This is a genomic window from Rothia sp. HMSC071F11 (assembly GCF_001809115.1).
Taxonomy (GTDB): domain Bacteria; phylum Actinomycetota; class Actinomycetes; order Actinomycetales; family Micrococcaceae; genus Rothia; species Rothia dentocariosa.
Genome location: NZ_KV795756.1, coordinates 316,872 through 374,542 on the forward strand (window position 1 = coordinate 316,872; position 57,671 = coordinate 374,542).

Consider the following 57,671-nt stretch of genomic DNA (forward strand, 5'->3'; position numbering starts at 1 on the left):
CACCCATGAGAATGGGTGACTTTCATTGAGGGCAATGTTAGCCTTTTCCTTCAGAAGATCAAGGTAACGGGTCTCACCCATGAGAATGGGTGACTTTCATTGAGGGCACAGTTCCTTTAACGGCGTAACTGCCGCAGGGTTTACGTCTCACCCATGAAAGTAGGTGACTTTCATTGAGGGACGTTGAGCATGCGGGTCTTCACGTCATGGCGGGCCCGTGTCTCACCTGTGAGAACAGGTGACTTTCATTGTTGATACCTAAGATGGTTCCGAGGTGCTCAGAACCCAGGCTTAACACGAGAAATATGTAGGAAGAGAGATATGACGAAACATAAAGCATAGCTTCATAAATACTGATACTATAAAAAGTACAGAGTTGTTGGTTTACATTTGAAACTCACCTCAAAACCCACTTCTCTCAAAAGCATTTCGTGCGCTGCGTATAAAGCCTTTCAGACTTTATCGTAAACACAAGCAATATAAGTAGAACAATAGCGTTCTACATTAGGTTAGGAGAATTCCGTGTCAATTTCGGATAAAGCTAATATCAGCTTCGAAGATTTGAAGGAAGCATGTGCCGCTGGTGGTGCCTCAACCTTGGTTTCGGTAACAGAGCTTAAACCTGCTGCAGGAGAACATGCATCGATCGCTCCAGCTAAATTTATTGAGGACTCAAAGCCAGTATTCGCCTTCGAGACCCGATTTATTGATGGTAAAGCTGCCCGGGTGGTACTCATTGATAGTAAGCAATCACAGCTGAACCGTGCTGAAGCTGCTATTATGCAAGATATCCGTGCAAACGCCCAACCATTAGCAAACATTCCGCGCATTGAGGTTAGTTATGATGCAGGGAACGTGTATGGGGGAGATGAAGAAGGCACACTTTCTTTTACAGACTTAGAACTTCCTCACCGTTTTGCTGACGGGCACATACGCTTTGGAACTATTGAAGGTGTTTTAGCGACAGAACACGAATCCTACCGTGCTCTTCGTAATGCTACTCCTGCTGACCTAAGCGCGATACTTAGTACCACACCCGCGTCAGCTCTTTTCGGTGCTTGGGATGCTCACCGTAAGGTTCGTCAGCTACGTCTTCGGAGTGCGCTCGTGGGTGAGATTATTGGCGTTCTCGCAGATCAAGAGCATGATGGTAAAGAACAAATATCTCATCGTGGTGGTGCCCGTATAGATCCCATAGCTATGGGAATTAAAGTGGGCAAAGTTGAAAGGAAACCATCCACAGATGGTCTTGGAGGGCTCCCGCCTACGCTTGATAATGATAACTTGGGCGGGGTTTCTTGTAGCAAAATAATTCGCTCATGGGTATTAAGCTTTGCTACTCTACGTCAGCTTCGTTTTGGCAGCGATAACGAGAAAAATATCGTTGGACGGGCGCTTCTTGCTGCACTTGGCCTCGTATCCATATCGCGAGCTGAGAATGAACTATACCTTCGTGCTAACTGTGATCTCGTGGAAGCAAATTATCCACTTGTTACATTAGATGCACGGTATGGGCATAAGCGTGATCTCAACCCTATTACGACTGGTGTCGCTGACGACATACTTACGGAAGCAATAACCGAGGCAAAAAAGCTGGGAGTAGTTGATTGGAACGGTCAAATTCTTAAGGTATCTGGCAATGATGACCTTAAAGCTGCTGCATACGAAGAAGTAAAGAAGAAATAGAATGCAGGAACTTGGAATTATTGCTCGATTTCCTCTTGGAGTATATACAGGACATAAACAAGATGGTAACGCAGATACTTTTCCTGAACCGGTCCGTCTACATGCTGCTTTAGTAAGTTCAGCAGCACAGGGCAGCCTTGCTGTTACTAATGAAAAAGGAGAACTAGAACCTAGTAACGCTTCTCTTAAAGCCCTCAAATGGTTAGAGGAGAACCCGCCAGATGGAATTGAGATACCAGAGAGCCATCCAGTTCATAAAGGTTCTATTCGTTTTACGTATAGAAATACAACTAATATAACTGTAAGTTCTCGTCCTAAGGAAGGGCAAATTTCTGATGGTACTGCACTAGGAGGAAATATAGGTTGGTATTGGAAACAAGTACCTGATGATATTGCCAATACGTTAGAGCAATTATGCGATGACGTACCCTACTTAGGTGAATCCACAAGTGTTACAGTTCTTGGATCAGGTGACGTTAGCCCAAACCTGATTCTTGATCTCCAAGGTAATCCTTTAGAAGCAGTTGGGACGATGCTGCGTATTCCTGCACCAGGGCGAACTGATGCCTTGATAGAGACCTATCGCGAGAATAAACTTGTAACGTACGAGTGCTTGACTCAAGTTATGTATTCAACTCCCGAGCCTGAATACCCTGAGGTTCCTTGGAGCCGAGTTGTCCTCCTTGAAATAGAAGGTGAAGAACTTTCCCCAGAAGAACATGTTGCTCTTTGTGTTGCTCTTCATCGCGCGATTATTGCCGGTATAGGGTATGGGGCCTCTAGCTTCTTCACCGGAAAATATCCTAGGGGAGCGGAGGTACCTGCTAATAGGCTTGCTTTCCACTATATCCCTGCGCACTATATTCAGCATTTAGGTATTAAAAATTCTGTGATAGCTATTATGGTTCCGGAAAATACCTCACCGGAAGACCTCATACAGCTTGGTCGTAGTTTAAATGCTGTTCCGTATTTGTGGGGCCGTACTTTTGGTAAGCGTAAATTATATTTTGGTGGGCAAGTAGTTAATGCGCATGAATTCTGGCCTGCTGTTCAGCCTGGTTATAGGCGTCTTTGGAAGCCTCTCACCGCAATTGTGCCAGAAACCCGTCCCGTTAAAAAGAAAGATGGCGGCGCTCGTTGGACTTTGGCAGATTCTGGTTTGCTATCAATCGCATATGTTTGGCGGGATAAATTTAACACAGCTGCCAGGGGTGAACAGCGCTACCTTGAACTTCGTAACCAGGTGGAGGAGCAAAGCGACGCACAGGTTTATCATGCTCGAACTATACATACACGCCCTACAGCATATGTGCATAAAGTACCGCAGAACGTTATGCCTCAGCCTTGGCGCGGCGTGTTGTCTCTAGGGAATTTGACTAATGATCGCACCATTATTGCGCTTGGGCAATCAAGGCATCTTGGTGCAGGGCTTTTAGTTCCCTATGACGTGCCGGAAGAAGAATTTATCTATTTACAACAAGCATATAAGGAACGCAAAAATGACCAGTAATTTAGGGATTCAGCGCAGAGATTTTTCTGAATTCTTTGCGGCCCTTAATGGAGGCTATGCGCCCTTCACCTGGCAACAAGAGCTTGTAGCCCATATTGTTGAAACCGGTTCATGGCCCGATAGGATTGTGGCCCCCACAGGTGCAGGTAAATCATCTGTTGTAGACGTTCATCTTTTCGTGAATGCTTTATTTGCTTGTGGTACAGGTCCTCGTGTGCCTCGACGCTTAAACGTGGTGGTGGGTCGTCGCGCGTTGGTAGATAGCCAAGCTGACCGGGCACGGGAGATACTGCGTCAGATGACGGTGATCCTTGACAAAGAGGAGCCTCTAACGTCTCGTGAGGAAATTATTTATCGTGTTGCTCAAGCCTTGTTATCGTTCCAAGTTCATGACGATGTACGTCCCTTTGAAATCGGGCATATTCGTGGTGAGCTGAGTAACCGTTCGCTTCCCGTTAATGAGATATCGGCGTGCGCTATTATCGCGGCTACTCCGGATATGTGGGGTTCTCGTTTGTTATTCCGTGGGTACGGCAGCAGTAAGGGCGCACGTCCACGGGAAACCGCTGTTGTATCTATGGATTCAGTCATGGTTCTTGATGAGGCTCATCTGAACCAGCAGCTTCTAGTAACGGCACGTCGAATTGCGCAGCTACAAAAATATGGGGCTGATGTAGGAGTACCCACGCTTCAAGTTGTTGAAACAACCGCAACACCGTCTGAACTTGAAGAAAACCAAAACCAAATCGGCGTTGACGTTTCACAGCTGGATTCTCCTCATGATGCTGAACTTTTACGACGTATAAACTCAATCAAACGGCTGACTCGTATACCTCTTGATAAATGGAATGGTAAAGCTGAAAACACCGCTGTCATTAATAGTGCTGTTGACGAGGTACTAGGTCTTTGTAAGAAGCTGGAGCCTAATAACGCGGGACAAAGCAAGACTGTAGGGTGCATTGTTAACCATGTTGGGACTGCCGTTAAGGTTGCGGATACGCTGAAGAAAGAGAATCTTAGCGTCAAACTTATTGTGGGGCGCATGCGACCGTTTGATATGAAAAAACTGCGGGATGACCATCCTAATCTGTTTACGTGCAAAGGTGACTCTACTATTGATGTCGTGGTGGCTACACAGACTCTTGAAGTCGGTATTGACTTAGATTTCTCCTCGCTTGTCACGGAACTTGCTCCCGCTTCATCTTTGGCGCAGCGTTTTGGGCGCGTTAATCGACTGGGTAAACGAAGTGAATCCCAGATAATTGTTTTAGAGCCTGAAAGTCCTGACAAGATTAAAGATCCTGTTGTGTTACCTTATAAGGCCGAAGATTTGCGTAATGCTTATAACTGGCTGAATGATCTATCAGCGTTTGAAGATGTAAACCCTGGAACCATGCTGACTTGTACTCCGCCAGCAACGGCACCTCAGAGACTGCTGTACCAGCGCCCGGAACTAGCAGATATTCTTGAGTTTGCCCGTAGTTCTGAAACACCATATGCTGAACCCGATTTCGACCTGTGGCTGCACGATTCTTTAGAAGAGCAAATCGAGTTGGGCGGTGTAGTTGTCCGTGAACATTTACCATTAAATGATTCCGAAGCGCTGGAGCTTCTAAAAGCATTTCCACCGGTAAACGAAGAAGTCTTTCCTGCCAATATTAAGATTCTCACGAATATGTATAAAGAACTCGTCTTGGGGAATGAAGAACGGAGAAAACAAGAGAAGGAAAACCCAAATATCCGACGGAGAGCTTTCGTGTACAGAGCAGGTGAACTCGAAATTTGTTCTCCTGATATGCGCCTTCGACCGGGCGATGTGCTCGTGATAGACAAGGGCCTTGTCTTCACTACCCAGGATGTAGCCATGGAGTTAGGCAAAGCTCAAGATTCTGAAGCGCCATCTGCTGTTGTTCCAGAGGGAATTAAGTTCTTTATTTTTGATAATGACATAGAGCATGATGAACATGGATTCTTCAAAAAGTTCTGCGGTTTAACTCCAGACGAAGCTACAGAACTTTGGCAGTCTGAAATAGGAGAAACAGGAGAAGTTGTACTGTCTAGCTCTATTCACACTGACCCCCGTACTAGTGACGTAATCGCATGGTACGCCGTGGTGCAAACAGATACTACAGATGATGACTCTGACGTTCGACAAGAATGGACTCCCTCACAAGGAGCGGTCTATCTGGAAGATCATCAACATGATGTCGCTGAACGAACGAAAAAGATCGCCGAATCTGTGGAACTTCGGGAAGAATTCACCCAGGATATTATCTTTGCAGCTGAGCACCATGATGATGGTAAAGCAGATTCCAGGTTCCAAACTATGCTGGGTGGGGCACAATCTGATAAGCCACTTGCAAAAAGTGCGGTTCGAACCCGCCAAGAGATCTGGGTATCCCGCCAACGCAGCGGTATGCCCGCTGGATGGCGGCACGAACAGATGTCTGTTGCTCTGGTAGCGACCAGCCGAGCTGCAGGGGAACTGGAATGTTCAGATCTTGCGTTGAGGATTATCGGGTGCAGCCACGGGCACGGTAGAAACTCGTTCCAGCACACCGACCAAACGCTCTTAGGGGAGTGTGCGGTTCATTCCTACCAAGACACGCTTCAGCAGCAGGCGCATGAGCTTTTTCTAACTGGGCGTTGGGACGAAATTATGGAAACCACTGATAGGGAATACGGCCCCTATGCTACCGCTTATCTAGAGGCGCTAGAACGTGCCGCTGATGCTCAAATTTCACGGGAAGGACACTGATGTCTACGATTACACTCGCGGGTGACTACACGTCAGCGCTCACCCATTTTGCCCAATACGGTTTAGCCTCATTGGCTGAACAGCACCATCCTCAAGGGGTAACTCTTGGATGGACTCGCGAAGCGGTACCCAAAGCGCAGCTAACCGTAGAAGGTGCAGACGCATATACGCTCGCTGGCTATATTCATGAGTTGGCAAAACAGTTATGCGAACCGGAGAGCTGGGGTCAGATAAACAATACTTATGGAACTATGAATGTATCTCCATTTTCTCCACGAGTCGGCGAAATTTCATCTCCTTTAGATTGGAAGAGACATCAAAAAATCCGGCAAGATATGATTGATAAACTCACTCAGGAAAAAGATTATCTTTCTCTTTGTTGGATCTCATCATTAGGAGAAGCCTCTTATTGGTTTCCTGAAAAAAATAAAAAAATACCAAAAGAATACCAGCGTTTAGGTGCATCTCGCTGGGAAATGGCGGATCGCGGAGGCGGCAGGGAATTTGTACGATATCGTCTTCGTCGTATGTGCGAAGAAGTAGTCACATGGTCCACTGAAAAAATCACTAATGGGATTATTGGAACTGAGATAAACGATCCTATAGGAGGTGAGAAACTATTAACCGCAACTGGATTTACCACTCCACGAAAGACTGATGTCAGCCTGGCTCTCTTAGCCATGACTGGGATGTCATGGTTTCCAGTTATACATATGGCAAACCATTTAAGTATTACTCCTGGGGCATGGCCTTCTAACGATGTTGCTCCAGAGAATCTAGTGCTTCCCTTAAGTATCGAAAATATAAAACCAGCTAGACTGCGGACTGTTCTTCGCAGTCACACATTCGCAGATATTGTAAATTACGTATGCCATGAGGAATCTGAAACAGGCGTATCTGATACTAGGGAAATCCTTAAAGCATATGGATCTAGGGAGCAGCTTAAAGCTCATGGCATGGATGCAGTTGTAAGGTTCCCAGTTAAAACTGTGAAAACTGCATCAAACGCTTATAGGTATATCCAAGAAGGGAAACTGGTGCCACTGTGATCTCCACAAACGAGAGCTATTTACCTATCTCCCTAGTAGCTCAAACAGTGTACTGTCCTCGCCGGGCATGGCTAGAAGCAAATGGTGAGAAAACAGATACCTCTCAGATGCAGCATGGGTATTTGGCACATAAAAATGTGGATGACCCCAAAACATCACGAAGCAGACAACGTCGTTCTGTTCTTATTCGTTCGGATTCTTTAGGACTGAGTGGTAAATGCGACGCTATAGAGCTTGAGGAAGATGGAACGCTTCGGGTAGTTGAATATAAATCAACTCCTGTGCGAAAGAACCCTCAAATCACTGAAGCGAATCGCGTTCAGCTTGCCCTCCAAGGGATCTGCTTGGAAGAGTCAGGGGAAAGTGTTAGCGAATTTTCGGTACATTTTACCGATCATAACAAAACTATTGCGGTTGAGCTCTCTGAAGACGATTTTGCCCTAGCACGAGACTATGTAGAACAGACGCATAAGATCGTTGAATCTGAACATGCGCCAAAACCGTTAGAGGATTCTCCAAAGTGTAGCTGGTGTTCGCATGTCAGTGTTTGTTTGCCGGATGAACATTTTGGGCGTGCATCGACTCAGAAAATTGTGCCTTCAAAACCAGACAGTCAGGTTGCTCACCTAACTGTTCAAGGTTCACGTGCCACAATAAAACAGGGTAGACTGATTGTTCAGTCAAAAGGTGAACAGCTTGGCGATATCCCCCTAGAGAGAATCCACAGTGTAGTAGTTCATGGAAATATCGATATTTCATCTGCGCTATTACGGGAACTCATGTGGCGTAACTCTCACCTGTGAGAACAGGTGACTTTCATTGAGGGCAAAGCGCGAACAAAACTCCGTGCACGCGGTAAAAATGTCTCACCTGTGAGAACAGGTGACTTTCATTGAGGGGACTACCCGAAATTCATGGGCATCACAAAGAAAAGGTCTCACCTGTGAGAACAGGTGACTTTCGCTAAAGAGAGAAGATGCCCCGTCTCATCGCCCATGAGACGGGGCATCTTTGCAGTAAAGGTAGATACTAATCGATAGCGTCGAAATCGACTACATCAAACCCGAGAATTCCTTCGGATGCGCTCACCACCGGCTTATCGCGCACCACGTGCCGGTTTGCAATCCAGTTGCGGAACGACTCTTCATCCTGCCAGTGAGTCATCGCAAAATATTCGGTACCGCCACTGGTGGGGCGCAGTAGCTCAAAGCTCAGGAACCCGGGAACTTCATTGAGCTTTTCGTTGTTGTTCTTGAACCGGCGCTCCAGCTCCTCGCCCATACCTTCCTGCACGCTGAGCTTATTAATCTTGACAACTGCCATGCTATTCCTCCGTTGGTTTTATGGCTTATAGTTAGGGGTGCCTGATGACGGCTTTAGTTTTAGCATAGGGCACACCGCGTCTCGATAATAGATGCGCACTATTTATGACGTTATTTTGCCTGTCTCGCAGTATCGCAAGTGCTGCCAAACAGTGATCCGCGCCCTATAGTGACTACGGCTGGAACGCCTCAATTACCTATACTCCGGCAAACGGAACATCATCTCCTGCGCAACAGTCGCCACCAACTTACCTTCGCGCGTAAAAATCGATCCCCGAGCGAGCATCCGACCGCCCTGCGCCGTGGGGGAGTCCATGACATACAGCAACCACTCATCCGCACGTGCCTCACGATGAAACCACATCGCATGGTCCAAAGAGGCCGACTTCATGCCCTGTTCAAGCCAAAACTTGCCATGCCTGCGCAGCGCTGGTTCTAGGGGAAGATAATCCGAAGCATACGCAATTGCCGCCCGATGCATCGCATCCGAAACCGGGGCGCCCGAAGCATCAACTAGCGGATCGAAAGTCTTAAACCACACCGTGGCAACCGGTTCCTGCGAGCTTGAATCCGGGGCAGTATACAGGTGCGGGCTCACATACCGAATATCAATTGGGCGTTCCCAAGCAACTGCCTGCGCTACTGGATGCGCCACCTCGCCAATGTAGTCGCTCACGCTTGGCAGCCCCTCGGGACCGGGAACCTGCGGCATCTCAACAGCCGTATGCTCGGGGCCGCGACTGGGTTTTTGAAATGATGCAATCGCAGAGAAAATGGGAATATCGTCCTGAAGCGCCTGAACCCGGCGAGTCGCAAAAGAACGCCCATTATTGAGCCTTTGTGAGGTAAAAATAAGCTCTTTCGTAATATCACCGGGGTGCAAAAAATATGCATGAATCGAATGCAACACCTTATCGCTAACAGTATTATCAGCCGCCATAATGGCCTGAGCGAGCACCTGCCCGCCATAAGTGCGCGGGGTCTCGCGTGTTAGCGTCACAGCGGTAAAAGCGTCGTCACCGCCCACCGACTCAGCGGGGGTCAGGTTCAGCATGGTCATCAAGTTCTGGGTGGGGGTGGGCTTCGTCATTCTTTAATTCTGACACGAAGGGGTAAAGTTGAGGATGATTTATCGGAGAAAATATGCGAGCGAGAGGCAAAACATGACTGATGACCTACACACACCTGACGCAGCATCTCTGCTAGAACCGGAACCGCAAGAACCTCCACGCTCTACCACAACCAACACCCGGCGTATAGACCTCAAATACAATCCGCACGAAGGCATCGACGAACCCTACTTTATCTTCCCCAACAACCAGCAAGGTATAGCCGCCGCTGCCGACCTCAGCACCTATATTTCACGCGCACGTTCCCTCGATACCCATGCGGCAATACGCCTTACCGCCCGTGGGAGTGTGCTTGCCGTTTTCGCATGCTCTCTCGCCCCCGAAACCATGCTGGATAACACCCCCACCATTCTGGGTATGCGCGCCCTCAACCTCGCGAAGCCATCAACCCTTGATATTGTGGTAGATTCAGCCGCCCTGCTCGAACGCCTGGCGCGCATTGAAGAATCCGAGATGGTGCTGTATCTGCCGCCCGTCACCGTACACACCGAATGGGCTGGGAAAGCCGCACCCCTGCAAGGATGGGAAAAACTAGGAACCATAGACGCAGACGAGTTCCGCCGCGCCAGCCGTGAAGGACTTACCGCCGTCGAAAAAGCACTCCCCGAAAACCCCGGTGCCGCAGTGCTCACTACCGTGCGAACCCGTATCTGGTCATCACCCATGGTGCTTGAGCACCTACCGGAGTTTGACCGAGCCCCTATACCTACAGGCGTAGCTTTCGCCCTGCAGGTCTTCGGATTCCTTCCCGAAACCTTCACCGGTGAGCTCGCTATATATGCCGCCCGTACTGGTTCTGACGGATGGATACGCATTGCCGCCCCCGGCGGGCATGTGCTGGTGCGTTCGGGCTCGGGAGCGCTCGCATGAGTTATTCTGCGAATCAGCCGGGTGAGCAGGTCAGCATTTACGACCAGGTGGGTGGCGAGGAAACCTTCGATAAGCTCACCCGCAGGTTCTATGCGCTCGTGAAGGCCGATCCCGAGTTTTCCGCCATGTACCCGGATTTTGACCCTTTTCCACCTGAGCACCTCACAGAGGAACAGACCGCCGAGATTGAAGCGAACGATACTGACCATTTCGATGCATCGGCGCGGCGGCTGAAAATGTTCCTGATTCAGTATTTTGGTGGGCCTAGCACCTACCAGGAGCAGCGAGGTCACCCGCGTTTGCGCATCCGGCATAACCCGTACCCGATCGGTGCGAAGGAACGCGATACTTGGCTGAAGTATATGCGGCAGGCAATGGATACCCTTGATCTTCCGATGATGATTGATGCGACTATGTGGGACTATTTCGAGCGTGCGGCACGTGCCATGCAGAACCGGGCATAGTTCAAGACAGCATTGCATTTCAGACGTTGCTTTTATAGGTTGTAACAATGCGCATTGTCTCTTACAGCCCTATATATCGGGAAGCTCTTCTGGATATTTCACTTCGCGCCTGGGGATCCGTTTTTCCGCGGATGCACAACGACGTCCCCGAGTTCGTCTATGATGCGTTCTACCCTCAAGGGTGGCAGCAGCGGCAGCTCAGCGATTTAGAGGAAGTGCTCGATCAGGAGCCTCAGAATGTGTCTGTTGCCCTTGATGATGAGCACCCTGTCGGTTGGGTCTGCACGCGCATCCATCCTGAGGATCAGATGGGTGAGATTTATGTGATTGCTGTCGGTCCCGAGTATCAGCGGCGCGGCGTGGGGCAACGGCTCATGGAGCACGCCTATGCGCTGAGTAAAGACGCCGGGATGCGCATGGTGATGGTCGAAACCGGCGGCGATTCGGGACACGCACCGGCCCGAGCGCTCTATGAGTCCGAAGGATTTGTTCGCTGGCCCGTTGCTCGGTATTTCAAGGATCTTAGCGGATAGAACTGTTGCTCAAAAACAATAATTCTCAAGACCCACCTGGCTCAATGTAACCCATGGGCGCTAAAAAAGGTTCTTGATGTGAAATAAGCGTAATTTTCGCCGTTTGTTTCACATCAAGAACCTTTTTATATAGGTTGGGGGGGGCAGGCTAGGGGATTATTACCCTAAACGTCAGCCGCCTGAACCTTTAAGGCACGAGCCACGCCGTCGCGCGCCTCCGCAATCTGTCGTCGCAGCGCCGCCGCATCCTCAGGCAAAGACGCTAAATAGGTTTCGGTGCGTTCCAGTAGTTCGGCGGTGGGCTCCGAAGGGTACATGCCTCCGATAATCTGCATCGAAATCTCGTGTGACCGCGAACGCCAAATACCCTCAATTAGCTCAAAATACGGTTCAATGTACGGCGCAATGAGCTCGGGCTCGCCCGATTTGAAACCGAAAATGGCGTAGCGCTGAATCATATTAGACAGCTCGCCGGTCACCATAATCTTGTTCCAGTACTCGGCTTTTACCTGCTCACTCGGCTGAGACGCATATGCCTGAGCCGCATACTGCTGACCGGTTGCCGTGTTATCGTTCGCCGCCTCAGCATCGATCTGCGCGGCGCTCACACGACCACCCGTCGCCAGGCGGCAGATCAGGGTCCACCGCAAATCGGTGTCAATCTCCAAACCGTCCAGCACAATATCGCCCTCAAAAAGCCGCTGCACAATCTCATACTGCGCCTCGGTTCGGGTCTGATTCACAAACGCCTGAACCAGCTGCAACTGTGAGTCTGAATCCGGCTGAGCGGCGCAAGCCAACGACCACAGGCGATCGGCGGCGCGTTCACGAGTTTCATCCCTAAACTCAGGATTAACAAAGGAACGCAGAGCAATGGAGAGGTTACCCAGCTGGGTTCGCAGCGCAGTCGAATTAGTCTCTTTGCCGATATTATTGAGCACAAATTCCACATACTGCCGTGCGGGCATCTGGGCGTCACGCACAGTATCCCAGAGGGAACCCCAGACCACGCCGCGAGCCACCGACGAGTCGATGTCGCCCAGATGCTTCACCGCAGTATCAATAGAACGCTCATCCAGGCGAACCTTGGCAAACGCCAAATCTTCATCATTGAGCAGAATCAGGTCGGGGCGTTTCTTGCCTACGGCCTCGGCAACCTCGGTCAGCTCGCCGTCAATATCCAGCTCAATGCGGTCGGTGCGAGACAGCTTTCCGTCTGTCAGATTGTAGAAACCGATAACTACGCGATGCGGGCGCAGCGTCTCATAACCGGCAGCATAGGATTGACGAATACCCAGAGAAGTAATATTGCCCTCGGCATCATCAGTGACCTCGACCGTAAGCGTGTTGACCCCGGCGGTTTCAAGCCACTTGGCACTCCATGCGCGTACATCACGGCCGGAAGTCTCTTCCAGCTCGGAAAGCAGGTCGTCAAGAACCGTGTTACCCCAAGCATGCTTGTCAAAATACTTCTTCAAAGCCGCCATAAAGTTTTCCTGACCAACCCACGCAACCATCTGCCGCAACACCGATGCACCCTTCGCGTAGGTAATGCCGTCAAAGTTCACCTGCACATCATGAAGGTCACGAATCTCAGCCACAATTGGGTGGGTTGAGGAGAGCTGATCCTGCCTATACGCCCAGGTCTTCTCCGAAGCAGAGAACGTAGCCCATGCTTCCTGTGCGTAGCGGGTATTCTCAGCCGCAGCCAGTGTAGACATAAACTCGGCAAATGACTCGTTCAGCCACAGGTCATTCCACCACTTCATGGTGACCAAATCACCAAACCACATATGCGCAAGCTCGTGAAGTATCGTAATAGCGCGGCGCTCACGCAGCGCCTCTGCAACCTTGGAACGGAACACATAGGTTTCAAGATAGGTTACGCACCCTGCGTTTTCCATAGCACCCGCATTGAATTCGGGGACGAAGAGCTGATCGTACTTCTCGAAAGGATACGGTGTCTTGAACTGCTTCTCATAAAATTCGAAGCCCTGGCGAGTCAGCTCAAAAATATCGTCCGCATCCACATAGGGCATCAGCGATTTACGCGCGTAGACTCCCAGCGGAATAACACGCCCCTCAGAATTCGTCAGTTCGCTCGTAACCTTTTCATACGGGCCCGCCACGATGGCTGTAATGTACGAAGACATACGCGGGGTAGGCTTGAAATACCATGTTTGCGCCCGACCGCAGCCGCAGTCCTTGGGCTCAATCTTTACTTCGGGCTGGTTAGAAACCACAACCCAGTGCGAAGGAACACGAACGCTGAACTCAAACTCGGCCTTCAAATCTGGCTGCTCAAATACAGGGAAAACACGGCGAGAATCCGGAACCTCGAACTGTGAGTACAGATAAATTTCACCGTCCGCCGGGTCCACAAAACGGTGCAAACCTTCACCGGTATTTGTATAGAACATTTCTGCATCGATCTTCAGAACGTTCTGCGCTGCAAGATTCGGCAGAGCAATGCGCTCCCCATCGGCAAGAGCAGGATCAAGCCGCTCGCCGTTTAATTCAATCGAATTTACCTGAGAGGTAATAGCGTCAATAAACGTGGATGCGCCAGGCTCAGCATCGAACCGAATCTCAACAATCGACGAGAAAACATCTTTGTCTGTGCGAAGGTCGAGATCAACACGGTAGGTGTGAACCCGCTTAATAATTCCCGCACGCTCAATCGCCTCATCGCGGGTTAAATTTAGACCGGGCATGATTCCCTTTCTCGATATGTGTTTATAAATCTTCCTGTAGTGTTTTGCAGCGAACCTACCAGGAGAAACAGCGCAAAACTAAGTTCAAGAATATGGGCATCAAACAAACTCAGATATGTGTATATGCCCCCGACAAAAAGTGCCTAGTACCACAGTCTAACGCATCCTGTCAGAGAGCACATTATTACTCATCACATGCGCAAAATACGTGCCGATGGTAAGGGCAGGCGTGGGCAGAAAAATATGTGCCGAAATAATACCTGCCATTGCCCCGATACCGGTTACAGGAATAAGTTTAAATTCGCTACAGTTATAGAGACACAACAGCTGAGGGCGCCCAGAATAGAGACGACTATCGCCGTGCACATTTCGGGAAGCCAGTCCACCACTCACTGCAAAGATATTAAATATCCACGCTGTGAGCGCCACGGAACACCATCAGGAGAACCCCTTGCGCGTACATATCGCCACCGACCATGCAGGTCTTGAGACGAGTCAATACCTGATCGAACAGCTCACCGCAGCAGGATACGACATGATTGATCACGGGCCCCAAGAGTACGATCCGCTGGATGATTACCCAAGTTTCTGCATTAACGCCGCCCTTGCCGTTAAACGAGACCGTGATCAGGGGCTTGACTCACTGGGCATCGTCCTAGGCGGTTCTGGCAATGGTGAGCAGATTGCCGCTAATAAAGTAGAAGGAATTCGCGCCGCCCTTGCCTGGAATCACGATACCGCCGCCCTTGCCCGCCAACACAATAATGCCCAGGTCATTGCGGTCGGTGGTCGTCAGCACAGCAACGAAGAGGCGCTAGAGATTATCAAGGTTTTCCTCTCTACCCCGTGGACGAACGAAGAACGTCACGCCCGCCGCATCGGTCAGGTTGCCGAATACGAGCGAACCGGTCGGATTGAAGGCAAGCATATCGACGTATAGCAGCGTAGGTTAGTAAACCACAATTTGCGGCAGCAGCGTACCCCGAAACATCGGGGAATAATAAATGCCGCTGCATTCGCCGTTTAGTTTATAGGTATATGAAACACCCCAACGCGCCTTCCGAATGATATGCGGTGTACCGTATTAAAGGTGCGGCTTCTAAAGTTTAGGCTCCAGACGCATGCACCAAAATACAACCACAGAAACGCACTCGCAGGAGAATCCCCATGCCCGAAGGACACTCAATACATCGTATCGCCCGTCAACTCAACGATGTTTTCACGGGGGAGAGCGTGCGAGTCTCAAGTCCACAGGGGCGTTATACGGATGGTGCAGCCCTTCTTGACGGAGCCAGCATTCTCAACGCATATGCGCACGGTAAGCATCTTTTCGTGCCCTTCAACAATGAGTTGACCCTCAACGTGCACCTTGGCATTTATGGCAACTGGAGCTTTGGAGGGGACGAAACTTTTACGGGCGCGTCCAGCATAGGCGCACCCCGTAAGATCGGCGAAAAAGAATATACGGCGGGGGAGGCCGAAGAATATACCGGACCGCCCGCGCCGAAAGGCACTACCCGGTGCCGCATCGTTTCAGAACACGGTTGGGCTGACCTCGTTGGTCCCACTATCTGCCGAACCTTAAACCCAGACGAAGTTGCCCAGGTACGCGCCAAACTTGGGCCAGATCCTCTCAACACCGATGCAAATCCCGAACGTTTCTATGCCGCAGCCCGCAAAAGCTCAAGGCCTATCGGTGTGATCCTCATGGATCAGGCCGCTATCTCAGGCGTGAGCAATATTTTTCGTGCCGAATCGCTTTACCGCCAAGAAATAGATCCTCTTCGCCCCGGTAAGACTCTCACCGATGATGAGCTGAGTAGACTCTGGGAAGATAACAAACATCTGCTCACCATCGGAGTGCGTGTCGGCCGCATCATCACCACCGAGCAGAAGGACCGCCCGGGAATCCATGAAACCGAAGCCTGGCCTGAGCATGCTAACTACGTTTACCAGCATCACGGAGAACCCTGCCCCCGATGCGGCACCACCATTCGTATGGAGGAAATAGCGGGCCGCAAACTCTATTGGTGCCCTGGATGCCAGAAATAGCGTTAGCTGCTATCTCCGCAAACGATGCGCGCCGAACTTGACAGTCTCCAGCACAGGCAGGTAATCTTATCTAGTTCTTGCGGGGATGTAGCTTAATGGTAAAGCCTCAGTCTTCCAAACTGATGACGCGGGTTCGATTCCCGTCATCCCCTCGGTATATATAAAACGCCTTGGTGCTTCGCACTGGGGCGTTTTCCTTATTCCGAGGATCTGAGACGGGAATCGCTGACGGGCACGGATTTGGTGCCTCGTTTGCTCGGAATTTGTACCCTTCAGCTCGTCATCCCCTCTCGGGAATAAAAACTCTTAGTGTTTTCGCGCTGGGGTGTTTTTCCTGAGAGGCCAAAACGGGGATCTCTTACAGGTTTTTAATCTCTCACCAAAGAGCCGATTGTATCCATCCTGGTATTGAATTAGAAAAATTCCTGAATACAAGGAGCCTATTTAACGCGGCAATCCGATGAGACTGGGACGTGCAGAAGCATCTGAATAAGCCAGCATGCATGATAGATGGGCGTACTCAGATCATTCCTCAGAAAGACTTAAGGTTTTCGTGTTCTAAATTAGACATTCGAATGTTAGGCATTTATCCTTGTACACGGTAAACTTAAAAACCGAATGCCTAAAAGCATTCGCGTTTCACGGGGCGTGGCGTAGCTTGGCTAACGCGCCTGCTTTGGGAGCAGGAGATCGCAGGTTCGAATCCTGTCGCCCCGACGTGAAGCGGGCGTCGCATATGCGGCGCCCTTTTCCAGTAACCAACTGCGGTTCACAGGCTTGTGCCGCATTCGACTATATGAGGAGAACACGGACGTGAAGACCGCCGTCGAGAAGCTCAACCCGACCCTCGCGAAGATCGAGGTCGAGGTTCCCTTCGCAGAGTTCAAGTCCTACCTGGACCGCACCTACAAGAACCTGGCTCAGCAGATTAACGTTCCTGGGTTCCGTAAGGGCAAGCTGCCTAAGCAGCTCATTGAGCAGCGCACAGGTTACGACTACATTGTCGAAGCATCTCTGAACGACGCCTTGAACGACTTCTACTCACAGGCATTGGGTGAGAATGAGCTCTCCCCGCTGGCGCAGCCCGAACTTGATGTGCAGAGCCAGCCCACGGTGAACGACCGTGAAGCAGACGTGAAGCTGAACATCACCGTGACTGTTCGTCCTGAAATCGAGCTTCCCAACTATGAGGGTATCGAGGTTGAGGTTGACGAAATCAAGGTTACTGCAGAAGACGAAGAGCAGGCTCTCGAAGCTCTGCGTGAGCGTTTTGGTACCTTGAAGAACGTTGAGCGTCCCGCAGCCAAGAATGATTTTGTCACCATTGACATCACCGCTGAAATCGATGGTCAGGAAATTGACGCAGCAAACGACCTGTCTTACCAGATCGGTTCCGGCACCATGGTGGACGGTATTGATGAGGCCCTGATCGGTCTGTCTGCAGGCGAAGATGCAACTTTCGAGACCACGCTTTCCGGCGGCGATCACGCGGGGGAGGACGCAACCATTAAGGTGAAACTCTCCGCCGTTAAGGAGCGTGAGCTTCCTGAGGTTGACGATGAGTTCGCGCAGCTTGCTTCTGAGTTCGATACTGTTGATGAGCTTAAAGCAGACATGAAGAACCAGGTTGCCGAGGCCAAGGTCTCCGAGCAGGGCGCACAGGCACGCGATAAGGTGCTGGCTAAGCTCATTGAGATGATTGAGGTTCCCGTACCTGAAAAGGTTATTGAAGAACAGCTGGAGCAGCACTTCAACAACCCCGAAGCCGGTGAAGACCACGATACCGAAGAGCACCGTCAGGAAGTTCGTGAGAACACCGAGACCGCCTTTAAGAATGAGATGGTGCTTGATGCTATTGCTGATGCTGAAGAAGTTGAAGTAAACCAGAATGAGATGATCAACTACATCATCACCATGAGCTCGCAGTACGGCATGGATCCGAACCAGTTCGCACAGATGCTTGACGGTTCCGGCCAGGCCGGAATGCTTGTGGGCGAGGTACGCCGCTCCAAGGCTCTAGGCGAAGTTCTTAAGAAGGCTGTCGTCAAAGACACTAAGGGTAAGGCTGTAGACCTTTCCAAGTTCCTCTCTGAAGGTGAAGAAGACGAGAAGTAGTCCTTCTCTCCGCAGATACCTATAACGGATGCGGGCGTGCATGCGCAGGAAAGAATCCTGCGGTGCACGCCCGCATTGTTGTGTTAAGTTTTGGCACACGCTCCAACAGCGGAAATGGATATGATGTGCTGAGGGCTGAGTGACGTTCGCCCTTTGGCGAACTACGGCGAAACTCCGCCCGAATACAGCCATGACCCGGTATTGTAGTAGCAATGAATATTTTCACGGGCCCGTATGGTAGGGAGCGCGTGAAACCCATCGAGAAGAAGAGGGAAGATGTCTAGCTACATGCCTCTGCCTGTTGGATCTGGGAATAACACCCCGACTATGGCTGCTAACCCCGTCACAGGGCAGGAAGATTACGTCTATAATCGCCTGCTTAAGGAACGTATTATTTGGCTGGGGTCTGAAGTAAGGGACTCAAACGCAAACTTAATTTGTTCACAGATGTTGTTGCTATCGGCTGAAGATCCCGAGGCAGATATTTACCTGTACATTAACTCTCCCGGTGGCTCGGTGACCGCTGGCATGGCTATTTACGACACAATGCAGCTCATTCCGAATGACGTGGTGACCGTAGTAACCGGTATGGCTGCATCTATGGGACAGTTCCTTCTGACAGCAGGTGCCATGGGCAAACGTTATGCGACCCCCAATGCCCGAATCCTGATGCACCAGCCGCTTGGTGGTATTGGTGGTACCGCATCTGACATCCGTACTCAAGCAGAACTCATCTTAGATATGAAAAAACGTCTGGCAGAGATCACGGCTGAACGTACCGGTAAAAGCCTTGAGACCATTCTGAAAGACAATGACCGTGATAACTGGTTTACCGCTGAAGAGGGCTTGGAATACGGCTTCTTCGATCACATCGCACTATCCACTGGCGGTAATCTGACCGCCGAGGGTAAGTAAAGAGGGGAAATACACATATGAACTACCTACCTCAAGATTCTGCACCGCAGATGCCCTCGAACCGTTACGTGCTCCCCAGCTTTGAGGAACGTACCCCCTACGGTTATAAGCGTCAAGATCCGTACGCCAAGCTATTTGAGGATCGCATTATTTTCTTGGGTACCCAGGTTGATGACGCTTCGGCAGATGATATTATGGCTCAGCTTCTCGTGCTTGAGGCCCAAGACCCCGACCGCGATATTACCCTGTACATCAACTCTCCCGGTGGTTCTTTTACGGCAATGACCGCCATCTATGACACCATGCAGTTTATTCGCCCCGAGATTCAGACCGTATGCTTGGGTCAGGCTGCATCGGCTGCGGCAGTGCTTTTGGCTGCTGGAACCCCGGGTAAGCGTTTGGCTCTTCCGAATGCTCGCGTGCTTATTCACCAGCCCGCCCTAAGCGGACAGCAAGGCGGACAGGCATCTGACCTTGAGATTCACGCGAACGAAGTTATGCGTATGCGTGAGTGGACTGCACAAACCCTGGCTCTGCACTCCGGCAAGACCTATGAGGAAGTTGACCGTTCGATCGAGCGCGATAATATTCTAACTGCTGCTGCCGCTCAAGAATACGGTTTAGTGGATAAGGTACTGGATTCGCGTAAACTTAACAAGCCTGCTACCAATACTGCTACGTCGCACGATTAGAAATATGAGTGTAGTCCTTTCTGTTGTCTAAACGTATATACGATTACTATTAGGTGCCGCATCCTCAAAATTGAGGATGCGGCACCTATACGTTATACCCCAAAAAGTACATAAAACCTCAAGTTACACAGCGTCATAATTGTCAAATTACATAGAATACGACACGCCGCATCACAGTGACAGCCTGTCTTCACACCTCAGCGAAAAACTAGGGTAGCCTGGTAACAAGCACCTTGTGATAGCTTGCAAACACTCGTAGAAAGGAGAGGGCGCGTGGCTAACACCGACAACACCGGTGGTACGGAAGAAAACAAGAAGACTGTTGCTCCGGGTATGCGTTGCTCATTCTGTTCTAAGACGCGTACCCAGGTTTTCAAGATTGTGATCGGTCCGCATGTCTCCATTTGCGATGAATGTATTGCACTATGCAACGAGATTTTGCATGAGGAACGGCAAAAAACAAAGAAGCCGCAGACCAAAAAGATCAAGAAACTCTCCACTCCTCGCGAGATTTACAGCTATCTGCATGATTATGTGATCGGTCAAGATTCTGCAAAACGCACCTTGGCGGTGGCGGTCTATAACCACTACAAGCGCATCCATGACTTAAACAATCCGGTACTTCACTCCCGAACCCTTTCGGCAACTGCGGGTGAATCCGTAGACCTGGGAAAATCTAATATTCTGATGATTGGTCCCACCGGCAGCGGAAAAACTTATCTTGCGCAGTCTCTTGCAAAGAAGCTTGATGTTCCTTTCGCCATTGTCGACGCTACTACGCTCACCGAAGCTGGGTACGTTGGCGACGATGTCGAGAATATTCTGCTTCGACTCATTAATGCCGCCGACGGTGATGTCGAGAAGGCGCAGCACGGCATTATCTATATTGACGAAATCGATAAGATTGCCCGCAAAGGCGGAGAAAACCTATCTATTACCCGCGATGTCTCGGGGGAAGGCGTGCAGCAGGCGCTTTTGAAGATTATTGAAGGTACTCTGGCAACGGTTCCTCCAGAGGGCGGACGTAAACATCCGGCACATACCAATCTTGAGATTGAAACCTCAAATATTCTCTTTATTGTCGCTGGTGCTTTCGATGGGCTGGAAGACAGGATCCTAGCCCGCACCGATCGAACCAGTATAGGCTTTGGGGCCGAGCTGACCGCCGCACCGGATACTGATCAGACGCTTTCGCAGATCATGCCCGAAGATCTGACCCACTACGGTATCATCCCTGAGCTAATCGGTCGTTTGCCTGTGATCTCTACGTTGAAAGAACTCACCACCGAAGAGCTTGAACAGATTCTTACGAAGCCTAAAAATGCTTTGCTGAAGCAGTATAAGCATCTCTTTGCGCTTGATGGCGTTGAGCTTATCTTTGAAGATGATGCTTTGCACGCGGTCGCCGAGCTTGCAGAAACCCGTAAGACCGGGGCACGCGGGCTGCGCTCCATGATGGAGGGTATTCTGCAACCGATTATGTTTGAGGTTCCTGACCGTCAGGACGTTACCTCCGTGGTAATCACAGAAGATACCGTGCGCACTGGTGCTGAACCCGTATACGTTCTTGAGGCTGATGAAAAGTCCTCTAAGAGTGCTCGTACTCGCGCCAAGAAGAAGGCCGCGTAGGTTATTCGTGCAAGGTGAGAACCTGGCGGAATATTGGAGGTCTCGATGAGGTTTGAGCTTATACAATGATGAAAGGAAATACCCTCGTGACAACAACCGTTGATTTTTGGTTCGACCCTACCTGCCCGTGGTGTTGGATTACCTCGCGCTGGATTGGCGAGGTGCAGAAGGTGCGTGATATTCAGGTGCATTGGCGCCCATTCTCACTCGCTGTTCTGAACGAAGGACGCGAACTTGATCCTGGATACCGCGCTATGATCGACAACACCTGGGGCCCCGCCCGTGTAGTGGCTGCCGCCCGCGAACTCCACGGTGACGACGTTTTGAAGGCTCTCTACGATGCTCTGGGCGAGCAGATCCACCATCAGAAGAACATCTCTGAAGGAGACAAATTTTTGCCTGCTATTGAGGAAGCTCTCAAAGAAGCGAATTTGCCTGCGGACCTGATTCAGTACGCTACCACCGACGAATACGATACGCAGTTACGCGCCTCGACAGCAGATGCGCTTGATAAGGTCGGCGATGATGTTGGCGTGCCGCTTCTTGCGATTAACGATGTAGCTTTCTTCGGTCCCGTGCTCTCGCCCGCACCGCATGGTGAAGAAGCCGGTAAGGTCTTTGACGGTGCCGTAGCAATGGCATCGTATCCCGGGTTCTTTGAGCTCAAGCGCAGTCGTACCGTGGGACCTATCTTCCACGGCGAAGACGGGTAGTAGATTTACTATGTACTATAGCTGAGCCGTTACGCTTTCTCTGGAGGGGCGTAACGGCTCAGCTATGCGTATTTGAATTAGCTACTCGTTTGCTTTCGCCGAGAACCCCGATGCCGCAAACGAATATCGCGCATATGGAATGTGCGTGCAGCCGTATAGCTGACCGCCGCATCCGAGGTGAAACCCAGCATGGCAAAAACACTGACTCCAAGCTGGAAGAAAAGCGCGCTCAATGGCATATGCTGGTGCCCCCAGATAACACCGCCAGCGGTTACTGTAAAACTCACCGCAAGGAGCAAGAGAACCAGACGACGAGCCTTCGACGAGCCCCGGAGCGTACTCCAGAGCAGAAATAGGTGTACGAGAGAGAAGACAAGAGTTACCGCAAGAAGCACACCGCTCAGCACCGTCAAAAATGTTTGCCCCTGCTCCCCGGCAAGCAAGGCCGTAACTTCTTCACTCGCATCGCTTCTGAGTACCGTGCTGCGTAATTCCTGATGATTAATTACAGTCAGAACCGCGTTAGCAAGCTCTAAGAGAGTTGAAATAATCATCATCACAGAGGCTATCAGCAGACCCGCAGGCATCTCATAAGCTAGGTCATGAGCGCTCGCCAAGTTTAGGTCTTTAACCTGGCGCGGGTCTTTAACGCCCTCATTGCTCAGCGTGATAATAGGCAGCGCGCCGTCCGTACGAATTGTATCTCCACCACCGTTTCGAGAGTGGTAACCGGTCGAAAAATCTTCGATAATATCTACCCGTGTGCTCGGATGCGCATACTGAATAGACTCGACAATATAATCACGCTCAAAATCCGTATCGGCATCGATCCGATGCGTCACCTGCAGGGTGAAAAAGCTAAAGCCGACCCCTGAATCATAGGTTCCTGCCGCCAGCCAATCGACACGATGGCCACCGGGAAGCAGCCAGCCATCCGGAGTTCGCCAAAACCGCACATGATGGCGTTTCTCCGGGTTCCCGTCAACCTCCTGCTGATACGCAAAAGACTGTACTCGCCCAAAAATCTTGAGAGGAGATACCGGTGCTTCACTATAGGATTTTCGGGTAATTGTCGAAACAATAATCTTCCAGCTGGAACCCAAAGTGACTTCATCCGCGCGAGTCCAGCCAGCATCCTGCATCACCTGGTGAATTTGCTCTTCTGAGCCGATAATACCGATATTGACGGGGTCGCCTAATAATCCATCCGGGGTGCGGGTGCGCCCAATAAAATAGTCGGGAACATAGATGCGCGTCATGATCGCGTGAAATCGGGGGAGCGTCAAATAAGCGGTGACTGCCCAGAACGAAAGTGCAATCGGAATGCCCCACCACGAATGCCCCACGGTGTTAAGCAGAATCAGAACGGTAAGCACCACAGAGGCTATACCTGCCAGCGTGAAAAAAGCCGTATCCCAAATACCAACCCAGAAGGTCCTCGGAATAATATCCTTATGCTCGCCGCGCGACTCAAAGTCGCCCCGATACACTGGAGGAGATGTTGGAGGCGCGACCGTTACAGGTTTACTTGCCTTAACATGTTCTTCTGCTACACCCTCATTAATAATGTCAGAAGGTTTATGTGACATGGGGATTCCTTCTGCCTGCATAATCTGTGCGTTTGCGCGTTCGGCGCTTATGTGAATTCTACAGGCTACCATAGGGCGGTGTGCAATAGGGGCGTCGTTTCGCTGAACGTTCCCCACCATATAAAAAATGCTGGAGCGAAGAACCTAATTCTTCGCTCCAGCACGGAGTCTATGCCATGCGGCATATCCAGAAACCACGTGAGAATGTGGCTGTTCTAGAGAGACTACTCGGCAGCTTCTTCTACAACAAGCACTACATCACGAACTTCAAGTTCGCCTTCCGAAGGCACCAGAGAAACCTCGCGAGCGTTGCCTGCCGCCCGCAAATCCTCAAGACCAGACTGGATGCGCTCAAGCTGCTCCTGAGAGGCGGCAATCGTAGCAGACTCGACCTCGGTACGCTGCTTAACCTTTGCATCGCTCTTCGCCTTACGCAGACCGCCAAGTGCTTCTGCGACATCGGGAAGAACCTGCTTGAGGTTCTCAATCTGGGCGGGATTCACATCAGCAAGTACCCACTGTGCCGAAATACCGGCAGTTGGGTTGTTTGCTGCATACTCCGCCAATAATGCACCTTCAAGAACCGGCAGAGCCTGAGGCCAGGGTGCGCGGTGCACGCTGCCCGCACGCCACCACGACCAAATCTCTTCGGTCACAAACGGCAGGAAAGGCGCGAAGAGCCGCAGAAGCGCATCCAGAGTGGTGGCGAGAGCCGCCAGCACAGAAGCCTGCTCGGTCTCGCCACGAGCGCCGTAGGCGCGGTCTTTAATGAGTTCCACGAAATCGTCGGTGAAAGACCAGAAGAAACTCTCTGCAATCTGGAGGGCACGAGCGTATTCGTATTTCTCGAAAGCTGCAGTTGCTTCCTCAATGAGGTACGCCAAACGCACAAGCAGGGATCGGTCTAGTGCGTTCGTGAGTACTTGCCCCTGCGACTGCGAGGTAATCACCGATTTCTCGGTAGCACCCAAATTCAGCACGAACTTTGAGGCGTTGAGAAGTTTAATTGCCAGGCGGCGGCCGATCTTCATCTGACCTTCGTCATAAGCGGTATCAGCGCCCAAGCGGGCCGAGGCCGCCCAGTAGCGTACCGCATCCGAGCCGTATTTATCGAGTACGTCATGCGGGACGACAACATTGCCCTTGGACTTCGACATTTTCTTGCGGTCGGGGTCAAGAATCCATCCCGACAGTGCGGTGTTATACCAAGGTACAGAGGATGCAAGGGTCTCGGCGCGTACGGTGGTGGAGAAGAGCCAGGTACGAATAATATCGTGTCCCTGCGGGCGAAGGTTCATCGGGAAGGTCTTCGCGTGCAGTTCAGGATCTGTAGCCCAGCCGGTTGCAATTTGCGGGGTGAGTGAAGAAGTAGCCCATGTATCGAGAACATCTGGATCGGCAATAAATCCGCCAGGTACACCACGCTGGTCTTCCGAATATCCGGGGGCAGCCTGCGAGGCCGGATCCACCGGAAGCATATCCTCAGCCGGCAGAATCGGGTTCTCATAATCCGGCTCACCCTCAGCATCAAGCGGGTACCAGAGCGGGAACGGAACGCCGAAGAAACGCTGGCGGGAAATCAGCCAGTCGCCGTTAAGACCTTCCACCCAGTTTTCGTAGCGGCTGCGCATAAAGGAGGGAACCCAGTTGATTTCGCGTCCGCGCTCAATAAGCTTTTCGCGGCGCTCGGCGTCGCGACCACCGTTGCGAATATACCACTGGCGTGAAGCCACGATCTCAAGGGGCTTATCGCCCTTCTCATAGAACTTGACGGGGTGTTTAATCTTTTTCGGCTCACCCTCCATCTCGCCAGTTTCAACAAGCATTTCGACTACGGTCTTCTGACCGGTAAAGACGGTGGTGCCCGCCATGCGCTCGTAGCGTTCGCGGCCTTCGGCAGAGGTAATCCATTCGGGAGTCTCGCGGGAGAAACGGCCGTCACGCCCGATGAGGGCTCGGGTTGGAAGCTGCAACTCACGCCACCAGGTAACGTCGGTGGTATCACCAAAGGTACAGATCATAGCGATGCCGGCTCCCTTATCAGGCTGAGCCAGCGGATGCGCCATCACCTCGACCTCAACGCCGAATAGAGGAGAAATCACTTTCGTTCCGAAGAGCGGCTGATACCGTTCATCATCGGGATGCGCCACCAACGCCACACAGGAAGGCAACAGCTCGGGACGGGTAGTCTCAATCCAGACTTTTTCGCCATTTTCGCGGTGGAAGCTTATACGGTGGTAGGCTCCGTCGCGTTCCTTATCTTCAAGCTCGGCCTGCGCTACGGCGGTTCGGAAGGTAACGTCCCACATAGTCGGCGCCTCCGCCATATAAGCATTACCCGCCTCAAGGTCTTTGAGGAATGCAAGCTGTGAGACTTTGCGTGAATGCGCATCTATGGTGCGGTAGGTATGGGACCAGTCGACGGAAAGCCCCAGGGTTGTGAAAAGATGCTCGAAAACTTTCTCGTCTTCAACAGCGAGTTCTTCACATAGCTCAATGAAGTTATTGCGTGAAATACGTGGCCACTTTGCTTGGCTGCGGTCGGGTTTGGGTGAGCCATCGGCCTTGAGCGGAATCAGCTGGCGAAAATCTGGGTTATCGGGAACGGAAGGGTCGCACAGTACACCGTAGTAGTTTTGTACGCGACGTTCGGTGGGTAGACCGTTATCATCCCAGCCCAAAGGGTAGAAGACGTTCTTACCGCTCATACGCTGGTAGCGGGCAATGACGTCGGTTTGAGTGTAGGAGAACATGTGCCCCACATGGAGCGAGCCGGATGCGGTCGGCGGTGGGGTATCAATCGAATAGACCTGTTCGCGCGTCGTGTTCTCGTCGAAGGCGTAGGTTTTCTGCTGTGCCCAGCGCTCGGAGAGTTTGTCTTCGAGGCCTTCGAGCGCGGGACGATCAGGAACGTTAATCTGTGCGGGCGAGTCTGAGCCCTGAGTATTTTCAGCCATAGGGGCTATTTTCTCATACTTCATGGGCTGTGGCGGGTATCGCGTAGCATAGGTTGGCGTTTTACGTTGAGTGAGTTTATAGATATCCCGTATAGCGCAGAAATATCGGTTATTACGCACCGTATGCCTGTGTTTTGTACTCTGCTAATGCACGCTCAACTCGTGCAATAAGCTCGCGTTGCGAGGAGAGAAAACGGCGCTGTTCCCGGCGTGGAAGATGCGAAAAATAATGATAGAACTTTGGGTCCCGGTAGGTTTGCCCGAAGAGGAAATGTAGGTCGGAGCTCCAGGGGCGACGCGTTCTTGCACGGATTTGCTCGGCCCGAGTACGAAGCTGCTCGCGGCGGGTATAGAGAGCATCGCATTGTGCGCTGCGAGAGCGAAATGCTAAAAGATCCATAGGTATATCTGTAGTTTCCGTGCCTTATGTGAGGTATTTATCTATTCATCGTGTGTTACCTCTCGATTCCCTATCACAAGATACCGCATAAGAGTAGACTGGTGAATATCACACAGGAAAACTTTTTAAGGGACTTCCATGTTTGAGATATCAGCTCCTGTTATGACGGTACTTGCTCTTCATCTCGCGATCGTTGCGGTTTGCGTTTGGCATTTAACAACGCGAACCGGATACAACGAAGAGCGTCTGCATATGATACTTCCGCTTGTGCTTTTCTTGCCGGGAGCGGGGATTTTATACCTCATGTCAGCAAAAGCAGGAACCGTTCCTCCCGATACTACGAAGACGGGCAGCAGCTCTCGCCATTTTGAGCATCGTCTGGGTTTTCGCGACGGTAAACGTTCTAAATGGGGTTTTCCCCAGCGGAAACGCTAAAAATACTGCGTTGTGCACCTTTAAAGGCAAGGGTTCATGAGAGCGGGAAGAATCGATAATGCTATCTACTATCCCGCAGATGTGCGATGCGCGTGTGACTCTGTCAGCGCGTATTGCCTATCTTCCTATACGATAATTTTGTGTATGGCATCATAGATGAACAAGACTTTCACCACCGACGCGGAAAGGTAAGTTCATGATGCTAGACAATACTCGTATTCCTGCCAACCCGTTTGCCCCCAACGCTTGTGAAGGCAAAGTTGCCGTTGTAACAGGTGCCTCCAGCGGCATCGGTCGTGCAACAGTTGAACAGCTAACGGCTACCGGATGGACGGTTTATGCGCTTGCTCGCCGTACCGAACGTCTTCGCACGCTTGAAGCAGAGACCGGAGCGCATCCTATAACCTGTGACGTTACTGATGAATCGGCAGTAAACGCAGCTGCAAAGCAGATCATAACTGAGCACTCACAGCTTGATGCGCTGGTTAATATCGCTGGGGGAGCGATCGGTCTTGATCGTGTTACTGATGGAGATCCGGAAGACTACCTTGCGATGTACCGCCTGAATGTGCTCGGAATTCTACATACGGTGCGTGCCTTTGCTCCCGCACTGAGGGCTCACGGTCAGGGGAGTATTCTGAACCTGACCTCCACAGCAGCCGAAGGCGGTTATGAAGGAGGTGCAGGGTATAACGCCGCGAAATTCGGTGCTCGGGGACTTACCGAGGCTCTGCGCCTTGAGGAAGCTGATCACAATGTGCGCGTCATTGAGATTCGCCCGGGTATGGTGCATACAGAAGAATTTTCATTGAACCGCTTGGGGTCTGTGGAAGCTGCCGAAAAGGTATATGCCGGGGTACGGAACCCTCTGATGGCAGAGGACGTTGCTCAGACAGTAGTTTTCGCATTGAATATCCCTCACCATATCAATCTTGATCATGTGACTTTGCGCCCGCTTGCTCAGGCAAGCCAGTTCAAGGTCATCCGGTCTTCGTAGATATTTAAAGAGGTGTTACAGATACCGCGTGCAAAACTAAGGTGTCGCACGCGGTATCTGGCGTTCTTATTACTCCTTCAAGAGAAACCTGAGGTTTACTTCCAATATTTGTAATATATGCGCTATTGGTCTGATTTTAACGTGGATTAAGTAATGGTAAAAATAAATATTTGGTAACACTTTTGGGGTGGTGGTACAGTTTCTCATTGCAAGCCCCTCACGAATGCTAGTGTTAGGGCGTCACCGATAAATTGAGATGGGTCAATGAGTAACTGAATCTGGCACTCACATCACAGAAATATGCAGTAGCTCAACTCACATAACTTCAAAGAGGGAAACATGGCTCCAAAGAAGTCAACCCGTGTCTACGCACTCGCCGCCGCGACCGTTATTACAGCAGGAACGTTAAGCTATGTTCCTGCTACTTTTGCATCTGAAGCAGGCAACTCGACCGGTTCAGATACCTCCGCTACTGAATCAACACATGAGAATTCCTCATTGCCGCTTCAGACTATCCCTTGGGCAAAATCCAACGCATCTGCTCAACCGGCAGGTACTCAGGAAACCGCTTCTGCGGCCTCTACACAGGTGCCTGAACAGGGAAAACCGGTAAAATCCGAATCTCCGACCGCCTCTGAGACTGCTTCAGCCTCAACCCCTGAAACTAAGCCGTCTGAAACCCCTGCCGTCCCAGAACAGACCGAGAAAACCTCAAAGGCTACTCCCGGCGCAAAGGTAATCGGGGTTGAGAATGAGGGTGATGAAACCTCAGAGGGGCGCCAGAACGCTCCTAAGGTTTCTGTTGAATCCGCCACTATCTACACCGATAACGAATTTAGCCCTTTCACCGTGCGTGTCAGCGGTTTCTACGGTCCGCGCGTTGGTAGCTCTATAGAGGTTCGCATTCAGGAAGTAAATGCTCAAGGCCGCCCTGTAGGCGCCCCTCTTGCAACTGGTCGTGTCTCTGCCCAAGAACTCATTGATGGTACTGCTACCGCCACTGTGAACGTCAGCTCAAGCAGACTGAAAGGCAATAAGAGCTATGCAATTGTTGCTGTCAGTAACCCCGGCGGTAAAGATCACCTTGTAGCAGGTACCATCGTTGAGCTCAAGCAGCGCCGCGTTGCTCATACTGTAACGAGTGAGGCCCCGGCTCCTCAGGAATCTAGTAAGAAGGACGCCTCGACTGCCGCACCGGCGCAAACCGAGAATACCCAGGCGCCTAAGCCTACAGAGACAGTAACTCCCAAACCCCAAGAGTCTGCGGTTCCCACACCGAGCGCATCCACTGATACAGCGAAGAGCGAGGCTCCCAGCGCGTCTGAATCATCTAGTGCAACCCCCTCCAGTGCATCTGCTGAAGCTTCAGAGACCGCATCTGCTAACCCCTCCGCAACTCCTTCAGCTCCTGCCTCTGCATCGCCTGCAGAAGAAACCACAATGGATGTAGCGAATAAGGCTTCGCTGCGTGTCGATAGCGCACACTTCTCTGGCGATGCAGCAACTAACGTCGTTGTAGTCCGGGGTACTGGTTTTACCGGCGAACACGTCTCAGAAGGCGTTGAAGTTACTATCTTCGAATTGGATAGCGAAGGTAAAGCACAAGGCGAAGCCATCAAGAGCGTCTTTGTGAAACCCTCAGAAATTGTTGATGGTTCGTTCACTGCACAGCTGGAAGTTGAGGCTGCAAAGCTGCGTCCAGGGTACTCATACGGTATCGTCGCGATTAGCAATCCCAAGGGTGAAGAACATGTACAGGCATACACAGTAGCGATGGTTTCTGATGACTCGCACCCGGCACCCGGTGGTGAGGATAACAATGCCAACGTCGCCGCAACCCGCCCCGGCGCTAAGAAGGCTGGACACAACAACGGCGGACAAGGCGGTGCAGCTGCTCTGAACGGATCTGCAGAAGGCGATGCAGTACAAGCTGAACCGGACGCCAATACTGGTAATGCGCACAGTAACTTGAGCTCTGCCGCTACGACCTCAGCCAATAAGCGTAACCTGGCTCGTACCGGTGCTGACGGCGTTGTACTCTTCACGACGCTTGGCGGCTCAACGCTGGTGGCAGGTACCGCTCTCGTCGCGACTCGTCGTCGTAAGAAAGACAACGCATAAGAACCTCTGCGGTAGTCCGCAGGTTATCACATAGGGAAGCACACGAATTCCGTGTGTTGTGAATAGGTACAAGGATGGGTACCCGCATCGTACGGGTACCCATTCTTTATGCCCTTCTATAAGGTGGTAATTACCTTTATAGGTGAGTCGGGTTCTTCAGACGCGTACACTTGAGCTATGTCTGTTCTCAATATTCTTGCGACTTCTCACGGTACTGACTCTTCAGAAGGGCGCCAAGCGATTGCCCTCGTGCGCGCCGAGCTTCAAAAGCTACTTCATGAACGAAGCACGTCTGACGGGCGAGAATATAAAGTTCACGAAGCTTATGTAGACGTGCAGACACCGAGTGTAGATGAAGCCGCTCAAGCCTTACCGGATGGCGAGCCTTGTGTTATTGTGCCGGTTCTACTGTCCACAGGATTTCACACCCAGGTTGATCTAAGGCGCGCTGCCCGTACCAGCGGAGTTAAAGATATTCATATTGCTGCCTCTCTGGGGCCGGATGCGCGACTTGCCCATCTTCAGCGAACTCGGCTTGAGGAAGTTGGATGGCATGAAAAAATAGCTGCCGGTTCTGCCGCACCACCGATTGTTCAAGGGGCTGCGGGCTCATCCCGCCAAGATGGGCGAGCAGATATGCAGCGCGCCGCCGATTTGCTCGCAGAAGTTCTTCACACACCTACCAGAAATGCTTTTATCGCAGCAATTGAGCCGACAATAATTGATATAGCTCGTCAAGAGCAACCAAGGTTCGCGTCCCCGTACCTGCTTGCAGATGGATTTTTTGCCAAAAAGATGAGACGTGATATCGAGGCGGTTAGCGCTTCAACTATAGTGGCTGCACCGTTGGTATCCTCTCACGATATTGCCTCCGCACGCATTATTGCTCAGTGCGCTCTATCTCGTCTTGACGAGGCGTTGGTCGCCGCTACCGAGTAATACTCAAATACGGTAAAGCATATAAAATGGCTTCCGCCTTCGACAACTAGGAAAACGAAGACGGAAGCCACGTTGTATGCGCCAGAATTAGCGGATAATCAATCCGCTATGGAGCAAGTTTCTGAGCGGCAGAGAACTCAAGACGTGGATTGCTCACGCAGCCGTTCATGTACATGACTGATGAACTGATGCCGATCGTCGCGTGCATAATAGACGACCTCACCAATGACTGTAATAGCAGGTGATTTAACGTCTCGGCAGTCCTGAAGAGCTTGCTGCAAGGTCGTGACGATAACGCGCTCTTGGTCCGTGAACCCCCTCTCAATAGTGGCCAACGGCATATCGCTTTCAACACCGCGCAACATTATCTGCTCGATAGTATCCGGCAGAGTACGCACGCCCATCAGAAGCACCACGGTACCATGAGCGCGCAACGTTGAAACAACAGCTTGTATATCGGTTTCATCAAGCCCAGAATGGCCCGAAACGACAGTAAAGATCGACGATACTTTACGCAGAGTCACGGGGATAGAAGCTTGGGCGGGCACCGCAATAGCGCTAGTAATGCCCGGAATAACCTCAGCATCCAGTCCGGCTGCAAAACAAGCATCTAGCTCCTCAGCACCGCGACCGTATACATATGGATCGCCGCCTTTGAGCCGCACCACGGTTTTGCCTGCGAGTGCATAGTCAATCATGAGTTGCTGGATGCGTGACTGCGGCACCGCATGCTTACCGGGTACTTTGCCTACGTCAATGATCAGGGCGTTTGGAGCGTATTCGGCAAGCTCTTGTGGAGCTAAATGATCTAGCAGCACGACATCGGCTTCACCGAGCGCTCGAACAGCACGTAGAGTCAGCAAATCGAGAGCACCGGGACCGCCCCCGGCGATGTACACCTTACCGGGTACATCTGCCCGGGAGCTTGGAACTAAAGGCGCGTCTTGAGCAACACCCGCCGGAATATTGGCTAGAACCTCATCTATCGTCGCAAATTCGCGCGGTGGAAACGGCGGAATTTTAGGTGACATGGGCGGGTCCTTATGCGTTCGCTGGAACAGGATTATGCGCGCTGGGTGGGCCGACTGGGATTTTCGCTCCCGTCACCAGCACGGTATTGCCTTCACCCTTCTCTGCGGCAGCAATTTCCTCGGGCGTTGCTGGGCGAATCTGCTCACGTTCAAGAACAAACAGATGCGCTGCTTCATCGCTGCCATCGGACTCGTTGATGAAGGCGCGGAAGCGGCGCAGACGGCGTTCGTCTTTGAGGGTGGCAGCCCATTCGTCCTGGTAAGAATCCACGTGACGCTGCATATCTTGTTCCAGATCCTCGCAGACTCCCAAAGAATCTTCGATGAGTACGGATTGCAGATGGGCCAAACCATCACCGTGCTCATCGTCAAGGTCTTCAAGCCATCGGGCAGTGCGTTGTAGCTTATCCGCTGTGCGGATGTAGTACATGAGGTAGCGGTCGATGTAACGAACAACTTCTTCACTGGAGGCATCCTTGACGAACAAGCGCCCATGCGCCGGGTTCGCGCCGCCGTTACCACCAAGGTATAGGTTCCAGCCGTTGGTGGTGGCGATCAGGCCCACGTCTTTGCCCTGTGCTTCAGCACATTCACGGTTACAGCCGGAGACACCAAACTTGAACTTGTGGGGTGAACGCAGACCGCGGTAGCGATTCTCCAACTCGACGGCCATACCCACCGAGTCTTGAACACCGTAGCGGCACCAGGTTGAGCCAAGGCAGGATTTAACGTTACGCAGTGACTTGCCGTATGCCTGACCGGATTCGAATCCAGCATCAACCAGCCGCTCCCAAATGTAGGGCAGCTGCTCCAGTCGGGCGCCAAACATACCGATACGTTGCGCACCGGTGATCTTGACGTAGAGGTTGAACTCATCCGCAACGGCAGCAATGACGGCCAGTTTCTTAGCGGGAATTTCGCCTGCAGGGATGCGCGGCACAACCGAATAGGTGCCATTCTTCTGCATGTTTGCCAGAGCACGATCGTTGGTTTCCTGTAGGCCGCCGCGACCGGCATCGAGCACGTAGGAGTTGCGGAAAGATGAAAGAATGGATGCGACCGTTGGTTTGCAGATGGCACAGCCGTCGTCGCCGTGCCCAAAGCGTGCAATGACCGAATCGAAGTCGTCGAGGTTAGTAAGGCGTACCGCTTCTGCAAGCTCTGCGCGGGAGAAATCGAAGTGTTCGCACAGCGCCTTAGAGACGGTCATACCCATCTTTTTCATCTGCTGTTCGAGGGTTTTCTGTAGCATGGGCACACAGGAGCCGCACTGGGTGCCAGCCGTGGTACATGCCTTTAGGGCGGGTACGTCGTGGTTGCCGTCAACCACTGCCTGACGGACTTCGCCGAAGCTAATGTTGTTGCACGAGCAGAGAATGGCATCGTCGGGCAGCTCTGTATCGGGAATACCGTCGCCGCCACCTGCCGCCGTGAGATACACATTGGGCTCTGCCGGGAGTTCTCGTCCCAGCAGCGGCTTGAGGGAATCGAAAGGAGCGGTGTCTCCCACGAAAACGCCGCCGAGGAGAGTCTTGGCGTCGCCGCTAGTCACGATCTTCTGGTACATGCCGCGCGCGGGGTCTGCGAAGAGAATTTCGAGGCAGCCTTCCGTGGTGCCGCGGCGGTCACCGAAGCCTGCAACCTGTACGCCTGAGAATTTGAGTTTCGTGGCGATATCGAATTCTTCGACCTGAGCATCTTCGTTGCCGTTGAGCAGATTCTTGGCGACCGCATCCGCCATTGCGTTGGCGGGGGCAACCAGACCCCAGGTTCGTCCAAGTACGCAGGCTACTTCGCCGATAGCCCAGATATACTCGTCGCTTGTGTGGCATGCATTATTGACGAGAATACCACCGCGTTCGCCAGTCTCTAGTCCAGCGGCGCGTGCCAGCTCATCGTTGGGGCGAATACCTGCAGCGAAGACCACGAGGTCTGCATCAATCTGGTGAATAACGGCTTCGTCCGAGGTGGAATCTGCTACGGAGACCGAAATAACCTCGCCTGAGGCATCTTTGTTGATAGCGGATATGAACGCACCGGTTTCGATGTCGATCCCGGTTGCTTTGATCTGGGCGTTGACCGCATAACCGCCACCCTGATCGACCTCCACGGAGAGAAGCCACGGGGCAACATCAAGGATGGTGGGTTCGGCACCAAGGTCTTTGAGACCTTCTGCGGCTTCCAGCCCGAGAAGGCCTCCGCCGACAACAATACCGCGCGGTGCGCGCCCAAGTTTAGTCTGCAACCGTTCAACTTCGGAGACCATGTTTTTAACATCATCTGCGGTGCGGAATACATGGGCGCAATCTGCGTTAGGAATCGGAATGCGCACCGCACTTGAACCGGTAGCGAATACAAGCACATCGTAGGGGTAATCTACGCCGTCTGAACCTTTAACAACGCGCGAGTCACGGTTGAGTGATTCGCCACGGGTATTGTTAACCAGGTTGATCGTGGACTCGTCCCAGAGCGCTGGGTCGCCAAGGGTAAGGTCTTTGTCGGTATCTTTGAAAAGCTGTTCGATAGCAACGCGGTCGTACGGAATATACGGTTCATCATTGAGAACGGTAATGGTGTCAGAGGCGCGTCCAGCGTCTTGGGCACCTTCATGATAAGCGCGTACAAAACGCCATGCTGCGGGTCCTGCACCGACGACCAGAATATTACGGGCGGTGTTCCCAGGGCCGTTCTGAGACATATTTGTCCTTCCTAGTTATGTGTATACCGACTTCAGCAAAGAATGACCTGTCTCTAGGAACCGGCAATGCAGGAAAACCGGGAACAAACCTTGAGCCAGAACAACAAGAGTGTGGGATTATGTTGTTTTATACGCAGATTCTTGCTTGTAAAAAGTCGCTGTTTTTATCTTACACAGAGGCTATACGACGAAAGTGCCAAAATCGGTATTTTTGAGAAAAATTTTAAGGAAATTCCTTGAAATATCTAGGGATTAATGGGTGTTTTTGACCCTAAGGATTGTTGTTTTAGGTAAGCCTAAACTCCCTAAAGTGCTGTGTTTTTAAGGGTTTTTCAGACCTTTAGTAGCTTAGGTATGTCATATTTTTATCTGTGGTTTTTATAGGGTAGACTCCAAATAGAACACACAAGAAATACTTGTGCTCTCGTATGCCGCCTTCTGTCTATGCTGATTTGATATGTAGCTCTTGACTGTGACCGGTTGCATAGATAGCACCTGTCGAAAGGTAGAGCCGTATGACTGAAAATGCCGCCGTAGCATCTTCCTGGGTTCGCATCTGTCCCGAAAGTGAACTCGAAGAAAATTGGGGCGAGGTTGCCCTCGTCAAAGGTCAGCAGTATGCAATCTTTAAAACTAAGCATGGGTACTATGCATGCGATCATCGTGACCCTAATAGTCAGTCTCTTGTGATTGCTCGCGGCATTGTTGGAGAGAAAGACGGGCACTCAACTATCGCCTCGCCTCTTTATAAAGAGGTATACGATCTCACTACGGGTGAGTGTGTCTCAGGGGCTGACTATACGATTGGTGTGTACCCTCTAGAAGTGCGAGACGGCGATATTTACCTACAGGTCTAATTCTTAGAGTTTTGTTCTGTAACTTTTAGGCTACTCTCAGGTTGTGGGTACGAAAGTTCAGGGTCTTTTCAGACGCGGTTGTTACGGTGCAGAGTAATCACTCAAAAACATACGCATACTGAAAAGAGAAAACCAATGAATTCGCCATACACCACTTTCACCTCTACTCCTTCACGTCGCGCTACTCTTATTGGTTTTGGGGCTTTTGGGATTGCAACCCTCGCCGGATGCGCTCCCTCCGTCAAGAGTGTTCAAAACTCGCCGAGCAACAGCTCATCCTCTTCAAGCTCTAGCGCTTCGTCAACAAGTTCACCCAGCGACTCGACCTCACCGGAAGAGTACGCAAAGTTCGTTGCTGACTGGAATAAATATGTGGGAGACATAAAACTTCCGACTAAAGATAAAGGCGGTTATACTCCCGCAACCAACACCGAGCCTGCAAAGAACGTTCCCGAACCTGATATTGACGAGAATGCCATACGCCAGAAGACCCTGGAAGGCTCATATAAGGCTCTTGCCGCCTATGAGGCATCATTCCTGTACGCGGTTCTTACCGGAAATTCTGAATATGCGAAGAAACTTAGCCATGAAGATGATCCGAATCTTCGACCACAATTTGACTTGTATCGCGACATTTATAACGGTGGTGGCTGGATGGAAGGGTACGACCTCAAGTGTTGGATTCTTGATAAAAGGCCTACGGTAGTGTTCGAATCCGATATCGTGGCTGTTGCTTGGAATTATGGTGAAAAATTTGAAGCCTATAAAGCACACCTTAGTAAGGAAGAAGTGGCAGACCAGCCAGCAGATACAGCGGATAACATCTACATGGTGACCATCTACGATGGTGGGTCCTGGAAGTACGTCACCAATACCTATCTGAAGCAAAAATATCCTCAGCTTGTTGAAAGTGGCAACAGTTCTTCCTCCGCTACCTAGCTACATTACTCTTACGGTTTTAGCCGCAGAACTCTCTAAAGTAATTTTCAAAAATTCTTCTGGCTCCCCGAATACTTTCGGGGAGCCAGAAGATAATAATTATGTAAAAATCCTCGACTGTACATTCCTTGAACTAACCGGATACATTAAGAAGCTTTCTGCCGAGGGAATTTAATCCTCCATTTCTACCCAAAACGTTATATGTAGTAGCGATGTGGCAGATGCCTTCAACATCTCTTAACGTCATATGCCGAGTGGTCTTTAGCCTGTTGACGGCACTTTCTGGCGGCGAGCGCGCGAGACGAATAACGCCCCACACAGCAGCAGTCCCCAAATGAGGAAAAGGGGACTCCATAGGTAGGTATGCCCGGCTATGAGCGGGTTGCTTAGGGAAGCTTGACCAGTTACTACACGCTGCCACCCCGCAAAAGTCCCACGGCCGCCCCAGCCTATAAGCACTAAAACGCCAACCCAAGAAATAATGCGAACCCATGCGTGCGCAGGTGGTCGTAGATGGTCTATAAGCGGCACAAGTGCGCCCGTAACTTTGGCGATAAACACGGCAGCCAGTAAAAACCGCACCGGAACGTTACCCTCTTGCTGTAGTTCGACAGCCATCGGCCCCACGGTATCTAACAGCCACATCCCGCCGCACATCCAGTAAAAGCTGGGAGCGGCGTGCAATAAACCTGCGATGGCGGCTCCAATAAATAGTGGTGTGCCGGGAGGTTGCGTGCGGGTTTTCTTCATGCCCTCCAGTTTAGAAGTCGTCACTTGTTCCTGCTAGCAGGAAGCGTAAATATTGTCACAAAAATGATTTTTGTTCTATAGCCCCAAAAGTATTACTAATAGAACATAACGGATTGCTTTCTATGGAGAATTCCGAGATTCTGGGGCTTCCCGAATTAGCAACCGAGACGATTCTGCTTGCCGTGCACATGAAGAACGCGAGCTACACTTACCCGAGCAGAGCATTCAGGGGCTAGGGACTTCTGTTAAAAAAATTATGTTATTCAGACTCAATAACCCCTTATTTCAGAGGGGGCGCCGAACTGGTGCGGAAGGTCAGAAGTGCATCATTGAGGAAGGAAGTCGATGTGGGGAGACCCGTGAACTTTCCCACAGCATTCTGGGCGTGTTCTTCAGAGAAACAGGACGTCCCATGTGCTGTATAAACGCTAGATAAACGAAAATTTTTTCGTTGACAGAGCACGTAAAAATGCATATTTAGTGGATGCTGGCAAGAATGACCCCAATATCTAGTGTCGAGGGTTAATATTCAATTGAAAGTGCATGAAAACATTGAGTATATCTGTAAAAACATGCATTTACGACACGCCCGAGATGCGTCACAGAGGTTCTGAAGGCGGGTAAAAATTGGGTTTTTTGTAGCTTGCACCCGTAGCTGCAAACCCCATAGAATGTAGATGTTTGCAAAGACCCGGCGATCACCGGCGAGCAATTCGGAAGAACAGACCGCACCTGCGGGACCCCACCTTTTCGCTGCGGCGAGGGGCGCCTTAGCGGAACAGATGCAGTCTTAGTAGACCCGGACGGTTAAGCCCGATACAGCTGTTAATAAGCGACTGATACTCGCTCAACGCGCCGCTCTCCGGGGGCATAAGAACGTTCCTGATGAACAGTTCATAGCCCCGGGGGAGGTCGGTGCGTTTGTCTGTATCAGTAAGCAAGGTGGTACCGCGCCAGCATATACGCTCCATGAGGGGCGCACGATGAAGGCGTCCTTGCACCCGTTTGTCCATCCTCGGCAAAGGGTGCGGTTCACGTACCCAATGGCGGGAATCTGAACAGAAATAGGGCGCACTGCATGTCAGAAAATATCTACCCCAAGGTGAGCGCGTTTGAAGCCTCAGGCTACGGTGTAAGCGCATCACCTAAATTCCCTAAGCTCGAAGAAGCTGTACTCGACTATTGGAAGAAAGACGGAACCTTCCAAGCATCTATCGATAACCGCGAAGCCGGGCCCCACGGCGATAACGAATTCGTCTTCTACGATGGCCCTCCATTTGCAAATGGTCTGCCGCACTACGGGCACCTGCTCACAGGTTACGCGAAAGACCTTGTAGCACGTTACCAAACTCAGCGCGGGCATAAAGTAGAACGCCGCTTCGGCTGGGATACTCATGGTCTGCCTGCCGAGCTTGAAGCTATGAAACAGCTCGGCATGACCGATAAACAAGAAATCCTAGAGATGGGCATCGATAATTTCAACGATGCCGCACGCGCCTCCGTGCTCAAATACACCAACGAATGGGAACAATACGTTACCAGGCAGGCGCGTTGGGTGGACTTCGAGAACGACTATAAGACCCTCAACGTTGAGTACATGGAATCTGTGATCTGGGCGTTCAAGCGTCTCTACGATAAAGGACTCACGTACCAAGGGTTCCGTGTTCTGCCGTACTGCTGGAAAGACGAAACCCCGTTATCGAACCACGAGCTGCGCATGGATGACGACGTCTATCAGGATCGTCAAGATCAGACCGTCACGGTAGCTTTCGCTCTCACCGCGGACGACTCGCTCGCTGCCAATAAAAACGTTGTCGCTGAACTGGCAGGCGTTGAGGCGCTTGCCTGGACCACCACCCCCTGGACCTTACCCACCAACCAGGCGCTCGCCGTCGGACCCGACATTGAATACGTCGTAGTTCCCGGTGCCGGGGATTTCAATGGACGACGCTTCCTGATCGCTGCTGATCTGCTGGGAGCCTACGCAAAAGATCTTGGGTATGCAGGGGAGAACTCTGCCGAGGATGCGGCAGCCGCCATCACAGCGCGCTACACCGGCTCCCAGCTCGAAGGTGTGCGTTACACTCCACTATGGGATTACTTTGCCGATGCCGAGAAATGGGGCACAGGAACCTCATGGCAGATTCTCGTTGCCGATTACGTAAGTACCACCGATGGTACCGGTATCGTTCATCAGGCACCCGCCTATGGTGAAGACGACCAGAAAGTTTGTGAATCCTACGATATTCCCGTGGTGCTTTCGGTAGATGAAGGCGCCAAGTTCCTTCCCCTATTCGGACAGCCTAGCCCTTCGGGGTCTACCGCGCTTGCGGGTATCGCCGGAGTTCAGGTTTTCGAGGCAAACCGCACCATTATTAATGCTCTCAAGGCAGATGGTGCGCTCATCGTGGAGAAATCCTATGTGCACTCCTACCCACACTGCTGGCGCTGCCGTAATCCTCTTATCTACCGCGCCATTACCTCTTGGTATGTGAAGGTGACCGAGTTCAAAGACCGCATGTCTGAGCTGAACGAGCAGATCAACTGGATTCCCGAAAATGTCAAGTACGGGCAGTTTGGTAAGTGGGTTGAGAACGCTCGCGACTGGTCGATTTCGCGCAACCGTTTCTGGGGTTCTCCTATTCCCGTTTGGGTTTCGGACGATCCAAATTATCCTCGTGTTGATGTTTACGGATCGCTCGAAGAACTCAAAGCTGACTTCGGTCGTCTGCCGCTGAACAAGGAGGGGAAGCCAGATCTGCACCGTCCCTATATTGATGAGCTGACGCGTCCAAACCCTGATGATCCAACGGGTAAGTCTACGATGCGCCGCGTCGAAGACGTGCTGGACGTATGGTTTGACTCCGGGTCGATGCCCTATGCGCAGGTTCACTATCCCTTCGAGAATAAGGACTGGTTCGAGAACCACTATCCGGCGGACTTCATCGTTGAGTATATTGGTCAGACCCGCGGCTGGTTCTACACTTTGCATATTTTGGCGACCGCATTATTTGACCGCCCTGCCTTCAAGAATGTTGTCAGCCACGGCATCGTGCTTGGTTCTGACGGGCAGAAAATGTCAAAGTCGTTGCGCAACTACCCGGATGTCTCTGAAGTTCTTGACCGCGACGGCTCGGACGCTATGCGCTGGTTCCTCATGTCATCTCCGATTCTGCGCGGTGGCAACCTGATTGTGACCGAGCAGGGGATTCGTGAAGGGGTACGACAGGTGATGCTTCCGCTGTGGAACGTCTATCACTTCTTCGCTCTCTATGCGAATGCCGCCAACAAAGGCGCGGGATATACGGCACAGGTGAAGTACGATTCGCAGCATGTGATGGATCGCTTTATTTTGGGTAAAACCCGGGAGCTGATACAGCAGGTTACCGCGGACATGGACTCTTACGATATCTGGAGCGCCTGCGAGCATCTGCGTCTTTACGCTGATGCTCTTACCAACTGGTATGTGCGCCGCTCACGTGAACGTTTCTTTGACGAAGACCCCGATGCCTTCGATACCCTGTACACCGCTTTGGTGACGGTATCAAAGGTAGCGGCGTCACTTCTGCCGCTCACGACCGAAGAAATCTACCGTGGTCTGACCGGCGAGCGTTCGGTACATCTTGCCGACTGGCCTGCCGCTGAAGACTTTGCTGATGAATCTGAGCTGCTCTTGCTCATGGAAACCGTGCGGGCGGTATGCTCTGTAGGGTCTTCTCTGCGTAAAGAGAAGAAGATCCGTGTGCGTCAGCCTCTGCAATCGCTCACGGCGGCCATTGCCAACGAGCAGTTCGCACAGCTGGAAACCGCATTCGGTGCTAAGGGTGCCGATTACTTCGCCAAGATTGTGAAGGACGAGCTGAACCTGCGTGAGGTTATCCTCGTGAATGCACAAGACGCTAACCCTGCCGACTACGGTATCTCGCAACAGCTGAAGGTGAATGCCCGTGCTGCAGGTCCTCGCCTTGGTAAACAGGTTCAGACAGCCATTAAGGCATCGAAATCTGGCGATTGGACAATCGCCGAAGACGGTACCGTGACCGTTGCTTTCAACACCATCGACGGCGGACTTGCACTAGTTGACGGCGAATATGAGCTGGTAACCGTGGTAGCTTCTTCGGATGACGGTACCGAGCGTGAAGCGGCAGCTGTGCTGCCCGGCGGTTTCCTAGTGCTGAACATCGAATTAACCGATGAACTTGTGGCGGAAGGTATTGCCCGCGATACTATTCGCGCTATTCAGCAAGCCCGTAAGGATGCCGGGCTGAATGTCTCTGACCGCATTGACCTAACGGTGAGTGCCCCGCAGGACACCCTGGAGGCTCTGCGCACCCACGAGGAACTGGTCACTGGCGAGACCCTGGCGGTTTCCCTGGACCTCACGGAGGGCGAGAGCCTGAACATTACGGTCGCGAAGGCGGCATAATACCTGTTCTCCTGTGACGACAGCATAGAGTAGGGACAATATAGCCGCTAAGCCGCCCCAGCACATATAACACACCGCGGTATGTACCATGCTGGGGCGGCTATACACCCAAACATATATCTGTACATAAGGCAGAATCCTGGTAAAGACGCTGTGCCGCACAGCTTGATACCATCCAAAGAAAGAACACTATGAGCGAGATGAGCTACCCGGCAATCCCAGACCCCGAAGGGGTTGAACGCGTCTACGGTGAATTGCTGGCACGCGCCCCCGAAAATAAGATGGCTCCCCGGCTGGATGCGGTTCGCCGAGCCGTTGAAATCCTCGGGGATGTGCACCGCGCCGCCCCGGTCATCCACATCACCGGAACTAACGGTAAAACCAGTACCGCCCGCATGATTGAATCGCTTTTGTTGGCTCATGATCTGCGCACCGGGCGTTTTACGAGCCCGCATCTCGAAAGCGTTACCGAGCGCATCAGCATTAACGGTGAACCGGTGCCTGATGCCACGTTCGTGCGCGTTTGGGATGAAATTTTGCCATACCTCACTCTTGTGGACGAAGAATTTGCTGCACGCGGAGAACCAAAACTTACGTTCTTTGAGTCCATCACTGTGCTTGCTTTCGCTATTTTTGCCGATGAGCCCGTGGACGTGGTGATTCTAGAAGTCGGGATCGGCGGTTCATGGGATTCTACGAATGTAGCCGACGGTATTGTCTCTGTCGTGGCACCCGTTGGCCTTGATCATACCGATATGCTGGGGGATACCCTGGCTGAGATTGCAACGGAAAAAGCCGGGATTATTAAACCCGACGGATACCTTATTTCTGCGGCGCAAGACCCTGAAGTAGCGACCATACTTCTTGATACTGCTCGTAAGCAAAACGCCAAGTACGCCTTCGAAGGTGTTGAATTTGGTGTGGTTGAGCGTGACCGCGCGGTCGGCGGGCAGCTTTTGACTCTCCGAGGTTTAGCAGGAGAATACCCTGATATTGAGCTCCCCCTACACGGTGAGCACCAGGGGCAGAACGCATCATTAGCTCTTGCCGCAGTCGAGGTATTTTTCGGTGGGGATCGTGCCCTTGCGCGAGATGTAGTACTCGCCGGATTTGCTCAGGTACGTTCGCCAGGGCGACTTGAGATGATTCGTAGCGAGCCTTTGGTGGTGCTTGATGCCGCTCATAACCCGCATGGGGTGCGCGCCGCATCTACGGCTTTTAAAGAGGCATTTGAACTGTCCCATGTGCATGCAGTCGTCGGTATTCTAGGCGAAAAAGACGCTCTCGGTATTTTTGAAGTGCTTCGTAAAGAATACGTAGACTCAACCGATGCCACATTCCGGTTGTATCTTTCTGCCTCAGATTCTTCCCGAGCCATTGCCCCGGAAGAACTTCAAGAGATTGCCCTCGACGCCGGGTTCGATGAAAACATTATTACGGTATGTGACCACTTGGATGAGGCGCTTGCCACCGCCATGGAGAACGCCCTCTTTGAGCAGGAGTCTGCTGGTGTGTTGGTCACAGGATCGGTCACGGTCATTGGGGAGGCGCGTACCCTGCTGGCCCAACCCGCCCAAGAATCCACTGTGCAGCACGGCGCCGAGCCCGAAGAACTCGCTGAGGCCGCAGAGACCGATTCCGATGAACTATTTGACGAGATTATGGCTGAAGTGGCGGGGGAGGAGCCTCGTGAAATCCCGTTAGAAGATTCATTGGGACTGCCTCTGGCAGACGGCACCGATAATTCTGAGGAAAGCTAAGACCATATGGCAAAAAAGCAGTTTATGACACGTGCTCAACGGGAATGGAAGCCCGGGACGGTTAAGAAACCACGTTCTACGAAAGTCATGTTTGCTTCCACCATTTTGGTACTCGAAGCATTCACGATTTTCTTCGGCACACTAGCCGTTTTCGGACTACATTTCAACGATCCGAGCACTGTAAAAATCATAATCTGGGTTGCAGGTTTGGTTCTTGCCGGTGCGTGTATATTCCTACCCGCTAAGCTGATGAAACCGTGGGGATACTCGGCTGGTTGGGTGCTTCAAGGCACCATGCTTCTTGCCTCAGTCATTGCGTTACCCTTCTCGCTCGTGGTAACAATCCCGTTTGTTGCCTGCTGGTGGTATGCGCTACACGCCGGTACCCGCATCGATGCCGAAAACGAAATACGCGCCGCCGAACAAGAAGAATGGGAGCGTAAAAACTTACATGAGAGTGAGTAAGCAACGATACAGGCGATTATGCCATGATCGCTGGCAACACCAAGATATAGGTATAAAAATCCCTGTCTTTATGACGAGAAACTTAACCCTAGGCGCCGAACACGTTAGGATAGCTACAAAGGGTTTAACGCATCATACTGCGGCTGCGGTATGATGCGTCACTTATCACCGATAAACAGGTATATGTAAAGGAGCAGCACATGGGTGCCGTTGAGCAAACATCGGAAACCGACGATCTACTATCTGAAGATGTTATAGACTCCCAGGTTTCCTCTCGTGAGCGAGATACGGCAGAAGGATCGGAGCGTTCCTTAGCGATCTGGCTCTTTATGACGGGAGCTATAGCCCTAGCTTCATCGGCAACCCTTGTTTTTGAGCGTCTTCAGATTTTCGTGGATGCGGGGCATACCTCAGTCTGCGACATCAACGCCCTTCTTAACTGCGGCACCGTGATGCGTACCCCGCAAGCTGAAGCCTTTGGATTCCCCAACCCCTTCATCGGACTCATAGGGTTCTCCATCGTTATGACGATAGCCGCCGCCATGCTTGCAGGAGCTACCTTCAAAAATTGGTTCTGGGTAGCCACCAACATCGGCTTAGCGCTCGCGACAGCGTTTGTCTTCTGGCTCTGGTTTGAGACTACCTTCCACATTAACGCACTATGTCTTTTCTGCATGATTGTGTGGGTTATGACGATTACTATGTTTGTAAAGGTGACGGTACGCAATATTTCTCATAGCGTTATTCCTGCCCCTGAAAATATTCGTGAGAGTATCGGTACGTGGAGCTGGTTTACTATCACCTTGGTGCTCATTCTCATCTTTGGGATTATTGTGATCCGCTTCTTCGACGTAATCATGAATATGATGCGCTAATTTTTATGTAAACTATGTAAACACAGTGAGGGTGGGTTTTCCAGAAGATTAGGGAAGACCCACCCTCACTGTTATATGGTTTCAACTCTAAGACATCCAAAGAGCAATCTCACGGGCTGCAGATTCGGGGGAGTCTGAGGCATGCACCAGGTTCTTTTGCACACCTTCGCCCCAATCACGTCCGTAATCTCCACGAATTGTTCCCGGTGCTGCCTTTGTCGGGTCTGAGGTTCCCAGCATTGTACGTACACCCTCGATTACACGATCTCCGCTGAGAACAGCGGCGACTACGGGACCAGAAACCATGAAATCCACGAGGGAACGATAGAAAGGCTTGCCTGCGTGCTCAGCATAGTGCTGGGCGAGAAGTTCTTCGGTGGGCTGAAGCATTTTCAGTCCTTCAATCACGTAACCCTTAGTCTCAAAGCGGCTCAAAATCTCGCCAATAAGCCCGCGTTCAACACCGTCAGGCTTTACCAGAATTAGGGTCTTTTCGGTCATAATTTTCCTCTATCTTGTTTGCGTTCATTCTGTGGCGGTTGTTCAATATCATAGGGGAAAGAGGCGCCGACATGTGTGCTTCTGTCAAGCTACGCCATCGAAATTTTTAAGAAGAGGCGTATAATCGTAGCGTTATTGTTCAATCACCGAGGAGAATCCGTGAAAGGCTTTGGCACAACATTGATGCTGGCGTCAGCAGTAATTTTTTTGGCGGCGCTACTCTTTCTGACCGCAGGAAAGTTCTCGATGGTGTGGGTTATTTTACTGATCGCAGCTCCTTTCGCTTTCATCCTTGGTATTCCCTTTGCCACAGGTTCCGGGCCAGAGTATCTGCCTAGTAACCCAAAACTGGCGCAGAAAGCACGCGAAAAACGTGATGCTGAACTAGGTCTCGGCTAGGTTTTTACTCTCGTGATAAGCGCAATGTTGGTCACACCAACGTTGCGCTTTTTATGCATGTATAGGGTGTTCTGGATTGCACACGGTATAATGATGAGCGGTACGTTTTTATGCCCCGCACGCATAAAAGATACCCAGTATATTGGCCGAGAGAACGTGCACGCGCATCCGTCATAGCAAAAGTTCAGATAAGACGTTATCGGATGATGACCCCAGGCATTGGCATCTTAGTGACATCTCGGTTAAACATACTGGCCGAGAACATCATGAAGAAACGCATCCGCCGTATTTGCGGAGTAAGCCGACTTCGTGCTCGCCGTCTTGTACGCCCGGAAGCAAACGAAGGCAGACACAAAGAGCAGGCTTGAGCCACGTATTTCTTGGTAATTAGGCTTATGACACGCTAACGCGTTGATGCAGAGAGTTTTACGATGCGGCGTAAAATTCTTGAAGGAAGAAGAAAGAAAAGAATGGCTGACGAAAAGAACGCCCATCAATCTAGCATGAATATGGATGTTCTTGCTGACATGATCTCTCTCGCTGATAAACAGGATGTCTCCGGCGAGACGATGAGAACTCATCAGGAAAAAAATAATACCCGGGTTGAAAAGCAGACAGATTCCCTGAAGGATAGTGAATCTGCAGTATTAGCAGCACCGCGTCGTAAAAACTCATCGCGCGCTAAGAAAGTTGCTGAACCCACGCCCGAAGACGCTGTTGCGGCTGGATTAACGGATTTACGCAATCAGAAGGCTAAGCATGCCCCTGCACCAAGGAAGACTGTGGCTGCGGCCTCTGCCGAAGAAGTAGCGAACACTCTTGATACTCTTTTTACCCAAGCCGCCGAGCCTGCAGCATCAGCTGATGAAACTATGCCCCAACCCGAATCTCAGAAAACTGAAATCCGCGATTCTTCTGCCGAAAACCTTGCTTCTCCCGAGGTGGACACTGAGGTGTCCGAACTTGCCGAACAGGCTGAGGTAGCAGAGCCTGTCTCTGATAACCGTGAAGAAGCCCAGACTGAAGAAGCTGCTCAAGAAGATAAGACAGCCATGATATCTTCGGAAGAAAACACCGAAGATGCTGACGAACCTCATACCATCCAGTCAGAGGAATTAGTGGCAGAGAACGATGAAGACTCTGAGCCTCAAGCGACCTACGACGTTGAAGAGGATGAAGCTGAGACTTCTGAGCCGACAGACGAAGAGAGCGCTGCCAGCACATTCGAAGATGAAGAGTCAGACGAAGAGGAAACGGCGGAGCCAGCAAAAACTTTGCGTGACGTACAGAATGAGAAGATTGCGCAGTTGCGCGAATCGGTGCGCCCGGGCGCTATGCCTCTATTCTATTCGCCCGAACCTACTGAGCTTTCTGAGCTTGCTTCTGCGGTTGCTGTGGAGCGTGAGCGTTTGCGTGCCGAGCGTTTGGAACAAGAGCGCCGCGACCGTATGGAGCGCCGTCGTGAAGAGGCAGCAGCTGAAGCTGAGGTGACGAGTCACCGCCGTCGCCGTCGCCGTCGTGGAACCGAAGATATAGAAATTGAAGGTAACGCCGACGATGAGGTTGAGACCGTTACCAAGGTCCGCACTCCTCGCCTTGCAGATTCTCATGCTTCTGACACCGTGACTGGCGTGCGTGGTTCTACCCGTCTTGAAGCTAAACGTGCGCGCCGCCGCGAGTCCCGGTCGCTGGGTCGCCGTCGTCACATCGTGACCGAGGCAGAGTTTTTGGCGCGTCGCGAGTCAGTAGATCGTCAGATGCTTGTGCGCCAAAAAGAGGGGCGCATTCAGATTGGAGTTCTCGAAGACGGCGTGCTGGCAGAGCACTTTGTCTCTAAAACCCAGCAGGATTCCTTGATTGGGAACGTTTACCTTGGCAAAGTGCAGAATGTTCTTCCGTCCATGGAGGCAGCATTCGTCGATATTGGGCGTGGTCGTAACGCTGTTCTCTATGCGGGTGAAGTGAACTGGGATGTTACCGGTCTTGACGGTGCACCCCGCAAGATCGAGAATGCACTTAAACCGGGCGATTCCGTGCTGGTGCAGGTGACCAAAGACCCAATCGGTCATAAGGGCGCGCGTTTGACGAGTCAGGTTTCGCTTCCCGGTCGCTTCCTGGTGTATGTGCCCGGTGGCTCAATGACCGGTATTTCACGTAAGCTCCCCGATACTGAGCGTGCACGTCTCAAAAAGATTTTGAAGGATAAGCTGCCGGATGGCGCAGGCGTGATTGTGCGTACTGCAGCGGAAGGCGCATCCGAAGAAGAGCTGACCCACGATATTAATCGTTTGCGCGCGCAGTGGGAAGAGATTCAGGAAAAAGCGAATTCCCGCAAGGTGCTTGCCCCCGAAATGCTCTATCAGGAACCCGACCTGATGATTAAGACCGTGCGCGATGTCTTCAACGAGGATTTCACCTCTATGATCGTGCAGGGCCAGAGCGCATGGGACTCTATTGAGGCCTACGTGACCTATGTTGCCCCTGATCTGCTCTCACGCCTGCAGAAGTGGGAGGACGAAGATGATCTTTTCGACCATTACCGCATTAATGAGCAGCTGGCGAAGGCACTAGACCGCAAGGTATATCTTCCTTCGGGGGGTTCCTTGGTGATCGACCGTACCGAAGCTATGACCGTGGTAGATGTTAACACCGGTAAATTTACCGGTAGCGGCGGTAACCTTGAAGAGACCGTCACCAAGAATAACTTGGAGGCGGCAGAGGAGATCGTGCGTCAGCTGCGTCTGCGTGATATTGGCGGCATTATTGTTATCGACTTTATTGATATGGTGCTTGAATCGAACCGTGATCTTGTGCTGCGTCGTCTGATCGAGTGCCTGGGGCGTGACCGCACTAAGCACCAGGTTGCTGAAGTAACCTCGCTGGGTCTTGTGCAGATGACCCGTAAACGTTTGGGAACAGGTCTTCTTGAGGTCTTCTCTGAGCAATGTGATTCATGCGGCGGCCGCGGTTTGCTGGTGCACGATCAGCCGTTAAGCGGACGTTCCGGCGGTGCCTCCGATTTCATTCACCGTCAAGAGCGCACCGAACGTAAGCGTTCACGAGCGGCTTCGCGCAATAATACCCGTGATGCCGCTGAGGGCGTGGACTCAGAGAAGGACGAGAAGAAGGCAGAGCGCCGCAACGCTATGGCCTCTATTGCTGCAGCCTCGCACTCGGCTGACGAGCTTGAAGCTGAGGACCAAGCAAACCGTAAGAAGCGTAAACGTCGTAAGCGCTCTCGTCGTACCGAAACTGCCGAGCTTTCGCTGGAGCAGGAGATTCAAGGCATCAAAGCGGGAGCGAAGGCACACCGCGAAGTCTCATCCCGTGAGGACAAGGTTGCTGAGGTAACCGAGACCGATTGGATTGGTGAGCAGGGTGACTTCACATTGGAACAGCTTGCTGGGGCATTCGATCGTGATTTGAACCCAGAACATGATGCTCGGTTTACCCGCGAGTCTTCCCGTTCGGAGGCTATCCGCGCTGGAGAGGCGAAGGCTCGTGCCTCACAGAAGGCTGGCCGCATTACCCGCAGCGAGAGCGGTGGATTTAAGTCAAATCAAGGTGACCAGTCTTCAGCAGAGCAGAAGTCGCCTCGCGCCGAGCGTGAGAATCTGCAGGTTGAAGATGTGCACGAGAGCCCACGTAAGCGCCGCCGTTCGCGCCGTTCCTCTGAGAAGGAGCGTTCAGGTCGAGGGCAGGAGCAACGTGCGGAAGAGTCAGCTTCGACCCCCCGTGTAAGCGGTGTTATTGGCGGTGCGCCGCGTGTGTCCGGTGTGATTACCCCCGGCGGGTCTGCCTCTAACTCGGTTGAGACTCAGAATGATAAAGATGGTTCTCAGCAGAAGATAGCTGCGCCAGCTGCTTCATCTGCACCGCGTAAACGTCGCTCCCGTCGAGCCGCTTCGTCGGCGGGCGTACAGTCGAAGGTCGTGACGGTGGACGCCACCGAGTCGGCTCACGGTTCGGTTGTGGCTTCGGCTTCTGTGGCAGATGCGAAAGCCCCCGTCGAATCTGAGGCTCCGACTCTCTTCGGTATCGGTGTTTCTGCTGCAGATATTAAGCGGGTTGGTAAGGAAGGCTAACCGTATATGATTCCTTGCCGTAGATGATGAATATAACGTTGGCAATGCAGGACTAGAGGCTGTATTGCCAACGTTATTTTATAGTTTAGGGATACAATTGCGCATGACCCCGCGCATACAGTATCCTTAACGATTGGTATTTATCTCAGTGAAGCCCTATCGACGCAGGGTCAGCGGGAAATACCGCTTCTGGTTTTCCCCATAGTGAGGACTTCCGGAAGACACCACCGGCAGACCGAGCGCGCATCCAACTGGGCAATCCCACAAGGAGCGCGGGTCGCATCCACTCCTTATTACTCACCAAGAGAGATAAGATACCCGTGGAGCGCACAGCAATGAAAGCGCAGGCTGTCTGCACGTGTGAGATACGAAGAAGCAAGATGTCGAGAAAAGTGAGTCCCAAAGTGGCATACGCGATTGTACGCGCTGGCGGCCGCCAGGAAAAAGTCTCTGTCGGAGACAAAATTACCCTTGACCGTGTTGCAGGTGAACCCGGTAGCACCATTGAGCTGCCCGTACTGCTGCTCGTTGACGGTGACAAGATCACCGCTGACGCAAAGTCCCTGGCTTCCGCCAAGGTAACTGCTGAAAAGATTGAAGACCTGCGCGGTCCGAAGATCGTTATTCAGAAGTACAAGAACAAGACCGGTTACAAGAAGCGTCAGGGCTTCCGCGCTGAGCTGACCACCGTTAAGATCACCGCAATCAACGCGTAATCTTAACCACCGGATACAAACCTTAAGGTAGGAAAACAGAATGGCACATAAGAAGGGCGCAAGCTCCACCCGCAACGGTCGTGACTCGAACCCCCAGTACCTCGGTGTTAAGCGCTTCGGCGGTCAGACCGTCAATGCAGGCGAGATCCTTGTTCGTCAGCGCGGTACCCATTTCCACCCCGGCCTGAATGTTGGTCGCGGTGGCGACGATACTCTGTTCGCTTTGGCAGCAGGCACCGTCGAATTCGGTACCCGCAAGGGCCGCAAGGTCGTTAACATCCTGGCAGCAGCTGAGTAAAACTCGCTCACGCTAGGAAGAGGGGGTAGGCGAAAGTCTGCCCCCTCTTACCATAAGATTTTCCGCATCTACTTGAGGATGCGCCCCTCGCCAAGCTCAAGCAATCTCGTGTATTTCAGGCTTGTGCGAACCAGGAATTTACCAGAAGGAGAACACCCGTGGCAGAATTCGTGGACCGCGTGGTCCTGCATGTATCCGGTGGTCACGGAGGCAACGGATGTGTCTCTGTACGTCGAGAAAAATTCAAGCCTCTCGGCGGCCCCAACGGCGGTAACGGTGGTAACGGCGGGGACGTGATTTTGCGTGTTGATAACCAAACCACCACATTATTGGAGTATCATCACAGCCCGCACCAACACGCTCCCAATGGAGATATTGGCCGCGGCGATATGCACCACGGCTACAACGGCGAAGACCTAGTGCTTACCGTACCTCAGGGAACCGTCGTCAAAGATCGTGACGGCAACGTGCTTGCCGATCTGCTGCATGTGGGTGACGAATATACTGCTGCACGAGGTGGCCAGGGCGGTCTTGGAAACGCTGCTTTAGCATCCACCAAACGTAAAGCACCTGGCTTCGCACTCCTCGGTATTCCGGGGGAAGAAACCGATATTGTCCTAGAACTCAAATCCATTGCAGATATTGCGCTTGTTGGGTACCCATCAGCCGGTAAATCTTCGCTGATTGCTGCTATCTCTGCGGCTCGGCCTAAAATCGCTGACTATCCTTTTACCACTCTTATCCCAAACTTGGGTGTTGTGCAGGCAGGTGATGTTCGGTACACCGTTGCGGATGTTCCCGGTCTGATTGAGGGAGCTTCCGAGGGTAAAGGGCTTGGCCACCGCTTCTTACGTCACGTTGAACGTTCCTCCGCACTAGTGCATGTGATTGACTGTGCCACTTTAGAACCCGGGCGTGACCCCATCAGCGACTTTGAAGTTATTCGCGGTGAGCTAGAAAACTATGCGGTAGACCCCACCGCTGGGGTAACTGTGCCGCTCAATGATCGTCCCCAGATTATTGTTCTCAACAAAATTGATGTGCCTGAAGCGCGTGAACTTGCCGATTTCGTGCGACCTGAATTTGAGAACATGGGGTACAAAGTTTTTGAAATTTCGACGGCGTCCCATGAAGGGCTTAAACCGCTCATCTTTGCAATGGCAAACCTTGTGGAAGAAGACCGTCAGAAGCGTGTTACTCAAGAAGATAATTCTACGATTGAAGCCCCAGTTATTCGCCCCCAGGGCTTCCGCTCCAAGAAAAAACAAGAATTTATTATTCGCCGCGAAGAACGTAATTTGGAGCCGCTCTTTCGGGTTATTGGGGAGAAACCGGAACGTTGGATTCAGCAGACCGATTTCAATAATGATGAAGCTGTTGGTTACCTGGCGGATCGCCTGGCAAAACTGGGGGTTGAGGACGAACTCTTTAAATCCGGTGCCCGTGCCGGAGACGCCGTGGTTATCGGTGAAAATGATAACTCCGTGGTCTTTGACTGGGAACCCACTATGGTGGGCGGCGCTGAACTTCTGTCTTCCCCTCGTGGTACTGACTCTCGCCTCGAAGAGATTATTCGCCCCACCCGAGCCCAAAAACGTGAGGAATATAAGGAACGCATGGATGCAAAAGCAGAGGCTCGCGCCGAGCTTGAGCAAGAGCGTGTTGCGGGTGTGTGGACTGAATCGGTGGAATATCGCCGTAAGCTCAAGGAAAAAGGTAAAGCTGAAGGTATTGATATGCCTGAGGCCAAGCAGTAGCCCGGTAAGTCGGGGAATTAGGCAGCCTGACGACGTGGAAGATGTCTCAACTATCACGCATATATAGGCCCGTCGTTTCGCGTATTTTCGCCCCTAACCGGTAGCATAGAGAGTAGCTTAACCATCGAAAGGAAGCACACACATGAACTCGGTTGTCCTAGCAGCTCACGGTGCTGAGCACACTGCGGGAATGCTTAACGGCATCCCGACCTATGTTTACGGCATCGTTGCTGCCGTCGTATTTACCGTTCTGCTGCTTATTACTCTCTCGTACAGCGGACGCGGTATTGTACGGCCCGATCACACACCGGAGCTCATGGAGGGTGACGAAGCACAGGCATTGCGTAGCTATAGCGAGAAGCATAACCGCTAGTCGCTAAGGAAAGTATCGTGACTTTTCAAGCTCTGCGGCTCAGCCTTGAGTCGATTCCGTCGCGAACTCCTGGGCGTGTACGTCTAGGAGTTATGGGCGGCACCTTTGACCCTATTCACCACGGGCATTTAGTAGCCGCCAGCGAGGTTGCGGCGGTGTTTGATCTTGACGAAGTAGTATTCGTACCGACTGGTCAGCCGTGGCAAAAGACGGGGGAGAGGCACGTGAGTGATCCTGAGCATCGTTATCTTATGACGGTGATTGCGACTGCATCTAATCCACGATTTACGGTAAGCCGGATAGATATAGATCGTGGCGGCGCAACGTATACCTTTGATACCCTTAATGAACTACGTGCTCTGCGACCCGATGCAGATCTTTTCTTCATCACCGGTGCAGACGCGATTAGCCAGATCATGACGTGGCGTAATGCTCATAAGCTGTGGGAGTTGGCTAACTTTGTGGGAGTGACCCGTCCGGGACACGAGCTTGATCCTCCGTTAGGCGAAGGACGGCAGATTACCACACTTGAAATTCCCGCGATGGCAATATCGTCAACCGATATTCGCCAACGCGCCTCTAAGGGTGCCCCTATCTGGTATTTGGTTCCTGATGGCGTGGTGCAGTACATCAATAAGTATCGGTTGTATTCTCCTGAGGATGCTGCCACGCACTACGGCGGCGGGCTGCCTCGCCAGAAAGACTCAACAGATATTCAACCAACTAGTGAAGACAAAGTAATGGAACAAGAGGTTTTACATGGCTGAAGCTAAGGGCAAAGAAGAGAAGCCCTACAGCGAGGGAGACGCGTACCTCTACGAAACATACGTGACTGAGGACGGCATTGAGGTGCCGCCTCCCACGCGTGTGATGGGTCCGCGCCGTCTAGCACGTTATCGCGAAGACGTGGCGAACTATCTGCGCGCTATGGGTCGTGGCGAGCGTCCTAACCCTGTTGAGAATATGGGGTCTTTGGCAAATACCCACGATATAGATCCGCGCGTTCTTGCAGTACAGCGTCGTTTTGCTGCACTCGCTACTCAGGGGTCTATTAAGCTGAATGCGAATGATGAAGAGAAACTGCATGAACCTGAGCCGCTAACCAGCACTATGCGTGCTCTTCGCCCGGAAGAGGTTAAAGCTAATAAGCCTGCGCCAGCTGCTGCACCTGCCGCGCCTCCGGCGCCTGCTCCTCAGCCACAGCCGGAAGATTCCCTGCTTCAGGATTCCCTCCATGTGGAGGCAGACGATTTGACGTTTACCTCGTCAATTCCGATTATTTCTCCTGATAATTCCCCGAAGATGCACCAGTACATGGTGCGCGATGAGCCTGTTGTCGAGGGTGAAGATACTGAGATCGTTGAGACCGAGGAGCAAACTGTTTCCTCGCAGGCTCGCCCGGCAACTGCACCGCAGCCTACAGTAAAGCCCAGTGACTCTAAAGCTCAGCAAAGCCGTCATACAGCTGATGCGCAGAGTGAAGCCGATGAGAACCGCATTAATGTTGCTCCTGTGCCGTTGAACCTTCCTTCACCCATCCGCGCGATGGATGCTCAGGGACTTGACCTGTCGGTTCTGGACGAGAAATCTCAGCAAGATAGCGCATCTGCTCAAGCTGATTCGGCATCTAAGGCGCAAAGCGATGCCCCTGTAAAGAGCCCAGTACAGCGTGCTCAGACTGGTGCTCTTCCTGCGCAGAAAGCGGCAAAGAACGGTTCTGCTAAACGGAAACCGTCGGCAACCGGTACCGTTCCTAAGATTCCTGCCCGTACTGGATCTATGCCGAAGGTCTCGGATCGTACCGGATCAACCCCCAAGGTTTCTGAGCAGAAAGACGCAGCTCCGAAGGTTGTAAACCCCTGGAATACTGTCCGTTTACAGAATCCGATGGGCGCAGATTCACCATCGCAGGCGTCCGATCGTACCGGATCAACCCCCAAGGTCTCACCGCGTACCGGGTCTGTATCGCGGGTGTCTTCTTCGCGTACTGGGTCTGTGCCTAAGGTACCTACTCGTACCGGTTCGATGTCGAAGGTTTCGGATCGTACTGGTTCGACCCCGAAGGTTTCCGAGCGTACAGGCGCCACACCGAAGGTGAACACCCGTACAGGTTCCGTCTCGCAGGTGTCTTCTTCGCGTACTGGGTCTGTGCCTAAGGTACCTACTCGTACCGGTTCGATGTCGAAGGTTTCGGATCGTACTGGTTCGACCCCGAAGGTTTCCGAGCGTACAGGCGCCACCCCGAAGGTAAACGCGCGTACTGGTTCGCTCTCGCAGGTGAAGAAGTCTGATTCTACACCCGCTAAATCTCCGGCAACGGGTTCTACCTCTGCTGTTAAGCCATCGCCTCAGAATAAGGATGCAAAGCCTGTTGCACCTTCGAAGAATAAGCCAGGCTTTGATAAAGCTCTAAACGATGGCAAGAACCTGACGTCAGACCAAGCAACTGAACTCGCACAGCGTGTGTCTGCACGTACAGAAAAGGCGATGACCTCCTCAATTGCGAAGGTTAACGCTGCTAAGTCTCCTCGTAGGCTTGGAAATACTGCAAGTATGAAACAGGTTCCTGCAACGAATACGGATGAAACAGTGTCAAAGTACGAATCCATTGAGACAAGCGAAAATAAGTCCTTGTCCCTGCTGTCCTGGATCGTAATTATCGGGTGCATTATCCTAGCTATTCTGGGTGTGTACATGTTTATTTCCAATCAAAGGTAACGATTGGCATTAAACGTTTGCTTGCTTTGGCGCCTGTCTGTCAGAGAAACCTGGCGGCAAGAAAGGAAAAAATGACTGCTGCACAGTCCTCTTGTGAGGCTCTGCGCATTGCCGCTCGAGCGGCGGAAGAAAAACAAGGAACCCAGCTTTTTGCGGTGGATGCTTCTGACGCTATGGGGCTGATTGATGGTTTCTTGGTAGTTTCGGCACATAATGAGCGCCTCGTCAATGCGGTTGCTGATGAAATTGAGGATGCGCTTCGAGAACAGGCTGATTTGAAGCCTGTACGCCGAGAAGGACGTGCATCTGGTCGTTGGATTCTCCTAGATTTTGGGGACATCGTAGTGCATGTTCAGCATGAAGAGGATCGCGAGTTCTATGCTCTGGATCGTTTGTGGGCGCAGGCTCCGCGTATTGAACTAGGTGTTACCCATGAAGTTCCGTTTGATCTAGAAGGCGAAAGCGAAGAGGAAGCGTCTCGGGTCGTTCCTGCTGACGAGTAACAATTTTGTTGCATCATGTGGGGCACCGCTGAGGCATACCAGAATTTGGTATCTTCGGCGGTGCTCTGCATTTTATGTCTGTAACAGTGCGAGAACTTGCATGCCTAGCAGAAAGATGTGTATTATGTTTTCTGTTGCTAAGGCAATGCAAAACTACATGAGGGGATATGGCGCAGCTGGTAGCGCACCTGCATGGCATGCAGGGGGTCAGGGGTTCGAGTCCCCTTATCTCCACTATTTACCGTCTGATCCGAAAGGACTGGGCGGTATTTTATTATTTTTTCTAACAGTACATGGTGCTTTCACATGAATGTACCTTTGGCGCGTAATAGTATTTGTCCCTTACACGAAATAATAGTGCGAAGAGATAAGAGGGGTATGGCGATTACCCCGAACAATACATTTAAAAACCTAGCTAAGATTCTAAAAAGAGTTTTAAGAATATGCTCCTTCATCCAGGGAAGAGAGGGGTATGCATCCTATTGAGAGCTCCTCTGCTGGAGCGCACGATCGACTATTGTCATAACGAAGCGCTTAGGCACCACACGGGTTACAAATCGCGCCACAATGGCATTCCCCACTCCATCCACAAAACTGGGTTTCGTGGTTTTTAGAATACGCAACGTGTTGTCTAGCAGCTGATGGACAGAGCGCATTTTTCCGACTGCTGCAGATTCACCGGCGATTTCAAAGAATGAGGTATCGGTGGGGCCGGGACAGACCGCAAGTACGCGGATGCCGTCTTTTCGGGTTTCGGACCAGAGCGCTTCAGTAAAGGAAAGCACGAATGCTTTGGTGGCACCATACACCGCCATATGCGGCAGTGGCTGAAAGGCAGCAGTCGAAGCAATGTTGATGATGGTTCCGTTTTTGCGTTCACGCATGGCGGGCAGATACCGAGCCGTCAGACCTGTTAATGTGAGGCAGTTA

At 51.8% G+C, this 57,671-nt stretch carries 45 protein-coding genes and 3 tRNA genes (1 of these 48 only partly in view); 37 read left to right on the plus strand and 11 right to left on the minus strand.

Annotation, left to right across the window (positions count from 1 at the left end; translation table 11 throughout):
• Positions 1–522 precede the first annotated feature (522 nt).
• The 5 genes from cas7u to cas4 are packed head-to-tail and all read left to right on the plus strand — an operon-like array spanning position 523 to position 7,806.
• Positions 523–1,686, plus strand: coding sequence for a type I-G CRISPR-associated RAMP protein Csb1/Cas7g (gene cas7u, locus HMPREF2554_RS05815; RefSeq protein WP_013399224.1), 1,164 nt, complete (start codon positions 523–525; stop codon positions 1,684–1,686).
• 1 nt (position 1,687) lies between these two features.
• On the plus strand, positions 1,688–3,196 hold the full coding sequence (gene csb2 / locus HMPREF2554_RS05820) for a type I-G CRISPR-associated protein Csb2 (RefSeq protein WP_013399223.1): 1,509 nt from the start codon (positions 1,688–1,690) through the stop codon (positions 3,194–3,196).
• Positions 3,186–5,954, plus strand: a complete 2,769-nt coding sequence (cas3u, locus tag HMPREF2554_RS05825) for a type I-G CRISPR-associated helicase/endonuclease Cas3g (RefSeq protein WP_013399222.1) — start codon at positions 3,186–3,188, stop codon at positions 5,952–5,954. The genes csb2 and cas3u overlap by 11 nt, the downstream gene beginning before the upstream one ends.
• Positions 5,954–7,003, plus strand: a complete 1,050-nt coding sequence (locus tag HMPREF2554_RS05830; protein WP_013399221.1) for a hypothetical protein — start codon at positions 5,954–5,956, stop codon at positions 7,001–7,003. Before cas3u ends, HMPREF2554_RS05830 begins: the two co-directional genes overlap by 1 nt.
• Positions 7,000–7,806 carry a CRISPR-associated protein Cas4 gene (gene cas4, locus HMPREF2554_RS05835; RefSeq protein WP_013399220.1) on the plus strand — a complete coding sequence of 269 codons (807 nt, stop codon included), beginning with the start codon at positions 7,000–7,002 and terminating at the stop codon, positions 7,804–7,806. Before HMPREF2554_RS05830 ends, cas4 begins: the two co-directional genes overlap by 4 nt.
• A gap of 226 nt (positions 7,807–8,032) precedes the next feature.
• On the opposite strand, the gene HMPREF2554_RS05840 is transcribed toward cas4, so the two are convergent.
• Positions 8,033–8,326 carry an antibiotic biosynthesis monooxygenase family protein gene (locus HMPREF2554_RS05840; RefSeq protein ID WP_013399219.1) on the minus strand — a complete coding sequence of 98 codons (294 nt, stop codon included), beginning with the start codon at positions 8,324–8,326 and terminating at the stop codon, positions 8,033–8,035.
• A 192-nt stretch (positions 8,327–8,518) separates the two neighbouring features.
• Complete coding sequence (locus HMPREF2554_RS05845; RefSeq protein ID WP_070554359.1) at positions 8,519–9,415, minus strand: acyl-CoA thioesterase; 897 nt, start codon at positions 9,413–9,415, stop codon at positions 8,519–8,521.
• Positions 9,416–9,488: 73 nt separating this feature from the next.
• Between HMPREF2554_RS05845 and HMPREF2554_RS05850 the strand changes: the two genes are divergently transcribed.
• Genes HMPREF2554_RS05850 through HMPREF2554_RS05860 form a run of 3 tightly spaced genes read left to right on the plus strand, consistent with a single transcriptional unit; the run spans position 9,489 to position 11,322 of the window.
• Positions 9,489–10,325, plus strand: coding sequence for a DUF8185 domain-containing protein (locus HMPREF2554_RS05850; protein ID WP_246826020.1), 837 nt, complete (start codon positions 9,489–9,491; stop codon positions 10,323–10,325).
• Positions 10,322–10,789, plus strand: coding sequence for a globin domain-containing protein (locus tag HMPREF2554_RS05855; RefSeq protein ID WP_013399216.1), 468 nt, complete (start codon positions 10,322–10,324; stop codon positions 10,787–10,789). Before HMPREF2554_RS05850 ends, HMPREF2554_RS05855 begins: the two co-directional genes overlap by 4 nt.
• Positions 10,790–10,836: 47 nt before the next feature.
• Positions 10,837–11,322 (plus strand): GNAT family N-acetyltransferase, encoded by a 486-nt coding sequence (locus HMPREF2554_RS05860; RefSeq protein ID WP_070554363.1) that lies wholly within the window; start codon positions 10,837–10,839, stop codon positions 11,320–11,322.
• A 164-nt stretch (positions 11,323–11,486) separates the two neighbouring features.
• On the opposite strand, the gene pepN is transcribed toward HMPREF2554_RS05860, so the two are convergent.
• Entirely contained in the window at positions 11,487–14,036 is a 2,550-nt protein-coding gene (pepN, locus tag HMPREF2554_RS05865) for an aminopeptidase N (protein ID WP_070554365.1), read from the minus strand.
• Positions 14,037–14,192: 156 nt separating this feature from the next.
• Complete coding sequence (locus tag HMPREF2554_RS05870) at positions 14,193–14,429, minus strand: hypothetical protein (RefSeq protein WP_141744370.1); 237 nt, start codon at positions 14,427–14,429, stop codon at positions 14,193–14,195.
• A gap of 58 nt (positions 14,430–14,487) precedes the next feature.
• Here HMPREF2554_RS05870 and HMPREF2554_RS05875 point away from each other — a divergent pair, with 58 nt between their 5' ends.
• From HMPREF2554_RS05875 to HMPREF2554_RS05915, 9 genes are all read left to right on the plus strand, one after another.
• Entirely contained in the window at positions 14,488–14,976 is a 489-nt protein-coding gene (locus tag HMPREF2554_RS05875) for a ribose-5-phosphate isomerase (RefSeq protein WP_070554370.1), read from the plus strand.
• 227 nt (positions 14,977–15,203) lie between these two features.
• On the plus strand, positions 15,204–16,088 hold the full coding sequence (locus HMPREF2554_RS05880; RefSeq protein WP_070554372.1) for an Fpg/Nei family DNA glycosylase: 885 nt from the start codon (positions 15,204–15,206) through the stop codon (positions 16,086–16,088).
• 81 nt (positions 16,089–16,169) lie between these two features.
• Positions 16,170–16,240, plus strand: a tRNA-Gly gene (locus HMPREF2554_RS05885).
• A 490-nt stretch (positions 16,241–16,730) separates the two neighbouring features.
• A tRNA-Pro gene (locus HMPREF2554_RS05890) sits at positions 16,731–16,805 on the plus strand.
• Positions 16,806–16,901: 96 nt separating this feature from the next.
• Positions 16,902–18,203 (plus strand): trigger factor, encoded by a 1,302-nt coding sequence (gene tig / locus HMPREF2554_RS05895; protein WP_041321805.1) that lies wholly within the window; start codon positions 16,902–16,904, stop codon positions 18,201–18,203.
• A 276-nt stretch (positions 18,204–18,479) separates the two neighbouring features.
• Positions 18,480–19,118, plus strand: coding sequence for an ATP-dependent Clp protease proteolytic subunit (locus HMPREF2554_RS05900; RefSeq protein WP_041321804.1), 639 nt, complete (start codon positions 18,480–18,482; stop codon positions 19,116–19,118).
• A 17-nt stretch (positions 19,119–19,135) separates the two neighbouring features.
• On the plus strand, positions 19,136–19,810 hold the full coding sequence (locus HMPREF2554_RS05905; RefSeq protein ID WP_013399208.1) for an ATP-dependent Clp protease proteolytic subunit: 675 nt from the start codon (positions 19,136–19,138) through the stop codon (positions 19,808–19,810).
• A gap of 333 nt (positions 19,811–20,143) precedes the next feature.
• Positions 20,144–21,439 carry an ATP-dependent Clp protease ATP-binding subunit ClpX gene (gene clpX / locus HMPREF2554_RS05910; RefSeq protein WP_041322136.1) on the plus strand — a complete coding sequence of 432 codons (1,296 nt, stop codon included), beginning with the start codon at positions 20,144–20,146 and terminating at the stop codon, positions 21,437–21,439.
• Between the two features lie 65 nt (positions 21,440–21,504).
• A complete protein-coding gene (locus HMPREF2554_RS05915; RefSeq protein WP_013399206.1) occupies positions 21,505–22,152 on the plus strand; it encodes a mycothiol-dependent nitroreductase Rv2466c family protein in 648 nt (215 codons plus the stop codon).
• A 77-nt stretch (positions 22,153–22,229) separates the two neighbouring features.
• On the opposite strand, the gene HMPREF2554_RS05920 is transcribed toward HMPREF2554_RS05915, so the two are convergent.
• Together HMPREF2554_RS05920 and valS are read right to left on the minus strand one after the other, a co-directional pair.
• Positions 22,230–23,813, minus strand: coding sequence for an LssY C-terminal domain-containing protein (locus HMPREF2554_RS05920; protein WP_246826021.1), 1,584 nt, complete (start codon positions 23,811–23,813; stop codon positions 22,230–22,232).
• 152 nt (positions 23,814–23,965) lie between these two features.
• Positions 23,966–26,698 (minus strand): valine--tRNA ligase, encoded by a 2,733-nt coding sequence (valS, locus tag HMPREF2554_RS05925; protein ID WP_070554377.1) that lies wholly within the window; start codon positions 26,696–26,698, stop codon positions 23,966–23,968.
• Positions 26,699–27,236: 538 nt separating this feature from the next.
• On the opposite strand from valS, the gene HMPREF2554_RS05935 reads away from it, so the two are divergent.
• The 4 genes from HMPREF2554_RS05935 (at position 27,237) to HMPREF2554_RS05950 (ending at position 31,590) form a co-directional block, all read left to right on the plus strand.
• The gene (locus HMPREF2554_RS05935) at positions 27,237–27,533 is read left to right on the plus strand and encodes a hypothetical protein (protein WP_037230985.1); all 297 of its coding nucleotides are present in this window, start codon (positions 27,237–27,239) and stop codon (positions 27,531–27,533) included.
• Positions 27,534–27,732: 199 nt separating this feature from the next.
• Positions 27,733–28,530: an SDR family oxidoreductase gene (locus HMPREF2554_RS05940; protein WP_070554508.1), complete on the plus strand. Its 798-nt coding sequence runs from the start codon at positions 27,733–27,735 to the stop codon at positions 28,528–28,530.
• A gap of 339 nt (positions 28,531–28,869) precedes the next feature.
• Positions 28,870–30,651 carry an LPXTG cell wall anchor domain-containing protein gene (locus HMPREF2554_RS05945; RefSeq protein ID WP_070554381.1) on the plus strand — a complete coding sequence of 594 codons (1,782 nt, stop codon included), beginning with the start codon at positions 28,870–28,872 and terminating at the stop codon, positions 30,649–30,651.
• A 177-nt stretch (positions 30,652–30,828) separates the two neighbouring features.
• Positions 30,829–31,590, plus strand: coding sequence for a sirohydrochlorin chelatase (locus tag HMPREF2554_RS05950; RefSeq protein ID WP_070554383.1), 762 nt, complete (start codon positions 30,829–30,831; stop codon positions 31,588–31,590).
• Between the two features lie 137 nt (positions 31,591–31,727).
• On the opposite strand, the gene cobA is transcribed toward HMPREF2554_RS05950, so the two are convergent.
• Both cobA and nirB read right to left on the minus strand, forming a co-directional pair.
• Complete coding sequence (cobA, locus tag HMPREF2554_RS05955) at positions 31,728–32,621, minus strand: uroporphyrinogen-III C-methyltransferase (RefSeq protein WP_013399198.1); 894 nt, start codon at positions 32,619–32,621, stop codon at positions 31,728–31,730.
• A 10-nt stretch (positions 32,622–32,631) separates the two neighbouring features.
• A complete protein-coding gene (nirB, locus tag HMPREF2554_RS05960) occupies positions 32,632–35,319 on the minus strand; it encodes a nitrite reductase large subunit NirB (RefSeq protein ID WP_070554385.1) in 2,688 nt (895 codons plus the stop codon).
• Positions 35,320–35,834: 515 nt separating this feature from the next.
• Between nirB and nirD the strand changes: the two genes are divergently transcribed.
• A complete protein-coding gene (gene nirD, locus HMPREF2554_RS05965) occupies positions 35,835–36,176 on the plus strand; it encodes a nitrite reductase small subunit NirD (protein WP_004004830.1) in 342 nt (113 codons plus the stop codon).
• A 135-nt stretch (positions 36,177–36,311) separates the two neighbouring features.
• Positions 36,312–37,115, plus strand: a complete 804-nt coding sequence (locus tag HMPREF2554_RS05970) for a DUF6318 family protein (RefSeq protein ID WP_013399195.1) — start codon at positions 36,312–36,314, stop codon at positions 37,113–37,115.
• Positions 37,116–37,376: 261 nt separating this feature from the next.
• Here HMPREF2554_RS05970 and HMPREF2554_RS05975 read toward each other — a convergent pair whose 3' ends face one another.
• The gene (locus HMPREF2554_RS05975; RefSeq protein ID WP_244864731.1) at positions 37,377–37,889 is read right to left on the minus strand and encodes a DUF3995 domain-containing protein; all 513 of its coding nucleotides are present in this window, start codon (positions 37,887–37,889) and stop codon (positions 37,377–37,379) included.
• A 1,054-nt stretch (positions 37,890–38,943) separates the two neighbouring features.
• Here HMPREF2554_RS05975 and ileS point away from each other — a divergent pair.
• The 4 genes from ileS (at position 38,944) to HMPREF2554_RS05995 (ending at position 45,391) form a co-directional block, all read left to right on the plus strand.
• Positions 38,944–42,291, plus strand: coding sequence for an isoleucine--tRNA ligase (gene ileS / locus HMPREF2554_RS05980; RefSeq protein ID WP_013399191.1), 3,348 nt, complete (start codon positions 38,944–38,946; stop codon positions 42,289–42,291).
• Between the two features lie 191 nt (positions 42,292–42,482).
• Positions 42,483–44,051, plus strand: coding sequence for a bifunctional folylpolyglutamate synthase/dihydrofolate synthase (locus tag HMPREF2554_RS05985; protein ID WP_013399190.1), 1,569 nt, complete (start codon positions 42,483–42,485; stop codon positions 44,049–44,051).
• 24 nt (positions 44,052–44,075) lie between these two features.
• On the plus strand, positions 44,076–44,516 hold the full coding sequence (locus HMPREF2554_RS05990; RefSeq protein WP_239653040.1) for a DUF4233 domain-containing protein: 441 nt from the start codon (positions 44,076–44,078) through the stop codon (positions 44,514–44,516).
• A gap of 200 nt (positions 44,517–44,716) precedes the next feature.
• Positions 44,717–45,391 carry a vitamin K epoxide reductase family protein gene (locus HMPREF2554_RS05995; protein ID WP_013399188.1) on the plus strand — a complete coding sequence of 225 codons (675 nt, stop codon included), beginning with the start codon at positions 44,717–44,719 and terminating at the stop codon, positions 45,389–45,391.
• A gap of 87 nt (positions 45,392–45,478) precedes the next feature.
• Here the strand turns inward: HMPREF2554_RS05995 and ndk are convergent, their stop codons facing one another.
• Positions 45,479–45,892, minus strand: a complete 414-nt coding sequence (gene ndk / locus HMPREF2554_RS06000) for a nucleoside-diphosphate kinase (protein ID WP_013399187.1) — start codon at positions 45,890–45,892, stop codon at positions 45,479–45,481.
• A 159-nt stretch (positions 45,893–46,051) separates the two neighbouring features.
• On the opposite strand from ndk, the gene HMPREF2554_RS06005 reads away from it, so the two are divergent.
• The 10 genes from HMPREF2554_RS06005 (at position 46,052) to HMPREF2554_RS06050 (ending at position 56,975) form a co-directional block, all read left to right on the plus strand.
• Positions 46,052–46,291, plus strand: coding sequence for a nucleoside-diphosphate sugar epimerase (locus HMPREF2554_RS06005; RefSeq protein WP_238382412.1), 240 nt, complete (start codon positions 46,052–46,054; stop codon positions 46,289–46,291).
• A 470-nt stretch (positions 46,292–46,761) separates the two neighbouring features.
• Positions 46,762–50,376, plus strand: coding sequence for an Rne/Rng family ribonuclease (locus HMPREF2554_RS06010; protein WP_070554388.1), 3,615 nt, complete (start codon positions 46,762–46,764; stop codon positions 50,374–50,376).
• A 404-nt stretch (positions 50,377–50,780) separates the two neighbouring features.
• Positions 50,781–51,092 (plus strand): 50S ribosomal protein L21, encoded by a 312-nt coding sequence (rplU, locus tag HMPREF2554_RS06015; protein WP_006887214.1) that lies wholly within the window; start codon positions 50,781–50,783, stop codon positions 51,090–51,092.
• Between the two features lie 40 nt (positions 51,093–51,132).
• Positions 51,133–51,390, plus strand: coding sequence for a 50S ribosomal protein L27 (rpmA, locus tag HMPREF2554_RS06020; protein WP_004004819.1), 258 nt, complete (start codon positions 51,133–51,135; stop codon positions 51,388–51,390).
• Between the two features lie 158 nt (positions 51,391–51,548).
• Positions 51,549–53,147 (plus strand): GTPase ObgE, encoded by a 1,599-nt coding sequence (obgE, locus tag HMPREF2554_RS06025; RefSeq protein WP_070554390.1) that lies wholly within the window; start codon positions 51,549–51,551, stop codon positions 53,145–53,147.
• Positions 53,148–53,289: 142 nt separating this feature from the next.
• The gene (locus HMPREF2554_RS06030) at positions 53,290–53,520 is read left to right on the plus strand and encodes a hypothetical protein (protein ID WP_070554392.1); all 231 of its coding nucleotides are present in this window, start codon (positions 53,290–53,292) and stop codon (positions 53,518–53,520) included.
• 17 nt (positions 53,521–53,537) lie between these two features.
• Positions 53,538–54,287, plus strand: coding sequence for a nicotinate-nucleotide adenylyltransferase (nadD, locus tag HMPREF2554_RS06035; RefSeq protein WP_013399181.1), 750 nt, complete (start codon positions 53,538–53,540; stop codon positions 54,285–54,287).
• Positions 54,280–56,238, plus strand: a complete 1,959-nt coding sequence (locus HMPREF2554_RS06040) for a hypothetical protein (RefSeq protein ID WP_013399180.1) — start codon at positions 54,280–54,282, stop codon at positions 56,236–56,238. Before nadD ends, HMPREF2554_RS06040 begins: the two co-directional genes overlap by 8 nt.
• A 71-nt stretch (positions 56,239–56,309) precedes the next feature.
• Entirely contained in the window at positions 56,310–56,741 is a 432-nt protein-coding gene (rsfS, locus tag HMPREF2554_RS06045; protein WP_070534971.1) for a ribosome silencing factor, read from the plus strand.
• Between the two features lie 161 nt (positions 56,742–56,902).
• Positions 56,903–56,975: transfer RNA gene (locus HMPREF2554_RS06050), tRNA-Ala, on the plus strand.
• A 245-nt stretch (positions 56,976–57,220) separates the two neighbouring features.
• Here HMPREF2554_RS06050 and HMPREF2554_RS06055 read toward each other — a convergent pair.
• Positions 57,221–57,671, minus strand: the 3' portion of a protein-coding gene (locus tag HMPREF2554_RS06055; protein ID WP_070554394.1) for an SDR family NAD(P)-dependent oxidoreductase. 323 nt of this gene lie beyond the right edge of the window; 451 of the gene's 774 nt are visible here — the last part of the coding sequence; its start codon lies beyond the right edge, outside the window; it ends in the stop codon at positions 57,221–57,223.

Excerpts from the sequence above, each read along its gene's own strand:
- HMPREF2554_RS05850 (WP_246826020.1), top strand. The coding sequence starts at position 9,489 with ATGACTGATGACCTACACACACCTGACGCAGCATCTCTGCTAGAACCG.
- HMPREF2554_RS05935 (WP_037230985.1), top strand. The coding sequence starts at position 27,237 with ATGTTTGAGATATCAGCTCCTGTTATGACGGTACTTGCTCTTCATCTC.
- HMPREF2554_RS05970 (WP_013399195.1), top strand. The coding sequence starts at position 36,312 with ATGAATTCGCCATACACCACTTTCACCTCTACTCCTTCACGTCGCGCT.
- HMPREF2554_RS05990 (WP_239653040.1), top strand. The coding sequence starts at position 44,076 with ATGACACGTGCTCAACGGGAATGGAAGCCCGGGACGGTTAAGAAACCA.
- HMPREF2554_RS06010 (WP_070554388.1), top strand. The coding sequence starts at position 46,762 with ATGGCTGACGAAAAGAACGCCCATCAATCTAGCATGAATATGGATGTT.
- HMPREF2554_RS05920 (WP_246826021.1), bottom strand. The coding sequence starts at position 23,813 with ATGGTAGCCTGTAGAATTCACATAAGCGCCGAACGCGCAAACGCACAG.
- nirD (WP_004004830.1), top strand. The coding sequence starts at position 35,835 with ATGACTGAAAATGCCGCCGTAGCATCTTCCTGGGTTCGCATCTGTCCC.
- clpX (WP_041322136.1), top strand. The coding sequence starts at position 20,144 with ATGCGTTGCTCATTCTGTTCTAAGACGCGTACCCAGGTTTTCAAGATT.
- csb2 (WP_013399223.1), top strand. The coding sequence starts at position 1,688 with ATGCAGGAACTTGGAATTATTGCTCGATTTCCTCTTGGAGTATATACA.
- ndk (WP_013399187.1), bottom strand. The coding sequence starts at position 45,892 with ATGACCGAAAAGACCCTAATTCTGGTAAAGCCTGACGGTGTTGAACGC.
- nirB (WP_070554385.1), bottom strand. The coding sequence starts at position 35,319 with ATGTCTCAGAACGGCCCTGGGAACACCGCCCGTAATATTCTGGTCGTC.
- HMPREF2554_RS05855 (WP_013399216.1), top strand. The coding sequence starts at position 10,322 with ATGAGTTATTCTGCGAATCAGCCGGGTGAGCAGGTCAGCATTTACGAC.
- rpmA (WP_004004819.1), top strand. The coding sequence starts at position 51,133 with ATGGCACATAAGAAGGGCGCAAGCTCCACCCGCAACGGTCGTGACTCG.
- valS (WP_070554377.1), bottom strand. The coding sequence starts at position 26,698 with ATGGCTGAAAATACTCAGGGCTCAGACTCGCCCGCACAGATTAACGTT.
- HMPREF2554_RS05880 (WP_070554372.1), top strand. The coding sequence starts at position 15,204 with ATGCCCGAAGGACACTCAATACATCGTATCGCCCGTCAACTCAACGAT.
- HMPREF2554_RS05915 (WP_013399206.1), top strand. The coding sequence starts at position 21,505 with ATGATGAAAGGAAATACCCTCGTGACAACAACCGTTGATTTTTGGTTC.
- HMPREF2554_RS05905 (WP_013399208.1), top strand. The coding sequence starts at position 19,136 with ATGAACTACCTACCTCAAGATTCTGCACCGCAGATGCCCTCGAACCGT.
- rsfS (WP_070534971.1), top strand. The coding sequence starts at position 56,310 with ATGACTGCTGCACAGTCCTCTTGTGAGGCTCTGCGCATTGCCGCTCGA.
- cas3u (WP_013399222.1), top strand. The coding sequence starts at position 3,186 with ATGACCAGTAATTTAGGGATTCAGCGCAGAGATTTTTCTGAATTCTTT.
- HMPREF2554_RS05945 (WP_070554381.1), top strand. The coding sequence starts at position 28,870 with ATGGCTCCAAAGAAGTCAACCCGTGTCTACGCACTCGCCGCCGCGACC.
- HMPREF2554_RS05845 (WP_070554359.1), bottom strand. The coding sequence starts at position 9,415 with ATGACGAAGCCCACCCCCACCCAGAACTTGATGACCATGCTGAACCTG.
- HMPREF2554_RS06040 (WP_013399180.1), top strand. The coding sequence starts at position 54,280 with ATGGCTGAAGCTAAGGGCAAAGAAGAGAAGCCCTACAGCGAGGGAGAC.
- HMPREF2554_RS05940 (WP_070554508.1), top strand. The coding sequence starts at position 27,733 with ATGCTAGACAATACTCGTATTCCTGCCAACCCGTTTGCCCCCAACGCT.
- HMPREF2554_RS05840 (WP_013399219.1), bottom strand. The coding sequence starts at position 8,326 with ATGGCAGTTGTCAAGATTAATAAGCTCAGCGTGCAGGAAGGTATGGGC.
- HMPREF2554_RS05950 (WP_070554383.1), top strand. The coding sequence starts at position 30,829 with ATGTCTGTTCTCAATATTCTTGCGACTTCTCACGGTACTGACTCTTCA.
- HMPREF2554_RS05985 (WP_013399190.1), top strand. The coding sequence starts at position 42,483 with ATGAGCGAGATGAGCTACCCGGCAATCCCAGACCCCGAAGGGGTTGAA.
- HMPREF2554_RS05830 (WP_013399221.1), top strand. The coding sequence starts at position 5,954 with ATGTCTACGATTACACTCGCGGGTGACTACACGTCAGCGCTCACCCAT.
- HMPREF2554_RS06030 (WP_070554392.1), top strand. The coding sequence starts at position 53,290 with ATGAACTCGGTTGTCCTAGCAGCTCACGGTGCTGAGCACACTGCGGGA.
- pepN (WP_070554365.1), bottom strand. The coding sequence starts at position 14,036 with ATGCCCGGTCTAAATTTAACCCGCGATGAGGCGATTGAGCGTGCGGGA.
- cobA (WP_013399198.1), bottom strand. The coding sequence starts at position 32,621 with ATGTCACCTAAAATTCCGCCGTTTCCACCGCGCGAATTTGCGACGATA.
- HMPREF2554_RS05900 (WP_041321804.1), top strand. The coding sequence starts at position 18,480 with ATGTCTAGCTACATGCCTCTGCCTGTTGGATCTGGGAATAACACCCCG.
- HMPREF2554_RS05860 (WP_070554363.1), top strand. The coding sequence starts at position 10,837 with ATGCGCATTGTCTCTTACAGCCCTATATATCGGGAAGCTCTTCTGGAT.
- HMPREF2554_RS05995 (WP_013399188.1), top strand. The coding sequence starts at position 44,717 with ATGGGTGCCGTTGAGCAAACATCGGAAACCGACGATCTACTATCTGAA.
- ileS (WP_013399191.1), top strand. The coding sequence starts at position 38,944 with ATGTCAGAAAATATCTACCCCAAGGTGAGCGCGTTTGAAGCCTCAGGC.